This window comes from Hoylesella enoeca JCM 12259 (assembly GCF_000613405.1).
GTDB classification, from domain to species: Bacteria; Bacteroidota; Bacteroidia; order Bacteroidales; family Bacteroidaceae; genus Prevotella; species Prevotella enoeca.
On the sequence record NZ_BAIX01000004.1, the window covers coordinates 1 to 57671 of the forward strand.

Consider the following 57671-nt stretch of genomic DNA (forward strand, 5'->3'; position numbering starts at 1 on the left):
TATCGGCGGCTTATCGGAGATACATTCTTTCTCCCGATAAGCCGCCGATTCGATGTATTGGATATGCACTTCCCGCACATTTCGTACGAGAAGTGCAGCTGTTTATTGGTGTAACAGTTTCTTGGAAAGTTTTTCCAGCATATCGCGTGTCATCGCATCAAGGTCGTATTGAGGCTTCCAGTCCCACTCATTACGGGCACACGAGTCGTCCATTTGGTCGGGCCAGCTCTCTGCAATCTGCTCTTTCAACGGGTCTACGTCATAAACCATCTCAAAAGTCGGTTTGTATTTGCGAATCGCTTGATACAGTGTGTCAGGATCAAAACTCATCGATGCGATATTGAATCCGTTGTGATGGATAAGTCGTTGCGGGTCGGCTTCCATCAGACTGATGGCTGCATTAAGGGCATCGGGCATATACATCATATCCATTTTAGTGCCTTTACGGATGGGGCAAGTAAACTTTTCACCCCTCACGGCATAGTAATAGATGTCCACGGCATAATCGGTCGTGCCGCCGCCCGGTGGTGTTAAATAAGAGATAATGCCCGGAAAACGTACCGAGCGAGTGTCAACGCCGTACTTCTTTTGATAATAATCGCTCAGCAACTCTGTCGTAACTTTCGATACGCCGTAGATTGTTGCAGGTCGCTGAATGGTGTCTTGCGGTGTCATCTGGTGCGGGGTGTCGGGGCCGAACGAGCCTATCGAACTCGGTGTAAATACTGCACAGCCGTTCTCTCGGGCCACTTCAAGGATGTTCCACAGGCCGTCGATGCCGATTTTCCACGCCAAACGCGGCTTAGATTCAGCTACAACAGACAGCAGTGCAGCCAAGTTGTAGATAGTGTCGATATTATATTGCTTCACAATCTCGGTAATTCCCGCACCGTCTGTCACATCAGCGATAGCCGACGGACCGCCTTCTTTCAACTCGCCTGTGGGCTCTGCACCTGTAATGTAACCTGCGATGACATTCTGATTGCCATAACGCGCCCTCAATTCTCTGGTCAGTTCCGAACCGATTTGTCCCGTAGAACCGATTACTAAGATTCTTTTCATCTTATTTTAATATGTTTTTGTTTTTCACGTACAAAGTAAATGCTTTCCCGATTAACTTGTGCACGAGAAGCGTTAAATATGTTAAAATATAACGATTTGACGGAAAAAAGATATTGACAGGCCGCAGATTGTCGGAAATATTGTCTTACTTTGCGGTAACAAATCTAAAAAATCGAACCTTATGTATGGGAAAATGAAAGACCATCTCAGCAAGACTCTGGCTGAGATTCGTGATGCCGGACTTTACAAAGAAGAACGAATCATCGAGAGTGCACAGCAAGCTGCCATCACTGTTAAAGGCGAAGAGGTGCTCAACTTCTGTGCAAACAATTATTTGGGACTGTCCAATCATCCGCGACTCATCGATGGTGCCAAGGCAATGATGGACAAACGAGGATTCGGAATGTCGTCGGTACGCTTCATTTGTGGTACGCAAGACGCCCATAAAGAGCTTGAAGCGGCTATCTCCGACTACTTCAAAACGGAAGATACCATTCTTTACGCAGCATGTTTCGATGCCAACGGCGGTGTGTTTGAACCCTTGTTCACCGACGAAGACGCCATTATCAGCGACTCGCTCAATCACGCTTCTATCATCGACGGCGTGCGTTTGTGCAAAGCCAAACGCTATCGCTATCAGAATGCAGATATGAACGATCTGGAGCGTTGCTTGAAAGAGGCTCAGGCTCAGCGGTTTCGTATTATTTGTACAGATGGTGTTTTCTCAATGGATGGCAACGTTGCGCCCATCGATAAGATATGCGATTTGGCCGAAAAATACGATGCACTCGTGATGGTTGACGAGTCTCACTCGGCCGGAGTGGTAGGAAATACAGGTCACGGAGTAAGCGAACTCTGCGGAACTTACGGTCGCGTGGACATCTATACGGGCACTTTGGGCAAAGCTTTTGGCGGTGCGCTGGGCGGATTCACCACAGGACGCAAGGAGATTATCGATATGTTGCGCCAACGCAGCAGGCCTTATCTGTTCTCAAACTCGCTTGCTCCCTGTATCATCGGTGCCAGTTTAGAGGTCTTCAAGATGTTGAAGGAGAACAACGAACTGCACGATCGCCTCGTGGAAAACGTCAATTATTTCCGTGATAAGATGCTTTCGGCAGGCTTCGACATCAAACCCACGCAGAGCGCGATATGTGCCGTGATGCTTTATGATGCCAAACTATCGCAGGTTTATGCTTCGCGAATGCTCGACGAGGGTATTTACGTAACGGGATTCTACTATCCTGTGGTGCCGAAAGAGCAAGCGCGTATTCGCGTTCAGCTCTCTGCGGGACACACAAAAGACCAGCTTGATCGCTGTATTGATGCCTTTATCAAAGTAGGGAAAGAGCTCGGCGTGCTCAAATAAAGCACTACCTTTCTGCCTGATTGACGACATCCGCCAAGCGGATGACGAATAAATCAATACGGCTTCATATCTACTTGTTTTTCAATCGGATATGAAGCCGTTTCCATTGAATCGTTAATCGCCTTGCAACTAACTGTTGGTTACAGAGCGATCAACAGTTAGTTGCAAGGCGATTAACGATTAGTTGGTTTTAGTAAACGAGTTGGCAACTTGCCAACTCATTCACTCGTTCACTTAGTTTTCTTATCGATTTTCTCCCAATACTTCTTGCCTTGCGCTTTCAGTTTGGCTGTGAAAGCCTGTGCATCGGCAGCAGCCTGCGCCTCATCGACGGGCGAAGCATAAGCATGTGAGTAACCTTTAACATCTTTCCAATGGCCGCGCGTGAAATCGGGCACCTCTACCGGGATGTTGCCATGATCCATCGAGATCGCTCCGAGTTCAGCTAAACAACACCATTCTGCCAAATCATAGACATCCATATCGAGCGGAAGACCGTTCTGCAAACAATAAACCAATCGGCTGTCCATGATGAAATCCATGCCGCCATGGCCTCCCACTTCTTTTGCCTCATCGCCATATTTCTTCACAAGCGGACTCGTATAGGCTTTGACTAACGCGTCGGCATCATTGCGCGAGAGATAACTGTGGCCCGAAAGATCATCGGCCGACGGTTTGACACCGGCTTTCGACATCTCTTTTGACGACAATGCATAGCCTTCGATGGGGTATTTGTTGGCAAAACCGGTTGTTCCCGTGAGCTGATACATGCGATTATAGGGTTGCGGCGTCATCACATTGTGATGAATTTCGATCACTTTGCCATCCTCGGTACGAATGAGTGTGGTGGTCTGATCACCGTTTTTGAAATCGGTGCAAGCCTTTCCCGTCATCTCTTCCACATGCTTCCGTCCGTTCACCGACTTCGTATCCATGGCCACCAACGTGCGCATGCGATCGCCGCGATGAATATTGAGCACCTGTGCAATGGGTCCTAAACCGTGCGTTGCATAGACATCGCCACGGAAGTCTTTGTTATATGCCAGACGCCAACCCAACTTATCGTCGGCATTTCGCTTCCAATATTCATTCCAGAAAGGCGTAAGATCATGGCGATAAGCGCCCTGCACATAGATCACTTCACCGAAAACGCCTTTCTGCGCCATGTTAAGCGAGTTGAGTTCAAAGAAATCATAGCAGCAGTTTTCAAGTATCATGCAGTGCAGGCGAGTCTTTTCAGACAGATTGATAAGCTCCCATATCTCGTGCATATTCATTGCTGAGGGCACTTCTATGGCTGTATGCTTGCCGTTGAGCATCGCTTCGCGAGCCACGGGGAAGTGATGCAGCCAGTCGGTAGCTATGTAGACGAGATCGATATCTTTGCGTTTGCATAACGCTTTATAGCCATCTTCACCCGAATAAACGGCTGCCGCAGGCATACTTGCATTGCGAAGAATCTTCTGACAAGCCTCTGCCCGCTCGCGTTCATAGTCGCAAAGCGCCACGACTTGTATGCCGGGGATATGCGTCCAACGCTCAACTGCACCAGGACCACGCATACCCAAGCCCACGAATCCTACGCGAACGACTTTCAGTTTAGGTGTTGTGAGGTTGATAACATCCTTTTGTCCGGCGGGACGTACAGGTACTTCGGTCACAGCTGTGCCGTTGTTCACTTTGTAAGGCCAGTTGAACTGTGCCTTAACCGACTGCGGCAGCAACATCAAACAGGCTGCCGACAGACTTAAAAATAAGCTTTTTCGTTTCATTGTTGGTATTTTTTTACAGATCCAATCATCATGTTCGATTTCTTCAAAACACAACATTCGTTGTTACAACAAACGTTTTGTTGGTGCAAAGATACGATCATTTGTTTGATAAAACACATCTTTTCACTCAATATCTGACATCATTTCGATGTCGGGAAGAGTGTCGGCCGTGATGAGTAAATCAACTGTTTTATAACCTTTGAGCGTAAAACGGAGTCGGTCGCCGATGCGAGTTGCAATGCGATAATGGCCGTTTCGATCGGTGAAAACAGATCGGGCACCAAGCTGCGACGTCACTTTCACATGGGGCATAACGGATGCCTGAACGTCACGAACGATACCACTAACAGTAATTTCTGCACCCACTTGCATCGTGATCGATGGTGAATGGGCGGGCGTTGAGGTATGCATAGTGCGATCATCTGTTACTCGAAGCGTGTCGCGCAGCAAGATATGGTCTGACGATTCACCGATCTGGATTTCGAAATCACCAGCTTCCACTACGTTGCGCAGATTGCGATCGTGAAGGGCAAGATCGCAAATGGGCAAGCGAAACTGTATTTCACGGCTTTCGTGGGGGGCAAGATCCACTTTCTCAAAGCCATAAAGTTGTTTGATCGGTGTGGCTACCGAACTCACCAAATCGCGCACATAGAGTTGCGCTGTTTCCTTTCCGCGACGCGGTCCGATGTTGGTCAGTTTGAATTTGATGTTAATCGTGTCGCCACTAACGGCTAAACGCGATGCAACTTGCAGTTGATCGTAATGGAATTGAGTGTAAGTTAGGCCATGACCGAATGCATAAGCAGGATAGGGATCGCTGAAAACGTAATCGCGTCCGGGTTTATCGAGTTTCCCTTTCTTATTATAATAGCCTTTGTCTGTGGGCAAATAGTTATAGAAAACAGGTGTTTGTCCGTTGCTTTTAGGGAACGAAACGGGCAGTTTCCCTGATGGATTGAGATGTCCGAAGAGTGTTTCGGCCAGCGAAAGACCGGCTTGCTCGCCGCCATACCATTGTATTAAAAGTGCCGAGGCTGTGTTGCGGAAAGACTCAACAATGAGTGGTCGACCCGTCACTAACACCACAATAAAAGGTTTGTTGAGTCGTGCGACAGCCTCAATCAGCTGTTGTTGCACGCCGGGCAATCGCAAATCAGACAGATCATAACCTTCTCCGCTGGTCGCAGGAAGCGTGGGACGCGCCAGCAAAGCGCTCTGTGTGCCGACGACAATGATCGAAATATCACTTTGTCGGGCTGCTTTCACAGCTTTGTCAAAGCCTTTCGTGTCCTGCGAATATAGATCGCAGCCCTGTGCATAGCGGATTGTGACACGATCGCCGATGAGTTGCCGAATTCCCGAAAGTGGTGTGATGCCGTCTCGATTGTCCTGACTCCATGAGTAATCACCGAATTGCACGCGATCGGCATTAGGTCCGATAACAGCCACGGAGCGTAAACGGTCGGGGGAAAGAGGCAAGATGCCATGGCGATTCTCCAATAACACGATGCTTTCATCAGCTATCGCTTTGGCCGTTTGAATGGCTTCGGGCGTGTGAATATGCTTTTGCCAGCCGACGGTGTCGGGTAAAGTCTCATCGAAAAGACCCGAAGCAAACTTGGTGTAAAGGATTCGTTGCACGGATCGATCAATCAAAGCAGAGTCTAACTGGCCCTCTCTGACCAACTGTTCGGCCGTGCGATAATAATCGCTTCCGGCTTCGAGATCCACGCCCGCAGTGATAGCCTGGCGAGCAGCATCGGCTTCCGACGCTGCCGTTCGGTGAAAGTAGCGTAACATCGGGATTGAACCCCAATCGGAATAGACATATCCACGGAAACCGAGACTGTCTCGGAGAAGATCCGTGAGATAATAAGGCGAGGCCGTGATAGCCTCTTGATCATAGCTGCTGTAACAGTTCATGACCGACAACGCACCCGTTGTGCGAATGACATGAGCAAACGGTTTGACATAGAGATCGAGCAATTCGCGTCGTCCTCCATGCACCGACGCCAGATTAAGTCCGCCTGTCGGTGTGCCGTGTGCTGTGAAATGCTTGAGCGTTGGGATGACTCCCTCGCTTTGAAGTCCTGTTACATAGGCTGCGCCCATCCGTGAAATGAGATACGGATCTTCGCCGAATGTTTCTTCAACGCGCCCCCAACGCAGTTCGCGCGCGATGTCTAAGTCGGGCGCCAAAACTTGTTTCGCTCCGATGGCACGCATCTCTCGACCGATCATTTCGCCCATTCGACGAATCAATGATGGGTTAAACGTGGCCGCCTGAGCGATTGTTTGCGGGAAAATTGTGCATCCGTCCTGCACCACGCCATGCAAACCTTCCATCACCGGGATCACGGGAATACCCCAACGCGTGTCTTCGCGCATCGCTTTCTGAATGGTGTAGACGGCTCGAAGATATTGCTCCGAAGAATAAGGAAAGGCTTCCATGCAGCCGAAACTCATTCCGCCGGTGCGCGATGAAGTGAGTTTGGACAGGTCTACACGCCCATCGGCATCGAAATGTTTGACGTGTATGTGACGCATCTGCGCCAACTTCTCACGCAACGACATTCGGCGAGCAAGATCATTTGCCCTTAGTTGCGCGCTCAAAGACGCTTGTTTGTAAGGCAAGTAAGCGTTTTTGATCACCTCATCTACCATCTTTCGGAAATCGCCTTGCGGTGAGATGGGATAAACGTTGTGGCATTCGGTCCACGACTTCTCCATGGCGAAGTAATCGACGGGCGACGAATGACGACCTTCTAAACGATTTTCGAGGTCGGTATAAAAGGCTTTCCAGCGCGGGAGATAATAGTCTCGGAGCAGGCCCGACCATTCTTTATTGGCGTAATCATGGATTCTCGTTTCGTGATTGTCGGGTCCCCAATAGGTGATCTGCACGCGAGCGTTATGCTCCGAACGTTGCCGATCGGCCGGAGTCGCACCGTAACGTGATGCCTGGGCGAGCCAACGACCCAGGAGAAAATGACTGTCGGTGGCGAGAAGTCGGTCTTGCAAATCCAGCAGATGCATAAATTCGCTGCTGCTCCGATGCAGTTCCTGCCGATTGCTGTCATTGAATGCTCGGACAGATTGGCGATAAGCGTCGCGCGCATGATTGGCAAGCACTTGGCGGGCGAGGTCCACCAAATCATAGCGGAACGTCTCCGAACGAGCGAATTGGTCTGCGGCGCGGCGCATCTTGACCAAGGCTTGCACCAGCATTTGCGGATCATATTGCATTTGTTTGGGCCCCCACGTCGAAACACTTGTCACATGCAGACTCGGGCGTGCACAGAAGACGGATTCGAAAGTGCCTTCGCCTTTGATCTTGAATTCGCCGTAAACGGATCGAGCCAGCAGTTTCCAAGCTTGATACACATCGTCGTTCCAACGGCCATAACGGTAAAACACGTAATCATGCAACAGTGAATCGAGGTTGGGGGCTTTATCTTTCCACGCTGTTTTCAGCGCCAGATCATAGACGATCGGATTGGTTCCAATGCCTTCGGGCAGAATTCCCACGCCGCGCATCAGACTGTCTCGCGACTCGGCCAATGCCCGGTGAGGTTCTGAAACCAAGACGGGCAGCTGACCGCCCATGTCGGTCTTGCCTCCGAAATGATTGACGCTGCCCCATATCCAGGGCGTGTGATAAAATTCATCGGTGGCTTCCCATGTCGAGGTTATCTCTCCCGCAAGGTTGACAATCAGTGTATGGTGTTTGTCCAAACCATCGACGAGCGCGCGTTTGGGATTATTGTTCCATCCCTGCAACAGCCAAACGGCATCGGGAACATTTCGCAGCATCGTTTGCTGAACGAGTGTTGCGGTGCGGGTAACATCCATTCCGTCGGTCTTTCCGCCTTCATGAAAGAGATCTCCACCAAAAAATTTCAATCCGTTGCCATAATGTCGGCGCATGCTTTCATAATAGGTGCGGGCCATTCGGTCGAAAACGGCATTGCCGGGAAGCAGCACCGCGGGGCGATCAAACTTGTCCCAACGTCCTTGATCAACGATAGGCGCATCGGGTTTGTGTGTTTTCAGCGCACGCGGAACCATCCCGAAGAAACCTTGCATGACTGGCGTGATTCCCAGTTCGGCCATTCGCCTCAGAATCTTTTGCTGCAAAGTGCAGCGATCCAACATCATTCGGTGACTCATCGGACCGCCCCAGCCTTCGAGATTGCCCATCAGCCACCATGCTGTGAAGCCCGGACCAGGAATGAAACGGGCAATTTCGGCCTCGGAAAAGCCCATCGCTTGCAGCGTTTCCAACCAAACGATTTCGGTTCCCAAAGGGGCAAGCATCAGGTTGATGCCATTGAGTGCCATCCAGTCAAGTTCCCATTCCCAATCTTTCCAATCGTAAAATGCGTAACTATAATTATAGGTGCAATAGTTGAGTGCATAACGGTAAACAAACGGCGAAGCAATCATCGTCGGATGTTTTACCTCGGGTAATTTCGCAATCGGCGCAAGATTGTTGCCGCAATGGGAAATACTCTGGTGGCAGTATGTGTTCAGATAATAAAGGACGGCAGATGAAGCGGCCGACAACGAACTCGCTTCAATATGCAGGCGAGCATCTTTCGTCCATAGTCTGAAGCGTTCATGCCCTTGTGAATCGGCACTGATCGCATGGAAATCCACCCGTTCTGCCAATGTCGGGAAGCGTCGCGCCACCATCCGTCGGATGCCGCTGAAGTCTTGTGCAAGCATCGAAAGCCCTACAGAAAACGCGAAAACCAGCATCCATAAACGGTGGGCAACGCATGAAAAAGATTTGGAGCGCATCTGCATAGATGGTTGATTAAGGAGCAACTTCAATATCAACGAAGACGGGATAATGGTCGGACACGGTGGAAATATCCTTCACTGCGCCATCGATAGAGAGCCGTTTCACGATCGTGCTACCTTTTTTGACAATCTTCGAAGCCGCTGTTTGATGCAGCAAAACATAGTCGATGGTTTCTCCGGGACTGTCGGGTAAACTGCCGTCTGTGGCACTCAGAATACTGAAATAGGCGCTGAGCACGGGGAAAGCAGACACTTCGGGCTTCCATCGGAACGAATCGTTGAGGTCGCCCAACAAGAAAACTGGTCCCGACAGATGGCTCACCTCATTGCAAATCGTGGTTGCACTGGCCTTGCGTTTGCTGTTGTTGAGATCCAAATGCGTGGCCATCACCGTGAATTTAGGTAGTTGGGCGATGATCAACATCCGCCGTTCGTCGCCGTCCAAAGGCACATAAGTGACGCGACTCACACCGATCGACTTCTTCACCAATAGTCCGCAACCAATTCGTCCGCCATCGAACGATGCTGCCGAACCGAAAAACACATCATAATCAATGCCCGTCGCCTCTTTGATCTGCTGCAAGAGATAACGTTTGCCACGGCTTGCCACAGCGCTGTCAAGCTCTTGAATGGCCACAATATCGGCATCCAAGGCTCGAATAACATCAGCAAACTGACGCGTGTGAGCATCGCTGAAAGTTTTATCGGCCGTGTTGCTCTTGCAGTAAAACGAATTGTAGGTGAGCAACCGGATGCTTGCCGCTGTGGGTTTCCGATACGAGTAGTCAGTGGGTGAGATCGGAGGCGTGGGAATTTGGCCATTGTTCCCGTTGTTATCGTTATTGCCACAGCAGACTGTCGATATCGAGAAGAGGAGCAACAAGGCTCCGAAAGCGATAGAAGATATTTGTTTCATTATTGTCACTTTTTTGTTTCCGCCGGGGCGGAAAATGAGAAATCAACTTTTTTTGAGCTTCATCCACGGATGAAAAGCAATTTTTCGCTCATTCTGCATTTCATCCGCGGATGAAAGATTCATTTTCTCTTGTTTTGTGTTTCATCCACGGATGAAAGGCATTTTTTTGCTCATTCTGCATTTCATCCACGGATGAACGGCTCACTTTTTCTTGTTTTGTGTTTCATCCACGGATGAAAAGCAATTTTGTGTTCATGCTGCCTTTCATCCGCGGTTGAAACAACATTTTGATCATTTCAGGCTCTCACCTCTCACTCCAATCATTTTACCAATTCGGATTCTGGGTGAGTCGGCCACCGTAAAGCGTGACCTGATCCTGCGGAATGGGGTAGAGATAATCGCGGTTTTCGGTCCATGTGCGAGCGTTTTTATGTATGTCGTGCACAATGACATTGCCGCCCGCCATGCCGTTAGCCAACTCCACGTTTTCGTTGAGCTTGAGAAAGACGGTGATTGCAGTCAACTCGGGATACGTTGCCTTGCTTGGTGCCGTGGATCCAGCATAGATACAGATGTCGAGCGCATCATTCATGCCGTTGCCGTTCATGTCAAGCACTACGAATTTCTTTGTCGGATCGAGCGCCGGACAATAAATACCGCGGAATTGTTGTTCAAAAACCTTACCCTCTTTCCATCTCATCAGGTCGGCATAACGGAATCCTTCGCACAACAGTTCGATCGTTCTCTCGCGGCGAATCTCTAATATCACGCCCTTGTTTGCACCCGAGACGTTGGCATAACCGGTCTCGGCCGAGGCGAGATAAGCATCAGGAGCGGCGTTGGCTGCTGCCATGTTGATACCTGGCATACCCACACGTTGCCTGATTTTCAGCACCGATGCGTCAAGATCCGACTGTGTGAGTGTTCCCAATTCGGCCTTAGCTCAGCGTAATTAAGATAAACTTCGGCTGCGCGGAACAAGATCATGTCGTTATAAGACTTGTTGTAATTGTCCTGACTCTTATCCGTCACCCATTTGATGAGCTGATAACCCGTGGTCGTGGAAGCAAAACTCGGTGAGAGGATCTGCGTGTCTCCGATGCGGGTATAGCCCGGAGCGATAACCGTTTGAGCCAAACGCGGATCGCGATTCTGCATCTCCTGATAGTAAGTCATTGTGGAGTAGCCGGCTTGGTCGGTAAATCTTGTACCATCGCTCATTAAATAGCTATCCACGATCTTCTTGTTGAGACCGGGCTTCGAACCGCCGCTGATGAAGTATTGGTTGACACTATGCACGATGTTTAATCCCAAATTATAGTTGCGCGCAAGGATAACTTCTGTATCCTTAGCGTCGTTTGAAGCGAAGAGATCTCTATAAGGCGTGGTCCCCTTACTATAAATCGCATAGGGACTATTGTCCATAAACTGTTTGGAAGCATTGACAGCTTCTGTCAGATAGGCGTCATAACCATCGATTCCGTGATATTTTCGGAAGGTGCCTTCAAACAAAAAGATACGCGATTTCAATGCAAGTGCAGTCCATTTGGTCACGCGATACTTGCTCTTTGTCGTCGAAAGATGATCAATGGCATAGTTGATGTCGGCCAGTATATTGCTCATCAATTCATTGCGCGGCGTACGAGCCTCATACAACTTATCGTCGGTGGACGTGAGCGGTTGATCAAACCAGGGCACTTCTCCAAATCTTTTGACTTTCTCGAAATAGAAGTAAGCCCTGAAAAAACGAGCTACTCCGTCATACTCTTCACGTACACTGGCATCCGAACAACGCACAGAGTTTTTGAGATAAGTATTGATATCCGACAGCATTTGCCATGACCAACCGCCGCCGGAAGCCGGAACAGTGCGAGTGCCAAGCACTTCCGAGGTCAATGCTGTGGGTATGACGATATCCGAAGTTTCGCCGTAGATGTTCTCGGCAGCAGGTATCAAGGCATAGAATCCATTGGTATAGGCTTCTAATTCGGCTTTGTTGTTGAAATAATTCGTGCCTGCCAGAGTGTCCTGTGGTGTTCGTTCCAAATCGCAACTCGCAACGAATAACGTTGCTGCGAGCGTTATATAAGTGATTGTTTTCATAAATATGTCTGTCTAAAAGGTGATGTCAAGTCCGAAAGAGAATGTCTTTGAATAGGGATATACGCGTCCGTTGGAATCCACAGCCAACTGTTCTGGATCGAGATATTTGTTGTCAAGTGCAGTGAAAGTGAATAGATTCTCTCCGCTGAAATAAACTCTCACCTTATTGATATTGATCTTTCGTGTCAGCGATGCAGGTAACGTGTAACCCAACGTGAGATTTTTCACGCGACAATAAGCTAAGTTTTGAAGATAACGATCATTGACATAGCTCATCGCATTGCCGTTGCGTGCGAGGTCTGCGGCTGCCGCGGGAAGTAAGAATCAAGATTATCGGTTCGCCAAACCTTATTTTCGAAGTCGGCAGGAATGAATGATGAGTAAGCACGGGCATACGGTCCCCAAAACATCATATTGTTGCCGCCGGGATAAAGATTCTGTTTCCCAACGCCTTGGAGGAAGATCGAGAAATCGATTCCATTCCAAGCGAGATTCGCATTGAAGCCATAGTGATAGCGAGCGGTGCTGTTTCCCAGTTTCACCAAGTCACCATGATCTTCCAAGGTGCCTTTCCCGTTATCGATCTTTTTGCTTCCGTCCAAATCGGAATAGATCAGATCACCGGCTTTATCGGTGAAACGTGAGTTGATAAAACTTTGATCCACGCCTCTCGAAACAGCTTCTTGATCTGTCCGGTAGATGCCTTCGATACGGTATCCCCAAATCTCTCCCCATTCCATTCCTTCATAATAACGTCCCAGGGTTTTGGTTTCATTGCCATGATATTTGATCAATTTAGATTTGCTGTCGGCCAAAGAGACAGCGAATCCATAGGTGAACGGTTTGCCGGCAAGATTGAAACGGTCGTTCCATCCCAGCACGATCTCATAACCATTGGTGCGTAATTGGCCATTGTTTTCAAGTGGAGCAGCATAGCCATAGACATCGGGTAGAGTGAGCGAAGTGGCTAACATGTCTTTCGTATCACGTCGATAGAAGTCTAATGTGGCTGTCAATCGATTATTGAAGAAGCCGAGATCGAGTCCGATATTCTTCGTTACAATAGTCTCCCAAGTAAGATCACCCGACACGGGACTGTCTAACTGGGAATAAGCCACATATTGATTGTCGAAAATATAATTGAACTTAGCAGACGATTTCACTTGTACGCGCCGGATGTAAGGATAATAGGGGTTGGCATATCCGTCTGTAACCTGATTGCCGAGAGAGCCCACCGAGAAACGGATCTTCATGTTATCCACCGCCTTTTTCAGTGGATTAAAGAACGGTTCGTCGCTGATGCGCCAACCGACAGCCACAGATGGGAAGAAACCCCAGCGACTTCCTTTCGGGAAACGCGATGTGCCGTCATAGCGCATGTTTACTTCGGCTAAGTATTTACCGGCATAATCATAGCTGATCCGGCCGAAATAGCCCAGCAAAGCATATTCATGTTGACCGCCTTTAACTCCTTTGTCGCCCGTTCCCAAGGCTAAATCGTTGAGAATATTCGACAAAAGATTACGCACCGAAGCCTCGGTGTTCTTGTATTTACCAGTCTCGCGGTTCACGCCGGCAACAACATTGAAATTGTGCAAACTGTCAAACGTCTTCTGATAAGTGGCATACAGATCATAGACATAATATTCTTCCTTGGTGTTGATCTCTTTGAGACGATTGCCGAAGAAGCCGGATGTAGCCTCCAAAAGTACGCCTGGACGTTCCGAATACGTGAAACCGGCCTGGCGGAAAGTCTTCTCCTTATTATATTTACGATAGCTGACATTCCCAACGAGATCCAATCCTTCGGCCAGATGTGCCACAGCGTTGAGCGCAAAGGTCACTTGCGTCTTGTCTACTTTGGTAAAACCGTCGCCTTGACGCAGCATCGCGGCGAATCCGTCAGCTGGTTTGTTGGCCGAAGGAGCATACGTATAAACGTTGGATCCATCCGGATTGTAAGGCATGACATAAGGCATGGCATGAAACATCAAGTTTCCGAAATTGCCGCCATCTTCATAATCATAGCCAGGCGATTTGTATTTCGACTTGAAAAGCATGGCGGTGGCTGTGAGTTTCAGCCACGGATTCACTTGTGCACCAAACTTGCTGGTAAATGTCTTGGTCTTATATTTATCCGTGTTAAGGGCATAAATACCTTTATGATCATTGAGATTGGCGCTGATCACATAGTTCAGCTTGTCTGTTCCGCCCGAAATGTTGAGGTTATGATTCCATGTTGGCTGACTGAAATCAAACAAATAGTTGTACCAATCGAAGTTCCCGTAATAGCGATACCTGCCGTCGCTGCCTGTAACCACCCATGGACGGGCAGGATTTTCGGTTTTGTCGAAACGGCGAGATTCCAATTCCGCGTAGTCGCTCTGCGTGTAATTGGTGTAGCTGCTATTGTTCATTGACATATTGAAAGCATCGGCGATTCTTGCTGCATCATAGCCGGTGGTGATGAAATCGGTCTTGGTTGTGGGACTGGAAAAGCTGAACCGACCGTTATAAGTGATGTGTGAAGTGCCGTCTTTGCCTGATTTCGTCGTGACAAGAATCACACCGAAGCCGGCACGCGCACCGTAAATGGCAGCCGAAGCAGCGTCTTTCAATACCGAAATTGACTCGATGTCGTTGGGATTGAGCCTATCGATACTGCCTTCCACACCGTCGATGAGCACCAACGGAGCACCCGAATTGACGATTGAAGTGGCTCCACGGATATTCATTCGCGTGGCTTCACCCGGCGTTCCGGATGCAAACGTGATGTTGAGATTAGGCACTTGACCCTGCAACATCTGTCCGACATTCGACACGGGGCGATCTTTCAGTTGCTCGGCAGTCACAGCACTCACGGCGCCAATCAGATTCGCTTTCTTTCGCGAACCGTAACCCACAACCACAACTTCATCCAAGGCATTGTTGTCCTCGGTCAAAACGATATTCAGCGAGCGGTTTCCATTCGTGCGAATGTCTTGCTGCTGGAACCCGATATACGAAATCTGGACCATGGAATTGTCTCTGACACGCAGGCTGAAACGTCCGTCAACGTCGGTCAGCGTGCCGTTTTTGGTACCTTTTTCATAGACGCTTGCCCCGACAATGGGATCTCCATGACTGTCTTTCACGGTTCCGCTGACGCGTCGCCAGTCGCCTTGCGCACTACCTGAGGCCTTTGATGCGGCTTATCTGATATGACAATCGACTTAGAAGAGACGATTTTGTATTCCAGATTGCGCCCTTCCAGCACGGCATCGAGCACCGCCTGCACAGTTTCATTGGTGCGCGAAACGGTGATGTCTCGCCGCTCATCGATCACCACATTGCGGTAAGAAAATCGATAAGTGGTTTGTTTTTCGATGGCGCCGAACACTTGTTTTAAAGACACATTGCGCAGATTCAATGTCACTGTTTGTGTCTGTGCGCGAGCCGTCAGGCCGCAAATGCAGAACAGCAACATCAAAGCGCCGCATTTGATAAAATGGTGTACATTCATTGTTAATAGCGGTTTAAGTTAGACTTTTAACTGAATTCTGATTTATATTAATTAAGACACAGGCGTGCAAAGAATGTACCGAAAAAATCAAAGGATTAACATTTGATAAGAATTAATGTTTAGACAGAAAACGAGTTTGTAACAGTCTGCTGATGATTAACCATTAAACGGCTTGCCATTAACCGTTGATCACGCGCCGTTTAACGGTTAATGGTATCGTGATTGACCGTTACTTGCGATGCAATTGATAGCGCATTAATCCCCAGCGATATATAAATGGTTTTTCTGGATACGCCTTTCGCTCTCTTATTTCTGCTTAATCCGCTCAAAGTAAGGGAGTCGATCAAGCGGCACATGGATCTTGATCGTGCGCCCGCCCCTATGGATTCGACCTTGATCATCTGTCCATTTCCCTGGGGGCAAAACGACGTTGCGCGTATTCTTATCATCAATAATAGGCGCAACAAGATATTTGTCGCCCAACATAAACTGGTCTTTTATCTGGGCATAACCTTGATGCGGGAAGACGTATTCCATGTTGCGCACAATGGGTTCGCCCGTTGTTGCCGACTGTTTGGCGCACGACAGGATGTAGCTTCCAAACTTTTGATGCAGCTTGGCCATGCGGCGGACAATGTCAAGATTATCTTTGTCAAGGATACGCCACGGTGCAACGGAAAACTGCATCATAGGCATCAGCGCATGCACTTGGGCTGAACGAACGATAAGACGCTGGTCGAACTGATCAGCATTCACATTCATGAACGAGCGGAAAGAGCCTCCGCCGATCATGTCGGGGCAAGTGTAAGCATAGCCCAGCAAGCCTGCGGCGATCATATCGGGTATGAGTAGGCGCACAGCTCGCCAAGAATAGTCCTTGTCTCCCAGCCGTTGCACCAGCTCCCGGCATCCCATTTGCCAACCTGCACGGTATTCATTGAAGGGAAACTCACAGCCGATCTCTGCCCAAGCACGTGTGTGGTCTACTGCAATGCTGCCCGCTTTGAACGGCACGAGATCCCTACGGTCGTAGAAATTGTTGTCGCCGCCGTCGAATTTAAATCCGTCTACGCCATAGGCTTGTTGTATATCGCGTAGCTGTTGGATCAAATAAGCCTTCGCTCCGGGGTTGGTTAAATCGAAACAAGCACTCTGTCCATTCCACCATTTGATCATGGCAGGATCGCCGCTGGTATCTTTCAGCAGCAGTCCTTTGGCTGTGAGAGAACGATATTCGGGGCTGTCGGCCGAGACAAATGGACTGATCCACAGCATCACTTTGAATCCCATTCGGTGAAGTTGAGCTATCATGCCCTGCGGATTGGGGAACTTGTCGGGCTTAAACTCAAAGTTTCCGTAATAGCGCTGCCAGTTATCGTCTATCATGATGATGCCTGTCGGGAATCCATTCTTCACGATGTTTTCGGCATAATTTAGTATGTCTCGTTGATTTTGGTTGTACATCAACTCTATCCACGTGTTATATTGCGGCATTGTGAAAAACAGTTCGTCGGGCAGTTTGCCGCTGGGCACGAAGTGTTTATGTGCTGCATCGAGATAAGCCTCACGCAGCGTGCTGCCTCCCCGATTGATTTTCACCTTGCCGTAATCAGACTCTATACGGATGTTATTGCCCGAAACCGTGAAGCGGAAAGGGCGATCGCTCCACACATAACGTCCCCGGCTGGAAACCAACAAGGGCGAAACCTGATTGTTATAGTTGTGATTAGCCATATCAACCGTTTCGAGTGGGGCGACATAAGGCATTTTAGAACCTAATGCAGTGGCGCCACCCCACCAATATTCATCCTGTTCGAAGACAATGTCTGTGATCTGTTGTGCCGTTGAAACACCGCAGATCAGACAGAGCACAAGTATTAATCGGCATTTCACGTACATCATCTGTCACACTTTTTTGTAGAAATTTGATTAGCAAATAGATACGCTTTGCCATGCAACTCACCGTTAATCGCGCGACAACTAACTGTTAGTTGCACGCCGATTAACGGTTGGTTGCTGCGCAATCCGATATTATTTGCAAATGACCGGATGCCAAGTTTGATTTGATCGATTTACAAATCGTATTGCAACAAGGGATCGGATGCGCTGTCGATCCGTTCGGAATTCATTATAAATGATGAATGGCGAATCATGGATTAATTCGAAGTTGGATTTTGCTCCAGCGTTCCGTTATAGGCATTGATGGCCGACTGCGGGATGAAATAGATCACGCGGTAGTCCGTTGCTGGTATATCGACCATCGGTTTATGTGGACCTGGATAGCGACGGGTGAGTAAATCGCCGTTGCGGAACACGTCGTAACTGCGTTCGGCTTGGTAAGCCAGTTCCAGCTGACGCTCTTTGTCGACGAGACGCTTGGCTGTCGTCGCAGTGAATTGCGCCGCCGTGTACTCGCCTCCAACGATGGCACGACCGCGAATCACGTTGACATCGGCCATCGCTGACGTCAGATTACCCAACTTCACATATGCTTCGGCACGATTGAGATACATCTCATCGAGGCGCGAAACAATCGGGGAGTAAAGTTGATTTTCGCCTCCGCCCTGACGGGAACATTTCACGATGTAGAACATCGGATATACGCGGTTGAGCTTTATTTGGTAATCAAGCACGCCTTCATAGGTGTTCCCGTCCTTGTAATGAATGGAATAGCGGCGTTGCGAAGCATCAACGGCAGTCAGCGTATAGTTAGTGGTGGTGTTGTCTTCGGTTATCGAACAGGTCACAATGCCACCGGCAGTCTGTTTGTAAGGTGCTTGCACGTAATTGAAATTCACTTGCGATCCATCGGCAGCATATACGTTTTTGATGAAACGGAATACAGGTGTGTATTTATCATTATCTTTCACATACTGAGGTTCGATGAATTGTGCGCGAATATCAGTGTAATGGTGGTTGAACCAATCGTTTTCGCCGGTCTCATTGAGCATCGACAGATACTTCGCACTGGCATACATCTCACCCCAACCCATGCCGCCGATGTTCGAATACATACCACCGATGGTGTAATAATAGTCGTCTCCTGAGTATTCTGACTCTACACGTTTGACAACAAAGATGTTTTCGGTGTTATCTTCGGGCGCTAACGTGTTTGATTTTCCATAATTTTCACGCGGCAGGAGTTTGAATTTTCCAGAGTCGATTACCTTGGTTGCATATTCGACCGACTTCTTTGCATAAGTCGTGTTGGGATTTTCATAAGTGCCACTCATATAGAGATAAATGCGGCTTAACATCGCCCAAGCAGCTTCGCGAGATGCAAAGATGCACTTCTTGGCACCGTGCAGGTCGACGGTCATCAGTTGGGCGGCTTTCTCCAAGTCGTTGATGGCTTGCTCATAAGTCTCTTTCACAGTGGAGCGCGACGGCAATCGGGTGTTCACCGGATCGTCGGGTGTGCCATTGACAAGAGGTAATCCGAGATTCTTTTCAGGATTCTGAGCATAGGGTTTGCCAAAAGCGCGACAGAGATAGAAATACAACATCCCACGCAGATAATAGCATTCGCCCAATTGTGTGTCCATTGTGGCATTCTGTCCTTCGGCTGTCGACTTGATGATATTCGATGTCTGGGCAATCACTTTATAGCTGTAATCCCAGAAATTTTGCAACCGATAGTTGTTCGGTGTGCGTGAATAAGAGATGAATTCGTAGAAAGCGTCGGTCGAAGTACCGCGAATCACGATGTTATCGCCCGCATATTCGCCGCACCGATACATCGGATCCGACCATGTTTTGAGGTAACCGTAGCACCCGTTCAACAGTGAAGAAAACGTCTCTTGAATGTCTTTCTTCACCCTGTCGCCCTCCATCATATACTCGGGATGGCGTTCGACGCTGCACGAAAGCAATGCCATGACAGCGACAATCGATATAAATAGCTTCTTCATAGTGACTTAAACAATTTAGAATGTGACATTAACACCGAGCATAAACTTGCGTACCGAGGGGTAAACTCCTGGTCCGGCAGACACAGAAAGAGCCGTGGAACGCTCGCCGGAACTATTCCGTCCGTCATCGGAAGCAGGTAATTCGGGATCCACTCCTGAATAACCCGTGATGCAGAAGAGGTTTTCACCACTGATATAAACGCGCAATGCCTTGATGATTTCACTCTTCAAAGAAAAATTATAACCCAAAGTGACGGAGCGAAGTTTTAAGAAATCGGCACTCTCTAAGTAGCGTGTAGAGGCTTTGTTGGAGTTGGTCGAATTGTTGTAAGAGGCCAACGGATGAGTGGCTTGATCTCCGGCTTTGGTCCAACGAGTCCAACCCTTTTTGAGTTTAAATTGATTTCGGTCTGTGTAAGCACCGTCGGAATCGTATTCTTGACGTGCATAATTATAGATGTGAGCACCGAGTGAATAACCGAAAACAGCATTCAAGTCGAATCCTTTATATTGAAGCGTCGTGGAAAAACCGCCAAAGACCGTTGGTGTTGCATGTTTGTCGAGTTCCACTTGATCAGCTTTCGCATACGAATCTGTGGTTACGCGCTGTCCGTTTGCATCCGTGGTGTACCACAACGGAGCGCCATTTGCTGGATCAACACCCGCCCATTCACGTAGATAATACGTGTCGGAGCTTAGTCCCGGTTTTAATAACGTGTTGGCAGAACCCGCAAATCCGTCACCGCGAATAATTTGATCGCGTCCGCCATAGAGCTTCTTGATTTTGTTGGAATTAGTTGAGAAGTTGGCATCCAGCGTCCAAGCAAAATCTTTCTGTTTGATTATATCGAGCGAAAGCGTGGTTTCAAAGCCTGTGTTTGTCAGTTCGCCGATGTTTTGCCACACGCTTGTTATGCCCATAACACCCGAAACGGGCACTTCATAAAGCAGATTATTCGTGCGTTTCTTATACAAATCAAATGTCATTCGCAATCTTTTGAACATGTTTAAATCCACTCCCAAACCGATGGTTGTGGTCTTTTCCCACGTCAGTTTGCGATTACCGATCTGCGAAATCATAGCTCCCGGCGTTTCGTCATAACTCTGGGTGAGACTGTAAAGGTCGTATTGCGGGTAGAGACTATTAGGTCGACTGCCCACGGTTCCATACGAAGTGCGCAATTTCAGATAGTCGATGCACGGCACTCGGAACCACTTTTCGGCTGTAGCTACCCATCCGCCACTCACCGAGAAGAATGTTCCGTAAGCGGCGTCTTCACCGAAATTGGAAGCGCCATCAGTGCGGAGAGACAATTGCAACATGTATTTATTGTCGTAATCGCCGTTGAAATTGGCAAAGAAAGATTGCACAGCCCACTCGTATTTGTTACCGCTGACTGCCTCGGGAGTAGCCGCGAGGTCGAGTTGTGAGTAACCCTGAACGATTCTTGTGCCGTTAGCACCATTGAATTTATACTCTCCATCGTTGAATTCATAGCCCAACATGAGGAATCCATTGTATTTACCGAATCTCCGCGTAGCTTTCAACAACTGATTGGTATAGCGTCGGATGGCGGTGGAATTGCTTTCACTCACACGCCCGATATCTTCTGCTCCCGACGTGCGAGGATCCGTATAAGATTTGTCGAAGTGCGTATGCCAACGATAACTATTGACAGATGAGAACGTAAGCCAGTCTGTCAAGTAAATGTCGAAGTCGAAGTTGCCGTTGAAAGAATAGGAATCATACTTGCTCCAATTATATTGCAGTTCGTAAAGATAGTTCGTTGAGTTGCTGTTTACCCAGTCAGACGAATAGTTGCCGACGATGTTTCCGTCTTTATCATACGGCGAATCCCACGGTAACATTGAATACATTGCCGTCACAGAACGTTGTTTGTCGTCGATCACTCCCTTGTGCCCACTCACCGTCGGACGAATAGCGATCCAGTGATAAGGCTGAAATTGAGTTTAAACATTGCGTTATAGCGCGTGTAGTCATAGCCTCTCACGGCGCCGTTTTCATCATACACCCCGCCGGTGAACAATGCGTTGAGTTTCTCAGAACCGCTACTGATCGACAGATCGTAGTTCTGCACAAAACCGGTGTGTGTTGCCAGCTTCCACCAATCAAAGTTGCTGTTGCGCAATTGATCATTCCAGCGCGTGAAAGAGATCTCCGATGCATTGGAAAACGACTTGTAATAATCATATAGTTCAGCTCCATTCATCATTTCCACCTTACCATTATTGAGCGCCGAAACACCCATCTTGGCTGAGAAATTGATGCTCGTCTTACCTGATTGAGCCGATTTCGTGGTGACAACAATCACACCGTTGGCTCCCTGCGAACCATAGATAGCTGTCGAAGCTGCGTCTTTCAGCACCGTGAGCGATGCAATATCGTTGGGATTAATATCACCGGGATCTTTGCCGACAATCACACCGTCGATCACCCAAAGCGGTGCCGTGCTCCCGTTGATGGTTGATTTTCCGCGGATAATGATGGCTCCGAACGCACCCGGTCTTCCCGAACCAGGCACCACATTGAGCCCTGGCACCTTACCCGAGAGCATATTAGTCACGTTGGGTGTCGTGGTGTTGGTCAGATCTTTGGCGTTAACCGACGACATCGAACCCGTCAAACTGTTGCGTTTTTGCGTGCTATAACCTACCACGACAGTCTCGCCCAGCGTTGTCTCGCGCGGAATGAGTTTCACGGTAAGACCATCTGCGGCCTTCACCGTCTGTTTGTTATAGCCCAGAGAGGCCACTTGCAGTCGCTCGCCGGGTGTCGCCTCGATAGCGAACGCACCGTCAATGTCGGTCACTGCCATGCGTTTCGTACCCTCAACAGTGATATACGCGCCGATGAGTGGTTCTCCGGTGTGCGCATCGATCACTTTTCCTTTGAGTTTGGCGGTCACAGTCTGTGCGACGGACAACGCCTCTGCTCCGGCTCGTTGTGCTGCGATGGGGCAACCCATGAGGCCAAAGCCAGGAACAAAGCATTCAGATAATGTTTTCTTTCCATAGTGTTGATGTTTTTAATAGCTTGTTGTTAGTATCGGTTTTCAGCATCATCAAGAGTCTGTCTCGACTCTTTCGTAGAGTTGGTTTACGCTGCAAAGTTAACGAAATATTCCGAACCTCCAAATATTTTGCAAAAAAGTGATGAGCATGCCAATACAATTTGCCAAGCAACTCACCGTTAATCGCGCGCCGACTCATCGTTAGTTGCAACGCAAGTAATCGTTAATCGGCGTGCAGACATACGTGTTACGAATATCGCGAGATATGAAACAGTTGCATGATCGGATGAAAGCGATCAGATAGATCAATGTTGTCGGCAACTTAAATCGTCTTTCCGATGCTTGCACCTTGCTTGATTCGGTGCGCCATCCCGATGCCGTCGCGAAGATTGCCGGCGATGATCAGACCGGGGAATTGACGTTGAATAGCATCAATGGCAGCCAAACGCGCATCGGTGCTCCATTCATATTGCGGAATGGCTTGTGGATGGCGATAGATGCGAAAGGCGTCGATTGGCATATCGGCAGGGTATTTCAGCATCGTGTGCAATGCTTGATCGATGATCGATTGCAGTTCGTCGTCGCTTTTCCTAATATACTCGGGGTGATGAACACCACCGAGGAAGAACGAAAAAACGGCTCCATTTTCGGGCGAACGACCCGCAAAACAAGCCGAAGGAAACAAGATTCCGAGTACATTCTGATGTTCGCGCGAGGGAATCAAACCGCCGAATGCTGCATGACGAGCCTTGTCTGCATGGGCAATGCCTACTCCGATCTGCACCACCGGGGCATATTTCAGGCTGCTGATGGCCTGCATCTGCGCCGCATCAACAAACGGAAGCAAGGCCGGAAGGGCATAAGCGCCACACGTGGTGATCACTCTCTTGCAGCGAATCAGTTGTTGTTGGTTGCCATTAACTGTTAGTTGCACGACGAAAGAGCCTTTTTCAGGCGCTATCTTGATGTTAGTTGCGTTGCAAGTAACATGCTTTTGCCCGACGGCTTGTCCCAAAGCGTCGATCAAGTGTTGCAGACCGCCTCGGGCAGAGAACACTTTCCGTGTGGCCAGTCGGTCGCGTTCGGTTTTCGGTTCGCGTGCTTTGGCGATGGCGCCACGTATAAACGAACCGTAGTCTTGCTCCAAATGATAGAGCTTGGGCAATGCAAACCGCGTGGGGAGCATCATCGGATCGCCGGCGTAAATGCCCGAAACAAACGGATCTACGGCGTAATCGAGATACGATTTACCCAATCTTCGCGCGGCCAAAGCCCCCACTGATTCATCGGGATCAGTGCCTTTGCGTCGCCACGGTTCGCCGATGATGCGCAGTTTGTCGCTCCACGTGAAGAGAGGAGTGGTGAGTGCGGTTGCGATGCCATGCGGCAAAGGATGAAACTGGCCATTTTTCCAAACCAGTCTGCATTTGGATGAGGCTCTTGCCAACTCCAACTCGCAATGCGGATGCAGATCATTGAAGAGTTCAGCAACCTCTGGACAAGAGACAGTACCGGTGTTTGGCCCGCTCTCAAAGATGAAGTTGCCCACCCGATGGGTGCAGATTTGTCCGCCGATACGGTCTGCCTGCTCGACGATTTCAACATTCAAGCCCCGTTTTTGAGCATAAAAAGCAGCGGTAAGACCCGTCAGTCCCGCACCGATCACCACCACATCGCGCATTCGGAAATCTTCGTTTTCCATTCGTTTACACTCCATTCAATTAAAAGTTCACGATGATCGACGTGCCCAGACTGATGGGTTTTCCTCTTTGGGCAAAGTCTGTGGGCGCTTTGAAATAATAGGCCAGATACTTCGTTTCAGTCAAATTCTTGCCCCACAGTTCCCAAGTGAATATGCCGCGAGTGGCACTCAGCTTCGCGTTGAGCAACATATAAAAGTTCTGCGACACCTCATTGTCTTCCGCCCAATAGATTTTTCCGATGCCGGTGAGGCCTGCACTCAACGTGAGTTGATCCAAGATGTGGCCCGCCGGCATCATCGTGTAACTCGCTTGAAGCCCAAACGTGTTGCGGGGAACCAGTGGCAATTTGTTGTTTGAGTAATCAATTTTATCGCTTTTGTGGTAATCGAGGAAGCGCGCAAAAGTATATCCGTAACTCATTTGCACGTCAAAGCCCTGCAACGGACGTGCATTGACGGTCAACTCCATGCCTTTGCTATCCGAATGAGCCGCATTGTGCAAGATATTTCCTACTCCCGGAACCGTGAAATTCACCTGCTGATGACGCCAATCGATGTAAAACAAAGCCAATTCGGTTGTCAATCGATTGCCGAAAAGGTTGAATTTCGTACCCACTTCATAGTTCCAATTGTATTCCGGACCGTAAGTGCGCTCGTTATCAGTGCGGAGTGTCTGATTGAAACCGCCTGCTTTGTAACCGCGTGTGAGTGAAGCGTAAAACAGGTTTTGCTTCGAGGTGAGATATTGAACGGTGAATTTGGGCGTGAATTGATGAAAATGGAGCGTTTTTTCAAATGAATTGATGATCTTGTGACCACTATTCGTGCTGAGAACATAACTGTTTTGGGCATAACGATCACGTGAATGCTCATAGTCGAAACGCAGACCTGCCGTGAGCGAAAGCCCTCGCCACAGATTGTAAGACGACTGGTGATAAAACGCCAAAGCCGCAATCGGCAGTTTGCTATCGGCCACAGAGCCGTTGTCGCGTGCTATGAAGCGCGTGTCCACGCTGTTGTTCACGTGCTGAAACATGCCGAATGCACCGAAGATCCACTGATAACGACTGTCGTTGTTGGACTTGAACGTAAACTCCTGACTGATCATATTCTGATGAATCTCATTGAGAACGAAATACAAATCACGCGAAGTGAAATCCTGATCGATGGCCTGATGATCTTTGATAAACTGATAAGCCGTCTGGCTGTTGAAGCTGACCGCCGGACCGTTGTATCTCACATTGAGACCTGTTGTCGATAAAAGCGTCGGTAAATACTCTTTCTGTTGTAATCAACACCCGCAATTTGCCCCGTCATTCGATCATAAACGCCATACGGATAACCGCCCTGATCGGAGTAATCGAGCATCGAACCGAGTCGCAAAGTCCATGTCTCGGCCGGTTTCCACACCCACGACAAGCGCCCGAAACCACTGCTGATGTCGTCGGCTTTGGCTCCTGTGGCTGCATTTCGGAAGAAACCGTCGTTGTGATGATAGCCTCCCGCGAGCGAAAAGCCCATCCGCGGACTCAGTTTTGCATAATGGGAAAACTGCGCGACAACGTCGTTACGACTGCCATAACCCATTTTCAGTCGCGTGCCTTGATGTTCCAAAGGCGACCATGTGTGCACATTGATGATTCCACCGATAGCATTGCGGCCATAAAGTGTGCCTTGCGGGCCGCGGAAGACATCCACTTCGGCAATGTCTGACATGTCAATATCAAACGCAGAGTTCTCAAAATGAGGCATACCATCGACATAAAAGCCCACCGTTGGGCCCTTAGCCTTGGCTCCGATACCGCGAACATAAACGGGAGCATTCTGTTTTGATCCGTAATCCGGCATAAAAAAGTTGGGTATCACAGCCGTCAATTCTTTCAGACTCGTCACTTCCTGTCGGCCCAAAAACCTGTTGTTGAAAGCTGAAACCGACGTAGGCGTCAGGTTATGTTTATTCTGTTTGAACTCGGTTATGGTCACTTCGTCGAGATCAATGCGATGTGCAATGGTCGAATCAGTCTCATTCGGCGAGGCGACTGGCATGAGGGCAGCCAGCAAAAGGATGGTGTTGAACATATTCTAATTAACTAAATCCAATGTAATTCGGCTGCAAAAATACAACAAAATATCTGTCCCCGAAATCCTATATTATGAGGAGATCGAGGACAGTTGACAGTTGGTGCATTTGCGGTCGATGGGTGTGCGTTTTCTGATGAACAGTTAGTCGCGTTGCAACTAACGCCTTTTCAGCGTGCAACTCACCGTTAATCGTCGTGCAACTAACGGCTAATCAGCAGCGAGGCGATCAAGAATGAAGAATTGAGAATTGAAGATCACTAATCCTTAGATGAATTAACCCTCATGTCAATCGGGGTGTCTGGCATGATATTTGCAGATAAACGAGAAAAAGAATAACTCATTTTTAACCTATTGCAATGATGGATTTGAATATTGAAAAAGGCGGAAAGAAGCGGGTGGTCATCATTGGTGGCGGCTTCGGCGGACTCGAACTTGCCAAACGCTTACGCCGATCGGGTATGCAAATCGTGCTGATCGACAAGAATAATTATCATCAGTTTCAGCCGCTGATCTATCAAGTGGCCTCGGCGGGAATGGAACCCAGCTCGATTTCTTTCCCTTTTCGCAGGATCTTCCAGCGTTACCGCGACTTCTATTTTCGGTTGGCTGAGGTCGAGTCGATTGATTTCACAGCCAAAACCGTGATCACTTCCATCGGAAATATCGGCTATGACTATCTCGTTTTGGCTGCGGGCGCCACAACGAATTTCTTCGGTAACGAACGTATCAAGGCTGCAGCGTTGCCGATGAAAACCACTTCCGAGGCCACGGCAATACGTAATCTCGTGCTCACCAACATCGAACGGGCTATCACGAGCACCGACTCGCAGGAGCGCCAGGCGTTGCTCAACGTGGTGATTGTGGGTGGAGGCGCCACGGGAGTTGAACTCGCGGGCGTCATTTCGGAAATGAAGCGTACCATTTTACCGCGAGATTATCCCGATTTGGATAGTTCGCTGATGAATATTTACCTCATTCAAGGTGCTCGCCGACTGCTTCCAGCCATGGATCCAACCTCTTCTGCGGCTGCCGAACAGTTTTTGCGATCGATGGGTGTGAATGTTATTTTGAGCAAGTTGGTGAAAGATTATCAGGACCATCGTGTGCAAATGGACGATGGAAGCAGCATTGCCACCCGCACGTTTATATGGGTGAGTGGTATCACGGGTGTGCGCTTCGGCAACATCGGCAATGAAATGATCGGGCGAGGAGGACGCATCAAGGTCGACGCATACAATCGTGTGCCCGGCGCAAAGGATGTTTTCGTCATCGGAGATCAGGCCATCATGTCAGGCGATGAAGCTTATCCCGACGGTCATCCGCAGTTGGCACAAGTGGCGATACAGCAAGGCAGACTGCTGGCTGAGAATTTAAAGCGCATGGAGAAAGGTCGAGCCTTGCAACCGTTTCATTATCATAACCTCGGGGCTATGGCTACGGTGGGTCGCAACAAGGCCGTGGCCGAATTTCGACTGTTCAAAACGCAGGGTTGGTTTGCATGGTTCTTGTGGCTTGTGGTGCATCTGCGCTCCATCTTGGGAATCAGAAACAAGATGGTCGTGCTGCTCAACTGGATTTGGAATTACGTCAATTATAATCAGTCTTTACGCCTCATTTTCTCTACGGGTAAGAGTTGCGGAAAAGACGATTGAGCACCCGCGCAGCTCCCTAAGGCAGGAGATGGAGAGACAGGACAAAAGCGAATGCAGAACAAGTCATAGCAAATCGAATTGTCATTAACGCTAAAACGCCATGCGAAAGATGGTTAATCGCATGGCGTTTTAGTGTTAGTGATCACTCGTTTAAGCGCGAATCACTGCCCGATTGTTGATGTGCTGTCTTTCAGCTCTGAGTTAGGGGGTCAGTCCTTCGGCGAGCACGCTTTCCAATTCTTCTGCCGACAGCCGCAAATGGAACGTGCCGTTGAGGGCCACGGCGATGCGGCCGGTCTCTTCGGAGACGACGACCACAAGAGCATCGCTGGTTTGCGACATTCCCAAAGCAGCCCGGTGGCGTAGCCCAAAGACTTGGGGATGTCTTGGTTGTGCGATACAGGCAGGATGCAACCGGCCGCTTTGATTCGCTTTTTGGAAATAACCATCGCGCCGTCGTGCAACGGTGAGTTTTTAAAGAATATGTTTTCGATGAGCCGTTGTGTGATGTTTGCGTCGATGATGTCGCCCGTTTCCACGATGTCATCCAGCGGAGTGGCCCGCTCTATGACAATCAGCGCGCCCACCTTGCCCTTAGCCATACTCATACAAGCCATCACGATGGGCAGGATGGCTGTCTTGTCGACATTCTTTTTGGCGTCGGACGAGAAAAAATTCATGATGAACCGGAACCGCTGGTGGGCTCCCAAGGAGTATAGAAACTTGCGAATCTCTTCCTGGAAGAGCACGATCAATCCGATGACTCCCACGCTCACGAGTTTATCCATAATGCTTCCGAGGAGTCGCATTTCAAGGATTTGGCTCACGAAAAGCCACACAAGAATAAACACGATGATGCCGATGAAGACGTTAAGCGACCTGCTTTCCTTCATCAGTCGGTAGAGATAAAATAACATCAGGCCACTAAGAAGATGTCGATGACGTCTTTCATGCCAAATTCAAAGAACATATTGCAGCGTATTGGGTTATGAGTGAGATTGCATCATTTGGAAAATTCGCACACATTCTACGGCTTCGCGCACGTCGTGCACACGCAGGATGTCGGCTCCTTTGGATAGAGAGAGGGTGTTGAGCACGGTTGTTCCGTTGAGCGATGTGGTCGGGTCGCCGCCGAGGAGTTTGTAGATCATCGACTTGCGTGATATGCCCACCAAGATGGGCAGCTCCATGACACGTAGCTTTTCGGCTTCGGCCAGCAGTCGATAATTCTGTTCCAATGTTTTGCCGAAGCCGTAGCCGGGGTCGAGGATGATGTCTTTCACGCCGAGATCGTGCAGCTGTTGTACTTCGTGTGCAAACGAAATGAGCATCTCGCGCAGGTCGGGCTGAACAGACATTAATATATAAGGTGTGCCGAGTCGGGCCGCCATACGAAACATGGCGGGATATTCGGCGGCTTCGGATGCCAACGGTCGGTTGGCCACTCCTGTGATTCCGCCTTCCGAAACGTCGTTGATGATGTCGGCACCGAACTCTTCTACGCTCATCTGTGCTACTTCGGGGCGGAATGTGTCGACCGAAATCACGGCCTCGGGGAGCTCTCGGCGCACGATCTGTAATGCTCTTCGCATCCGCGAAATTTCTTCTTCGGCAGTCACTTCTGCCGCATTCGGTCTTGTAGAAAAGGTCCCGATGTCAATGATTCTGCCGCCTTGCTCGATAATTTCGTGGGCTCTTGCCGCAATGGCCGTATCTGTTTGGACACGGCTTCCGGCGTAAAACGAGTCGGGTGTCGCGTTCAGAATCCCCATCACAACGGGTTCCGACAAGTCCATCAAACGTCCGTGCACATTGATTGTATAGTCTTTCATCTGTCTGTTTTATGCTCTTTTGCAAAGGTAATAAAATGTTGAGAATCCCTCAAAAGAATGGCACAAAAGATAGCAAATAGCCATTTTTCTCATGAAACGCTTGTGAGTTCAAGATTAATTCTTTACCTTTGCCGCCGGTTCTTCGCCTCCTTCGCCCCCTAAGTTAGGGGGATGGGGGTCTGAACAAGCGAGGGGCCGATCAAAAAAGGATTAAACGAGAAGTATGATTAAACAAGCAAATATAAACAGCAACAGCACGATGCAAAAGAACTCAGTTTCTCTTGCATCTTTTAACGCTTTATATTTGCATATCTCGGAAAAAGTCTTAACACACACACACACACACACATCGCACCTGGTGTGACACAATTTTAGGTCTTCGCCTACGCGCGCGCGTAAGAGCACGGCTAAACTCCTATAAACAAAGGGCTCACAAGAGTTCCCTTTGTTCCCCTTTTTATGTCCTTTTGTCAACCCGACAAGAGGAAAATAAGCACGATTTATTCATTCAAAACATAGTAAATATGAACAGAAAACAATTAGAGAGTAGGGCTTATGTGAAGCCTGAAATGAGTGTTATTCAAACAATAATGGAATTTCCATTGCTAAACGGTTCCACGATCAAAGGTGGACACAAGAAACCCATTATTAATCCCGAGACCGGCGATGCCAAACAGGATGGTTTGATGAAGAAGAAGACTTATCCGAGGAGGAAGATTAAATGATAAAAACATTAAGCAAGGCAATGAAAACATTTAAAACATTTATCCCATTGACAGTTGGACTACTGTTGATGGGCTGTGCGAACAATGATATCACAGACGACAATACCCTGCAACAGACAGGAAACCAGCAGGATGCAACGACTTTCGTAGGAAAGAATTACACAGGCAAAGATGATAAACAGGCAACACGTACATACCTGTCATTCATCCGTAGTACACCCACTACGGCTAAATTTATTTGGAATCCGTCAGACAAAGTTTATTTGTCTGACGGCAGCAGTGCCACGGCCGAAGTCGCATCAACAGCAGACATGTCGGTAGCTGATTTCACGTTCAAGGGAAAGAGTTTAACAGCTCCGTCTTATGACATCTATTATCCTGGCGCTAATGCAACGGCCTACAATAAGGTGCATATTCCAGACACAAATAATGGAAGACAATTATACCCGTACAGTTACGGTTTGCAGTTTAGCATAAGCGATGGTGGTGACTGTGGCTTTGCCAAAGCCACTCAGCAGCCCGACGGGAAATATTATTTCGAGCTTGAGCACCAGGCTGCCTATATTATCCTGTACCCACGCTCTAATGCGGCAAATACAGACCGAGTGAGTATCAAGAGTATCAAGGTTACTGCCGATACCAATATCAGTGGAGATTATACGCTTACCCCCAGTGGATTGACAGGTAGCGGATCATCTAAGACGGTTTCCAGCCAGGCCCGTATGCCGCTCACTTCGACAATTGTTGGTACAGGTGAAGTCATTGACGGCACCAAGACCCAAGATCGAAACGCCATGTTGTTTACCATTGCTCCTTGTACAACAGCGCTGACCATTGAATATACGCTTCGAAACTATGATGGTAGTATAGCTGGAACTGTTACCAAGCAGCTACCTGTCAGAACTTATGCGAAGAATACGATCACACCAATAACGGCTAATCTCCAAGTTCCCGAAGTGGGATACTATTACACCTGGGATGCAGCAGAAGGGCAGCATTATTGGAAAGGATATGAAAAAGAACAATACTCAGGTGGCGGCAATACTCCCGGTAGTGGGAATCACTATCCTGAAAATAGCAGTGATGCACGCTGGTATAACACGGCATCGAACACGGCCACACGGTCGGCCAAAGACTGCCCCAATCTGTATGAAATAAGCTGGTATGTGGCACACGGCGATCCGCATTGGGATGCCGAAATGGTGTGGACCAATGGGGGTGACTTATATAAAGGCGGTATGTGGTTTAAGAAAAAAGCCTATATCACGGGATTCAGCAATACGACTTATCCTGCGGGATTTAATCCACCTTCCACAATGGGTAGCCCGACGGTTAATACTTTTATTGCACAGGGACGGCCGACTGACACCTCAGAGTATTTCTTTTTACCAGCAGCAAGTTATTATATGCGAGGGCAGATATCGAGAAATTATGGAGAAGAATTAGGAGAACTGGGCACCTATTGGTCAAACACTTTCGCGAGTGCTTATCCAGGAGATACGGGATCTGATCCATATAACGGAAGTACAGCCTATTGCTTAAATTTTAGCTCTAATAGAGTTTACATTGGCATATATCCCAAATGTAAATGTGGAGTTCCCCTCTGGACAGCCCAATGACCTCAAATGACCTATATAGCTCTCTTCAACGAGCTATATAGGTCGCCGATGAGAGGTATATAGGTCGTCGGGAAGAGGTATATAGGTGATGGACAAGAAGTATATAGGTGGTCTATGACAACAATATAAATCATTAAAAGAAAGGACAATAATTATGGCAAACAAACCGATTCAGTTTTTTATCAGACTTCGCAAGATGACAATAGGATTGCTCAAAGACAAGATGGTGCAGATTGCGCAGATCACAGGGCGCAAGCGAGTCGATTTCCGAAACTTTTGTGTGCAGGTGGCCAAGAACACGACGTTCTCTCCCCAAGAAGTGGGTGCCATCATCAATCTCGCGATCTATACGGCACGCGACTTGGTGGCCAATGGCGACACGGTGGAATTCGGAGATATGGGTACGTTGATGCCCTCATTCCGAAGCAAGGCCGTGGAACAGGGACAGAAATTCAATGCCAACGAGCATATCCTCAAGCCTACGGTGAAACTGATCCTATCGAAGAAATACTTTGAGCTGACAGGTGTCTCTTTTGAGCGAGTGCCGGAACCGGCAAAGAAAACAAAAGCAGGTACAACACCGAAACCTTAGAAAGGTGAAAAGGTGAAAAGAGGGCTGATGTACTTCTTTTCACCCTTTTTCTGTATTGGTCGGTATGGTAGGTTTTGTAGGTGCAGTAGGTAGGGAATGATTGCGCTCCGCGCAATCATTTGTTATTAAACACGCCTAACTCAACATTGCGCTATGGATCATTCCCAATATTAGCGGATTTTTACTACTTTTGCAGGCATATAAAAAGGAATCAACAGATATTGACAATGGAAATATCAGAACTTTACAAACTGTTCGTTGCTCACCCGACGGTCACGACCGACAGCCGCAATTGCCCCGAAGGAAGTATCTTTTTCGCACTGAAAGGCGCATCGTTTAATGGTAATCACTTTGCCGAAAAGGCTTTGGAGCAGGGTTGTTCTTATGCCGTTATCGACGAAGACACGGCCCGTCGCAGCGTTGAAGACTCGCGGCTTATCCTCGTAGACGACTGTCTGAAAACACTCCAACAGCTGGCCAACTATCATCGGCGTACACTCGGCACGCCGGTTATCGGCATAACGGGTACCAACGGCAAGACAACCACCAAGGAACTGGTATCTGCCGTGCTGGCCGAAAAGTATAACGTGCTCTTTACCGAGGGCAATTTCAATAATGATATAGGTGTACCCAAGACGCTGCTGAGGCTTACCCGCGAACACGAATTGGCTGTTGTGGAGATGGGAGCGAGTCATCCGGGCGACATCCGCACGCTCGTCGACATCGCAGAGCCTGATTTTGCTCTCGTTACCAATGTGGGGAAAGCCCATCTGCAAGGCTTCGGCAGTTTTGAAGGGGTGATGAGAACCAAGGCCGAACTCTATGATTTTATGCAGGTGCGACGCCCCGACGGACTCATCTTTATCAATGCCGACAACGCATTTCTGGGTGAGATGCGCCGTGATCATTGTCCGACGTCCGGTGCGTCACCTATGGACAGGGGAAGGAAGACGGCATTCGGTTTCACGGTGAGGTGATAGATTGTGCCCCGTTTCTGCACTTTCGTTGGCGCGAAGAGGGTATATCCGCCGGTTGGAACGATGTCCGGACTCACTTGATTGGGGCTTATAATCTCGACAATATGCTTGCAGCCATCAGCATCGGCACACATTTTGGCGTGTCGGCTGCGCAGATCGGCAATGCACTTGCGCGTTATATTCCCGGCAACAACCGTTCACAGTTAGAAGAAACGGTGCACAATCATCTGATCATGGATGCTTACAACGCCAACCCGACGAGTATGAATGCGGCCTTGCTCAACTTTCGCGATATGGCCGTCGGCCCTAAAATGGTTATTCTTGGGGATATGCGCGAACTGGGAGAGCAAAGCTTTGAAGAGCACACGAAGATCGTTTCGCTGCTTGAAACGTTGCCCTTTGAGGAGGTGTGGTTGGTGGGCGAGGAGTTTGGCAGGATCGAATGCCGCTTCCGTAAGTTTGCAAATGTGGAGGAAGTCAAGGCCACACTTCGTGCGAATCGGCCCGAGGGGTTCTATATCCTGATTAAAGGCAGCAACGGTATCCATCTCGCTGAGCTGGCAGAAATGCTTTGATGGGCTTGCCGTTTCTCAAAAGGCGTATCGTGCGTTAGCTGCCATTGCGCGACCGAACATCATAAAACCCGGAAAGTTTCAAACAACTTCCCGGGTTTCTTTCATTTCCGTACTTAGAAAAATACCTGTAATTAAAGATTTGGATTGACCGTGTTCCACTCCGATACGGGTGGAACGATATTGAGTGTTATCAACTCATCGCGCATCTTGCACAAGTGTTCGTAACTTGCGTCGAGCTTGGCGTTCTCCTCGGCGGTGCCTTGCGGAACCTCGAAATGAGCGCCCGTGGTGTCGAGTGTGGTCTTCATAGCCATCATGATATGGTCGTATTTGTCGGTCTTGACATAAGTTCCGACGGGGAAACGGAACGGTTCGCCGCCCATCACCGAGCGAATCATCTCAACAGAGAGGTATGCCGGGCTTTGGAAAGATGAACGTCCGCGCAGTTCGATGATCTTAGCACCACCCTTGGTGACGTCTGTTTTCATCTGTTCCCACTCCTCTTTGGGGAACGCGGGTGTACCGATTATCTCGGTAAGAGGCTTTCCGTCGATGGTCACTTTCGACCCGAAGACTGCCATTTGCTCGCCGTGTCCGCCGTAAGTAGCGCACCCTTTCACTTCGCTTTGCATTACGTTGAATTTCTTAGCCAATGCGCTCTGCAAGCGAGTCGAGTCTAATGCGGCCAACGTTGTTACCTGCGAGGGCTTCAAACCCGAGTAAAGCAGTGTTACAAGACCTGTCAAGTCGGCAGGATTGAATATGATAATCACGTGCTTTACATCCGGACAATACTGCTTGATGTTCTTACCCAGACCCTCGGCAATTTCACAATTGCCTTTCAAAAGGTCTTCGCGGGTCATTCCGGCCTTACGGGGTGCACCGCCGGAAGATATGATATATTTTGCGTTTGTAAACGCTTCGCGTGCGTCTGTGGTCGCAGTGATCTTCACATCACCGAATCCGCTCTGGCGCATTTCCTCTGCCACACCCTCGGGCGAGAATACATCGTAAAGGCAAATGTCACTTGTCAGACCCATCGTGAGGGCTGTCTGAACCATATTCGAGCCGATCATACCGGCTGCTCCGACGATTGTTACTTCTCGTTAGTTAAAAAAGCCATATTTGTTTATTATTTTTAGTGTTGAATAATGTTTCTTCTCGGCACGCACAAAATTACAAAAAAAACAATGACGAACTGCTTTTCGCGTGGTTTTTATTTGTTATAAAATCTAAAAGTAATGCGCTTTGCTATCTCGATTTGGCAAAACCGAGTCTGCAAGCGGTTGCCGGCCAAGATTCTGATAAATGTGGGTGGCGTTAAGATTTTATGTTGCGAATCATTTGTCGGCATCGGATTTATTGTTTAATTTAGCGCCGTTAAAACCAAAAATTGATGTATGAAAACGATTCAAGACAGGCTTTCCGAACTCCGCGAAGTAATGCATCGCGAACATCTTGCAGCGTTTATATTCCCCAGTACAGACCCGCATAGCGGCGAATATGTGCCTGACCACTGGATGGGTCGCCGATGGATATCGGGCTTCAACGGCTCGGCGGGCACGGCGGTGGTTACAATGCACAGCGCAGCTCTGTGGACAGACTCGCGTTATTTCATTGCTGCTGCCGACCAGTTGCAAGGTTCAGGCTTTACGTTAATGAAAGAACGGATTGACGGGACGCCGACCATCGCCGAATGGATCGGTCGTGAACTCCAAACGTCTGACCTTACCGAGGTGGGCGTTGACGGCTGGGTGTGCTCCCATTCTTTTGTCGAACAGCTGCGTAGAGATCTGCGCGAGCAAGGCGGAATCACTGTTCGCACCAACTTTGATCCGCTTGAATACATCTGGAAAGACCGTCCTGCGATACCCAAGAATAAAGTGGTCGTTCACCCGATGGAGTTTGCCGGCGAGCGCACTGCATTTAAAATAGAACGTGTGCGCAAGGCTTTGCGTGCGCAACACGCCGACGGAACGCTTGTATCTGCACTCGATGACATTGCTTGGATACTCAATCTCCGCGGTTCAGACGTGCATTGCAATCCCGTGTTCGTAGCTTTTCTGCTCATCTCTTCCGCGCAAGTCACGCTCTATATCGACCCCGACAAACTCACACCCGAGGTCGTTTCCTACCTCAAAGGCGAGGGAGTGGGCATCGATGATTATGCCGACGTGCGGAAAGGGGTGGCCGACTACGACGAATATAATATTCTTTTGGATCCCGACCGGCTCAACGACACGCTCTTTCACGCGCCTCGCGTGAAGCAGATTGTGGCTGCGGCATCGCCCGTTCCTTCGCTGAAAGCCGTGAAGAACGAAGCTGAAATCGCAGGCTTTCATCGTGCGATGCTGCGCGATGGTATTGCGATGGTCAAGTTTCTGCACTGGTTGAAGCCCGCCGTTGAGGCCGGCGGACAGACCGAAATGTCGTTAGAGAGATGTTGACGGGTCTGCGTGCAGAGCAACCTTTATTTAAAGGTGTCTCGTTCGATACGATTGTGGGGTATGAACAACACGGCGCCATCGTGCATTATGAGGCTACGCCCGAGACCGATGTCGCCGTAGAGCCTCGCGGATTGGTGTTGATAGACAGTGGGGCACAGTATGAAGACGGCACGACCGATATTACCCGCACTATTGCCCTCGGTCCGATTACTGATGAACAGCGCCGAGTTTATACCCTGGTGTTGAAAGGATATATCCGGCTTCAGCGCTGCAAGTTCCCCGCAGGCGCGTCAGGCACGCAGTTAGACATCCTCGCCCGCGAGGCGATGTGGCGTGAGGGGCTCAATTATCTGCACGGAACGGGGCACGGCGTAGGCAGTTATCTCAACGTGCATGAGGGTCCGCACCAGATCAGAATGGAGTGGCGCCCTGCCCCGATTGTGGCCGGAATGACCGTGACCGACGAGCCCGGCATCTATCTCGCAGGCAAGTTTGGCGTGCGAATCGAGAACACGCTGCTTGCTGTTCCATACAAATCGACCGACTTCGGAGAGTTTTTGCAGTTTGAAGCGCTCACGCTTTGTCCCATCGATAAGACTCCGATTATCCGCGAAATGCTGTCAGCCGAGGAGGTAGCGTGGCTCAATGCCTACCATCGAACAGTCTACGAGCGTCTCGCTCCGCATCTTGATGCATCCGAAAAAGCGTGGCTGAAAACAGCAACCGACGCTATATAATGAGGTGAAAACAATGCAATCCAAACGCGGTTTATGCTTCCTTGGCTTTCAACGAAGCATAAACCGCATTTTAATAAACCATTAGTTGTCTTCCGATTACGCATGAGTTGCAGTGTGATGAAGCGTTTGAATAGAACTATTGATCTCGTAAGTGCCAAATAATAAAGGGTTTCTCTGCACGAATGGAATATAAAAACGGGGGGAGTCCGCAATGGACTCCTCCGTAGAAGAGAATGATCGGCCTCAGCCGATGAGGATAGAACAACTGATCACAGCGCCGATCGACACGACAAGCAGTACGATGCGCAGCAGTAGAATCAGCCAATACAGACGATCGTCAGGCTTCATGATCGCCCATTTCTTGTGCGCCCAACACCCCGAGCAGGGCCGTGGCCAATGCCACGATGACTTTGATGACGAGCTTCCAGCTCGTGAGATTCATTTTACTCATTTGTGTTTAATGGTTTAGATGATTCATAAAATTGAGATCGATTAGTTGAAATGGCGGCCGGACTCGTTGTCCTACTCCGGCCGCCTCATACCGTTTAAGCATGCGAAGGAGTACTGCCTTCTGGCTCAGTCTTCTTCTTTTTCCGTGAGTTGACCGTATTGTGGGCCGTCTCCTGCACCTTAGCACCGTTGAGCAATGCACGCCGACGCACACCGTCTTTACTGATAGTGAGTTCCGGTTGGAAGTTCACGCGCATGCCAACAACGTTGGCTGCTGCATTGAAATCCTCCGGTTTGTTGGCCGCTTTGGTCTTCAATCCGATCTTGAACGAACCCAAACCCTTGATCTTCACGCGCATTGAGTTTTGCAGGAAATCCTGCATCGTCTCCACGAGTTCCGTAATCACGGCGAGAATGTCGCTCTTTTTCACTGTGCTGTTACGCTGCATGACCTCGGCGATTTGATCGATTCCGACGGTTCCGTTCATCACTGCGCGTGCATACCATTTACCTTTGTGCACGCTGTTCTTCCTGTTGTCCTGGTGGATTCTGTAAAGAATTGCCATAACTTTTAATTGTTTTAATTGGTTGATAAATAAAATTTGTTTTGCATCGGGTTAATCCCGAACTGCGATGCAAAGTTAAGACATCCTGCAAGTGCTTCCAAACAACGATGCGATACACGTATGACTAATTCGCAATTCAGCCTTTGTTTTCCGTTCAAACAATGCTTTCCTACCATTCTTTTGCTCCCCTCGACGGGAGGGCAATTCATCATTCACCCCACCTCCGCTCTCTCCTTGCCAGTCCACTTCTCACCCTCCCTCTTTTGATTAACGATTAATTGCACGCTAACTAATGCTTCTTTGCGACGCAATTCACTGTTAATGGGAATACTATTGATGATGTATTGAGTTCCCAAACAAAGAAACGAAGCCCGATGCATTGCCGATGATGCCTTGTGAATTGCATGCAACAAGATGAATCATGTATGCTGTCTTACACATTCAGAGCCTCGTTAAATAGCATTAATTCATGGTTTTTTGCCCATGAGATCACGCCGAATTAGATTTTTATTAGTAAATTTGCACGCAATAAATTTTTAAATCCTATGTCATCATTTGTTGCGGATAAAATTGAAATGGACGGCCTGACGTTCGATGACGTCCTGTTAATCCCTGCTTATTCAGAAGTTTTACCGAAGACGGTAACATTGGAAACGAAATTCTCTCGCAATATTTCGTTGAAGGTTCCGTTTGTAACAGCCGCGATGGACACCGTCACCGAGTCGTCGATGGCCATTGCCATTGCACGAGAAGGCGGTATCGGCGTTATTCATAAGAATATGAGCATCGACGAACAAGCCCGTCAGGTGGCTATTGTTAAGCGTGCCGAGAACGGGATGATCTATGATCCGGTGACGATTCGACGTGGATGTACGGTGCAAGATGCCCTCCACATGATGCAGGATTATCATATCGGAGGCATTCCAGTGGTTGATGACGAGAATCATTTGGTGGGTATTGTCACCAACAGAGACCTGCGTTTCGAACGCAGGTTGGATAAGAGCATCGACGAAGTGATGACCAGCGAGAATCTGATTACGACACATCAGCAGACCGATTTGACGGCTGCTGCACAGATATTGCAGGAATATAAGATTGAAAAATTACCCGTAGTGGATGCCCAAAATCATTTGGTGGGACTTATCACTTATAAAGATATTACCAAGGCTAAGGACAAACCGATGGCTTGTAAGGATGAAAAAGGTCGGCTGCGTGTGGCTGCCGGTGTTGGCGTTACAGCCGATACGCTGGCCCGTATGCAGGCTTTGGTTGATGCGGGAGCCGACGCTATCGTTATTGATACGGCTCACGGACATTCTAAGTCGGTGATCGAGAAATTGCGTGAAGCCAAATCTTCTTTCTCGAAAGTGGATATTGTGGTGGGCAATGTAGCCACGGGTGCAGCAGCCAAAATGCTTGCCGACAATGGCGCCGATGCTGTGAAAGTGGGTATCGGACCCGGTTCGATCTGCACGACACGTGTTGTTGCGGGTGTCGGTGTGCCTCAGTTGAGCGCCATTTACGATGTGTCCTGCGCACTGAAAGGCATCGGTGTGCCTCTGATTGCAGATGGTGGGCTTCGCTATTCGGGCGATGTGGTCAAGGCATTAGCCGCCGGTGGCAGCTGTGTCATGATCGGTTCGCTCGTGGCCGGCACCGAAGAGAGTCCCGGCGAGACCATTATTTTCAACGGACGGAAGTTTAAGAGTTATCGTGGTATGGGTTCGTTGGAGGCGATGGAACAGAAAAACGGTTCGAAAGATCGCTATTTCCAGGGTGATACTAACGATGTAAAGAAACTCGTTCCGGAAGGAATTGCCGGGCGAGTACCCTATAAAGGCACAGTGCAAGAGGTGATTTATCAACTCATCGGAGGCCTGCGCTCGGGTATGGGATATTGCGGTGCAGCGTCGATTGAGCGTTTGCACGAGGCTCGGTTTGTGCGAATCACCAATGCAGGTGTGATGGAAAGCCATCCACATGACATCACGATCACGAGCGAAGCACCTAATTACTCACGTCCGGAATAGGCAAAATATGCGCATAACAGTGCTGTCGGCAATCTGTCTGTTGTGTTTTGTCAGCGGCTTCGCACAGTCGGATCCTACGTTGATGACTATTGGTGGACAACCTGTCAGACGTTCTGAGTTTGCGTATTTATATCATAAGAATAACGCTCCGGGTGCGGTCGAGAGCCTGACAGTCGATGAATTTCTCAGCAAGTTTATCGATTACAAGCTGAAAGTGAGGGCTGCCCGCGAAGCGCACCTTGACACTTTGGCCTCTGTGAAGCGCATACACGACGCCGATAGGGGACAAGTAGCAATATCGGCAACGATTGGTGATGCTGATAGGGACGCTGAAGCCCGGCAAGTCTATGCGGCAATGCAGCACAAGGTTGCACAAATGGGCGGCTGGATAAGACCTGCACAGATTTTGATTCGGCTAAACCAGCGTGCAACGAAATGGCAAGAGATTGCGGCCAAACGGCGTGTCGATTCGCTTTACAGCGTTTTGCAGCGTGGCGGAGACTTCGCTTCGTTGGCTCACCGATATTCAGACGATCGCGAGTCGGCGTTAAATGGTGGACTGATGACTTGGATTCGCCGCGGACAGACCTTGAAAGAGTTTGAAGATCAGGCCTATTCGTTGCAACCGGGAGAGGTGAGTCGCCCGTTTATGTCGCCACTCGGCTGGCATATCATTCGGCTTTGGGCCCGACAATCAACGCTCCCTTATGATTCGTTGCGAGCAAGTCTTGTACGGATGGTTGATCAACGGGAATTGCGCCAGCAGTTGGTCGCAACCGAAAAACGGTTTGCCACGTCTCGACAGACGCCGACAGAGAAGCCGATAGCGGAGAGTGCGTTGACGCCCGACCGTCGGAATCTTCTCCGCGAATATGAAGAAGGACTACTGGTGTGTGCCATTCGCGATCGTGTGATCGGTCACCGGTCAACTCAAAATGAGCAAAAATTGTCGGCCTATTTCAAGAAACACAAGAAGCAATATCGTTGGGAACAACCTCGTTTCAAAGGAGTTGCTTTCCATGTGAAATTTAAAGCCGATGCCAAGAAGATCAAGGCGCTACTCAAAAGAGCCTCTTTTACAACGTGGGAAACGCTTATTCGCACTGCGTTTAACGGCAAATCGGAAGACGAAATACCGTTCGTTGTCGGCTATTTTAAAGTTGGTGATAATGCCTTGATAGACAAGGCGATTTTCAAACAACCTGCAACGATTGTTCGGAAAGCAGAATTTCCGATAGCAGAAGTATACGGCAAGAAATTGAAAGCGCCCAAAACGCTCGATGATGTGCGCTCGCAAGTGTTGGCAGATTATCAGGATGAATTGGAAACCGAATGGGTGTCAGCACTCAGAGACAAGTATCCCGTCGAGATAAATAGAACTGTTCTCGCCACGATTTCGCACGAATGATGTTGGCGAATGTTGTTGATAAAAGTAAAATAGATGCGTATTCGCGCATTGATAGATCATAAATGAATGAAAACAAAAAATAAAATACTGGTAGGGTTTGCTGCCTTTCTGCTCATTGTAGGAATGAGTGCTAATGCCCGTAAGATAGGGACTTATGCAGCTTCGGACACAACGCGTGTGGCGAAAGACACCCCGAAGATTCCCGCAACGAGTGTTGTTGATGAAGTGATTTGGGTGGTCGGCGACGAGCCTATTTTGAAATCAGATGTCGAAGTGATGCGTCTGCAAGGTGAAGGAGAGGGCTTTAAATGGAACGGTGACCCCGATTGCGCCATCCCTGAACAGTTGGCTGTACAGAAACTCTATCTGCATCAGGCTGCGATCGACAGTATTTCTATCTCAGAATCGCAGATTTCACAAGGCATAGATGATCAAATCAACTATTTGATTTCAGGCATCGGATCGCGTGAAAAGTTGGAGGAGTATTATAAGAAGTCGCTCACCCAGATTCGCCAAGATATGCACGACGATTTCAAGAATCGTATGCTGATTCAGGAGATGCAGCGAAAAATCGTGGAAGACATCGCCGTTTCGCCGGCCGATGTGCGCCAATATTTCAAGGATTTGCCAGCCGACAGTGTTCCGTTTGTGCCCACTGAAGTGGAGGTTGAGATTTTGATGAACCATCCCCGCATATCGCAAGAGGAGATCAATCGCGTGAAAGACGAGTTGCGCGAGTATACAGATCGTGTGAATAAAGGCGAAACCACCTTTGCGACTATTGCCCGTCTGTATTCGGAAGACACCAATTCGGCCCGTCAAGGTGGTGAGTTGGGGTATGCCGGACGTGGTATGCTCGACCCTGCATTTGCTTCAGTGGCTTTCAATTTGACTGATCCGAAGAAGATTTCGAAGATTGTCGAGACAGAATTTGGTTATCATATCATCCAATTGATTGATAAACGCGGCGACAAAGTGAATGTCCGGCATATTCTCCGTAAGCCTCGTGTGAGTGAGGAAGCCATTGAAAAGACCAAGTTGAGGCTAGATTCTATTGCGAACGACATCCGTTCGGGCAAGTTTACATTTGAAGATGCCACGGCATATCTCTCTGATGACAAGGAGACAAAGAACAATCATGGCCTCATGGCGAACATGGATCGAGAGACAGGAACCCGCACTTCCAAGTTTAAAATGAAAGATTTGCCCACCGATATAGCCCGAATCGTTGATACACTGAAAGTCGGTGAGATCTCGGCTCCATTTCAGTTGATTACGGATAAGGGTAAGACAGCCTGTGCTATTGTGAAGTTGAAGAGTCGGGTAGAGAGCCATAAAGCCACGATCACGGAAGATTTTCAGGTGATGAAGAATGTGGTGCTGGCCAAACAGCGTGAAAAACGCCTTCATGATTGGGTGGTAGACAAGATCAAACACACGTATGTTTGGATGAATGACCGCTATAAAAACTGTCAGTTTGAATATGAAGGATGGGTTAAATGACATTCAAGCAAAAAATCATTCGATATATTGATGGACATAGAGTCACGTTGATCGCGGCTCTATGTCTTTTTGGACTCGGTATTGCACAGTCTCATCAGGCGGTTCGGAAACGGTCGCGTAAAGTGCAGGACGATCGTGTTCATTTGGTGCATTCGGATCAGTTGAGTTATGATATATATGGCCCCAATCCCGAAGCACAGATTGTCAAGGGGTGGTACATTTCAGTCATTCCGGCGCTCAGCTGTTTTGCGATAGCGCTTACTATTATCAGGAATCCAATTCATTCAGAGCTTTCGGACATGTTCGGTTTTATCAAGGCGACACATTGTCGTTGACCTGCGACCGTGCATTTTATGATGGGCAGCAGCAATTGATGGAAGCACGGCGGAATGTGGTGTTGAAACATCGTCGGCAAACGCTTTATACCGATAGTCTTGACTATGACCGATTGTATGATTATGCCTATTTCCGCGAGGGTGGAACGCTGATTGACGGTAAGGATAAGTTGGTTTCGGATTGGGGAGAGTATAACACGAAGACGCGGGATGCCACCTTTTATTATAATGTAAGGCTGCGGAGCGGTAAGCGTCTTGTCACAACCGACACGCTCTATTATGATACCCGCAAATCATTAGCTCATGTTGTGGGGCCGTCGAAGATCACTTCGGGTACGAGCGTGATCCATACCGAGCAGGGATATTTCAATACCCATAGCAATAAAGCCCAGCTTTTCGGTCGTTCGACAGTTGTAGACAAAGAGAAAACGATCATCGGTGACAGTCTTTATTATGATGATAAGACCGGTATTAATCGTGGTTTCGGGAATGTAGTCTTCATTGATAAGAAGAATAAAACGTCGTTGATGTGTGGAAAATTGTATTATAACGAGAAGAGCGGATATGGCTTTGCTACGCAGCGAGCAGTTTCCAAGGAATTTTCTCGTGGTGATACACTCTATGCCCATGCTGATACGATGAAACTGTTTACTTTTCATATCAATACAGACTCGGTTTATCGGAAGGTACATTACTATCCCCATGTGCGCGCTTATCGCACCGATGTGCAGGCCGTTTGCGACTCGATGGTGTTCAATTCGCAAGATTCGTGCATGACAATGTATAAAGATCCGATTGTGTGGAATGCCGGTCGACAGTTGCTCGGAGAGGTGATCAAAGCTTATATGGCCGATTCCACCATTCGTGAAGCACATGTCTTAGGACAGGCTTTGTCTGTTGAACAGATGCCGGATACCATTCATTACAATCAAATAGCTTCTCGTGACATGTTCGCTTATTTTAAGAACGGGGTTCTCCGACGTAATGACGCTATCGGAAACGTGCAGAGTATTTATTACACTGTTGATGATAAAGACAGTTCTCTGATCGGACTCAACTATTTGGAAACCGATACGATGCGGATGTTTTTAAATGAAGCTCGTAAGTTGGAGAAGATTTGGACGAATAAGTTTGAGGCAACTCTTTATCCGATGACACAGATTCCGCCTAGCAAAATGAAACTGAACAGTTTTGCTTGGTTTAATGAAATCCGACCGAAAGATAAGAATGATATTTTCATTTGGCGTGGAAAAGGACTCGGAGCTAATTTGCAGACGGTGAAACGACAGCAAGCACCGCTCCAAACGATTGAAAAAAAGACAGTCATTGATACGCCTGCGGGAAAGATTGCAGTACCGAAATTGCCCTAAAAACAGAAAGGAGCATGATCATGAATCTCTTTCAGGTGCGTAAACCGCGTGGCTTTCACCATATATATATATATGTAGACGAGCGAAAAGAGCGTTTACAGAAAATCGAACAGTGTGCGCGTCGAGATTTGGGAATGTTGAATGAAGAGTGTGATCGTAAGAATCGTATTGCCGGAACATTTGTTGCAGCTACGCATCATCTGCAAAAATACAGACAAAAAGGAGCTGTTGGTAAAAAACGTATGAGTTTTAAAGGTTTGATTTTATTGCTCATCGTGCTGTTGTTTGTTTGGTTTTATTTAGTTGAATTGTAACAATGAGTGATGTCATACAGCTTTTGCCCGACTCGGTAGCCAATCAAATCGCGGCCGGAGAAGTTATTCAGCGGCCTGCAAGTGTCGTCAAAGAACTTGTCGAAAATGCAATCGATGCAGGTGCAAAGACGATCCATGTGTTTGTAGTAGATGCCGGTCGCACTTCGATACAGGTGATCGACGACGGGAAAGGAATGTCTGATACCGACGCACGATTGTCTTTCGAACGCCATGCTACATCGAAGATTCGTAAAGCTGATGATTTATTTAATCTCCACACAATGGGATTCCGTGGCGAAGCATTGGCTTCTATTGCGGCGGTAGCGCAAGTTGAATTACGCACACGTATGGAAACGGAAGATGTGGGTACGCATCTAAACATCACGGGTTCTGTGTTTCAGAATCAGGAACCATGTTCCTGTCCTGTTGGAAGTAATTTTTTGGTCGAGAATCTATTTTTTAATGTGCCAGCGCGCAGAAAGTTTTTGAAATCTAATTCGACCGAACTCTCCAATATTCTGGCAGCTTTTGACCGAATTGTATTGGTGAATCCGCAAATCACGTTTACACTTCACAGCAATGGAAGTGAACTTTTCCATTTGAAAGCCGGCGCTCTGCGGCAACGTATTTTAGATGTGTTCGGTAAGCGACTCAATCAAGATCTCTTGCCGATTCATGTCGACACGACGATGTGTAAGATCAATGGATTTGTTGGGAAACCTGAGTCTGCACACAAACGAGGTGTTCAACAGTTCTTTTTTGTGAATGATCGGTATATGAGGCATCCTTATTTCAATAAGGCGGTAGCCGCGGCTTATGATCGATTGATCCCTATCGGCGAGCAAGTTCCGTATTTTATTTATTTTGAAGTGAATCCGGAAGATATCGATGTCAATATTCATCCCACGAAGACTGAAATCAAATTTGAGAACGAACAAGCTGTTTGGCAGATCCTTTCAGCTGCAGTTCGGGAGCAATCGGTGTGTTCACTGCTATCCCGACGATTGATTTCGATACGCAAGGAAAACCTGATATTCCTGTATTCGGATCGCATTCGGAAAACGTTCAGATGCCGAAAGTGGATTATAATCCACAATATAATCCTTTCGACAATACTCGTAAAACATCGAAAACACAGTCTTCTGCCGAGTGGGAGCAGTTGTATGAAGGACTGAAAACAAGTCAAGACCATGAGACGGCAATATTCGATGCACCCGAATTGGATGCTTCTCAGGAATCGGAAAAGCATCGTATGCTTGCAGAAAAGTCACCCGTTCATTATCAATATAAAGGAAAATATGTGATGACAACTGTGAAATCCGGGCTGATGATTATCGATCAGCATCGGGCCCATGTGCGTATTCTTTATGAACGCTATATGCAACAGGTGCAGGCACATCGTAACTCAGCACAGAAATTACTGTTTCCCGAAGTAATCCAAATGTCTGTTTCCGAGTCCGTTATCTTTCATAAAGTGCTGCCGGAAATGACAAGTATGGGATTCGAATTAACTGATTTAGGTGGTAATAGTTATGCTATCAATGCTATTCCGGCTGATCTTGAAGGTGTCAATGCAGTCTTGTTGGTGCGTGATATGATAGCTTCGGCACCAGAAAAAGATGCCAGTGCCGTTGAAAGTATTTACAGTTCGCTGGCTTTGAGTATGGCTCGCAACGCTGCAATTCCACAAGGTCAGGTTTTGAGTAATGATGAAATGGAAGAGTTGGTCAATGGATTATTTGCATGTTCAAATGTCAATTACACGCCCGATGGGAAGAAAGTGCTTTGCATTTTGAAGCAACAAGAGATCGAACATTTATTGGGATAAGCTGCCGAAAACGTGTTAAAGATCTAAAAAATGTTATCTTTTAAGCGAAAAAGAATGCTTTTTTTATCCCCAATGTGATTGAATCTAAATTTTATTGCTACTTTTGCACCGCGTATTAAACGTGAATGTGAGTTATAAGAATTCATTTTAATTAATTAAATACATCGTTTATGAGAAAATTATTGATTGTATTAGCATTTGCCGGCATCTCTATGTCGACAATGGCACAGGATGCAGACCCTGTACAAAAGCACAGCGTTGCTACCAATTCTTTTTGGAGTAACTGGTTCATTCAGGTTGGTGCAGAGTGGAATGCTTGGTATTCTAATCAGGAGCACGGCCTCGGTTTGAGCAGAAGTCCGTTCAAAGATTTCCGTTCAAGTCCCGCAGCAGCAGTAGCAATTGGTAAATGGTTCACGCCGGGCCTCGGTCTTCGTACTAAACTCCAGGGTATTTGGGGTAAGCGTGTGGATGACGGTAACAACTTCGGTAACCACAACTCTTACTGGATTTTGAATGAACATGCATTGTTTAATGTAAGCAACTTACTTGGCGGTTACAATCCTAATCGCGTTTGGAATTTCATTCCCTTTGCCGGTGCAGGTATTGGCCGTTCTATGAGTGCTAACCTCTACGCAATGGATTTGAGTGTTGGTATCTTGAATGAGTTCCGCGTTAGCAAAAAAGTGGCTGTCAATCTCGAACTTGGTTGGAATCGTTTGGAAGGCGATATTGATGGAAACGATAGGTCTAACGGCCACAGAGGTTGGGATTCTCATGACAATAATTTCTATGCAGAAGTTGGTTTGACTTTCAATCTCGGCAAGGCTACATGGGAGAAAACACCTGATGTAGACGCAATCAAGGCATTGTCTCAATCACAGATCGATGCGCTCAATGCACAGCTCAACGATGCTAATGCAGAGAATGCACGTCTGAAAGAGATGTTGGCAAATCAGAAGCCCGCAGAGGATAAAACTGTGAAAGAGTTTGTAACAACTCCGATCTCTGTCTTCTTCAATTTGGACAAGTCTGTCATTGCATCTCAGAAGGACCTCGTGAATGTTCGCGCATTGGCTCAATATGCCAAGGACAACAACTCGAATCTCCTTGTTACAGGTTATGCAGACAGTGCAACGGGTACACCGCAGCACAACCAAGGTCTGTCAGAGCGTCGTGCTAACACGCTTGCTGATGAGTTGGTTAAGATGGGTGTAAGCCGCGACAATATCAAAACTGTTGGTAAGGGTGGTGTAGACGAGTTGTCTCCGATCTCTTTCAACCGTCGTGCAACTGTTCAGGTAACTGAATAATTAATTACGATATAAGTAGAGTGGGATGCTTGCCTATATGGGGTAAGCATCCCGTTTTTTATGCCCGAGAATTCGATAAGATCTCTTTTTTATGATGTTGTATCGAAAAATGTATCAAAAAGTTTGGTTAATCATTTGAAAAGTTATATCTTTGCAACCGCTTACGATGAGTTGAGGGCGTTTAGCTCAGCTGGTTTAGAGCATCTGCCTTACAAGCAGAGGGTCGGGGGTTCGAATCCCTCAACGCCCACCAAGGGGTGTTCCCTGTAATCTTTCGGGATTGCAGGGATTTTTATTTGATGGCTAAACCATGAACGAATCGCTGCTATTTTAATCTTGATTCCTTATTACGCACGTTGCAATTGAGCGTGAGTTTGCTCGCGATTAACGGTTAAACTCATCGCAATTAACGGTTAAATACAATGCGTTTAACCGTTATGTAGCGCACATGAAAGCCTATACGGTCGTCCTAATGTTATGTTGTCGTTTTTGAATGTGCTGTTGACGCATTGCGGTTGCACCGTTTTCTCACTAAAAATGACATATATTTCTCATGATGAAGAAAAAAGTTTTGAAAAGATTTGGTAATCTCAAAAAACTGTTGTAACTTTGCAACCGCTTTACCGATAGAAGTTGAGGGCGTTTAGCTCAGCTGGTTTAGAGCATCTGCCTTACAAGCAGAGGGTCGGGGGTTCGAATCCCTCAACGCCCACCAAGAGAGATTCCGCAATTCTCGTAAGAGGTTTTTGCGGAATCTTTCTTTTTAGAAGTTTTATCACAAAATATTGTTGTCGTGTCGATTTTAATGTGTAATTTTGTACACAGAATAATGATATATCAATATGACGCTTGACTTATTGACCGCTATATCACCCATTGATGGTCGTTATAGGGGCAAAACTGAGCCTTTGGCCGATTACTTCTCAGAATATGCGTTGATCCGTTATCGCGTGCGGATAGAAATCGAATATTTCATTGCATTATGCGAATTGCCTTTGCCGCAACTGGCTCCTTTGGATAAAACGCTATTTGATCGGTTGCGTGACATCTATCTAAACTTCGGTGAAAATGAGGCTCGCAGGGTGAAAGCCATTGAAGAAGTGACCAATCATGACGTCAAGGCTGTGGAGTATTTTATTAAGGAAGCGTTTGATCAGATCGGCGGATTAGAGGCCTATAAGGAGTTTGTTCATTTCGGACTCACGTCGCAAGATATTAACAATACGAGTGTGCCGCTCTCTGTGAAAGAGGCTTTGGAACACGTGTTTTATCCGCAAGTGGAGGCGTTGATCGCACAGTTGCACGCGTATGCAGATGAATGGAAAGACGTGCCGATGCTGGCCCGCACTCATGGACAACCCGCTTCGCCCACGCGCTTAGGCAAGGAAGTGATGGTGTTTGCCTATCGACTGACGGAGCAACTGAATCTGTTGAAAGCCTGTAAACCGACAGCCAAATTCGGAGGAGCTACCGGTAATTTCAATGCACACCATGTGCTTATCCTGATTTCGACTGGAAAGAATTTGGAAATCAATTTGTTCGCGAAAAGTTAGGACTCGAACGCGAGGCATATACCACGCAGATCAGCAACTATGATCACCTGGGAAGCGTGTTTGATGGCATGCGGCGGATCTATACGATCATCCTCGATTTAGACCGGGATTTCTGGATGTATATTTCGATGGATTATTTCAAACAGAAGATTAAAGCCGGTGAAGTGGGATCGAGTGCGATGCCGCACAAGGTGAATCCGATCGATTTTGAAAACAGCGAGGGGAATTTGGGAATTGCAAATGCTATTCTTCAATTCCTGGCACAGAAATTGCCGGTGAGCCGATTGCAACGTGATCTGACCGATTCCACAGTGCTGCGCAATGTGGGAGTGCCGATGGCGCATGGCTTGATTGCCATCCAGAGCACGCTGAAAGGGCTGCGCAAGCTCATTCTTCACGAAGAAAAGTTGCACGAAGATTTGCATGAAGCATGGGCTGTGGTGGCCGAAGCCATTCAGACGATCCTGCGTCGTGAAGGTTATCCGCATCCGTACGAGGCATTGAAAGCGCTCACCCGAACCAATCAAAAGATGACAAAAGAAACCATTCATGCATTTGTTGAAACGCTACATGTCGGTGATGAAGTCAAGAAAGAATTATTGGCGATAACGCCTTACAACTATACAGGGATTTAAGGAATAACTATTTATTAACGTGCCGTGAGGCAACAAGAAAGCAGAAAGTAATTTATGGATTCAGAATTAGAAAACAAACAACAAGATTCATCAACAGAACAGAATCAGAACAACCGTGAAAGTATCCAACCGGAAGGTTATTATCAGAGAGAGCATCGTAGTGGCGTGAGACCGCAACGTCCGCGTATTCACACGTCACGCGCTTACAATACAGGTCGAAATAATGATGGAGACGGCGGTGGATTCCGCCCCGAAGGTTTTGGTAGCGGTCTTCAATCGGGCGGTGATGAGATGCAACCCCGTCAGTATCGACCACGTTTCAATAACAATGGCGGTGGCTATCAACCACGCCAAGGTGGTTATGGACAACCTCGCCAGGGCGGTTATCGTCCTCGCTACAATAACGATGATGATAATGGTGGCGGCTATCAACCACGCAAGGTGGCTATGGACAACCTCGTCAGGGCGGTTATCGTCCTTATTATAGTAATAATGGTATGGACGGCGGCTATCAACCACGTCAAGGCGGCTATCAACCGCGTGAGGGCTATCAGTCTCGTCAGGGTGGTTATCAACCTCGTGTTGAGGGTGGTTATCAGCCCCGAGGAGCTTATAACAACAATCGTGGTGGCTATAATCGCGGCGGTTACAACAATAATCGCGGTGGTTATAACAATCGTGGCGGCTATAATCAAGGTGGCGGTTATCGTCAACGGACGGCCGATTATGACCCGCATGCTAAATACAGCATGAAGAAACGCATTGAATATAAAGAAGAACATGTCGATCCCAATGAGCCGATTCGTTTGAATAAGTTTCTTGCTAATGCCGGTGTTTGCAGTCGTCGCGAGGCCGATGAATTCATTCAAGCTGGTGTGGTAACGGTCAATGGCACTGTGGTTACGGAACTCGGAACAAAGGTTTTGCGTTCGGACGCCGTTGTGTTTCATGAACAACCCGTTTCGTTGGAGAAGAAAGTATATGTGCTTCTCAACAAACCGAAAGACTGCGTAACCACCAGCGATGATCCGCAACAGCGCAAGACGGTGATGGATTTGGTGAAAGACATTTGTCCGGAGCGTATCTATCCCGTTGGTCGTTTGGATCGAAACACAACCGGTGTGTTGCTGCTGACCAATGACGGAGATCTTGCCAGCAAGCTCACTCATCCCAAGTTCTTGAAAAAGAAGGTATATCACGTGTTCCTGGACAAGAATGTTACCGCTCACGATTTGCAACAGATTGCCGAGGGTATCACGTTAGACGACGGCGAGATACATGCAGATGCCATTGAATATGCCAATGAAACGGCGAAGAATCAAGTGGGTATTGAAATTCACAGCGGTAAAAATCGCATTGTGCGTCGTATCTTCGAGAGTTTAGGTTATCGCGTGATCAAACTCGATCGTGTACAGTTTGCCGGTCTGACTAAGAAAGGACTCCGCCGTGGCGATTGGCGTTTCCTGACCGAAAAAGAAGTTGAAATGCTGCGCATGGGCGCATTTGAATGATAAAATAAAGGGTAAGTTGCGGCTTAAATTTTATGAATGGGGAAAAATAAGAAACGTAAGTAATTAGTCGTTAAGACTTACCAATTTTAGCGAATATAGAAAGGAAGCTAACAATGATAAAGAGAACAAAAGTTGTTGAGGTACTTCGGCGCACAGATTTCGGCTCTATTGTGAATGTCAGAGGATGGGTGCGGACGCATCGTAGCAGTAAAGCGGTCGATTTTATTGCACTGAATGACGGCTCGACCATTAAAAATGTGCAGGTTGTAGTCAATCCCGCCAACTTCGATGAAAGTCTCTTGAAACAACTCACCACAGGTTCTTGCATCAGTGTTGTGGGCGAACTTGTGGAGAGTCAAGGGCAAGGTCAGACGTCGGAAATCCAATGTCAAAGCATCGAGCTCTATGGAACTTGTGGCTCTGATTATCCGATGCAGAAAAAGGGACAGAGTTTCGAGTATATGCGCCAATATGCACATTTGCGGTTGCGCACCAATACTTTCGGAGCGGTTATGCGCATTCGGCATAACATGGCCATTGCAATCCATCAGTATTTTCATGATCACGGTTTCTTCTATTTTCACACGCCGATTATTACTGCGAGTGATTGCGAAGGAGCGGGAGAGATGTTTCAGGTGACAACGCAGAATCTCTATGATCTGAAAAAAGGTGAAGACGGGAAAATCTCTTATGCCGATGACTTCTTCGGAAAGATGACCAGCCTCACTGTGAGTGGCCAGTTAGAGGGTGAATTGGGTGCAACGTCACTTGGACAGATATACACATTCGGCCCCACTTTCCGTGCAGAGAACTCCAATACGCCTCGCCACTTGGCTGAGTTTTGGATGGTTGAACCCGAAGTTGCCTTTATCGATCTGCCCGAACTGATGGATTTGGAAGAAGATTTCATCAAATATTGCGTTCGTTGGGCGTTGGATAATTGCAAAGACGATCTGGAATTTCTCAATAAGATGATTGACAAGACTTTGATTGATCGCTTACAGGGCGTCGTCAAAGAGTCGTTTGTTCGTCTGCCTTACACCGAGGGCATCAAGATTCTTGAAGAAGCCGTGGCGAAAGGTCACCAATTTGAATTCCCCATTGAGTGGGGAATGGATTTGGCCAGCGAACATGAGCGCTTCTTGGTGGAACAACATTTCAAGCGCCCTGTGATTATGACCGATTATCCCAAGGATATCAAGGCCTTCTATATGAAGATGAACGATGATGGGAAGACAGTGCAGGGCACTGATGTCCTATTCCCACAGATCGGTGAAATCATTGGCGGTAGTGTCCGTGAAGAGAATTATGACAAGCTGATGGGCGAGATCGAGCGTCGTGATATACCGATGAAAGATATGTGGTGGTATCTCGATACGCGTAGATACGGCACCTGTCCGCATGGTGGTTTTGGTTTAGGTTTCGAACGTCTTATCCTGTTCGTTACCGGCATGCAGAACATTCGTGATGTGATTCCATTCCCGCGTACGCCTAAATCAGCCGATTTTTAAAAGAAAACGGAAAATAAAAGATGAGCGATGAGGAATTTCTTCATCGCTCATCTTTTATCCTTTATCATTCCACCATATTATATATAGGAGAAACAGCGATGGAAAATCTGCTGCTGACTAACCGTTAGTCGCATGGCGTTTTACGGTCTTTCAGCCTCCGAATAGCCGTTAAATGCCGTGTAACTAACGGTTAGATACGTTAAGTCAATAGATTTTCTAACCTAAAATTAAAAAAATATCGTCTTTTGTTTGCACGTTTAGAGATTTCTCTTTATCTTTGTCGCGTGAAATCACAGCCTCTTGTATCGAGTGGTGGAGAGTATATATATAGATAAATATATTGTTTAATTTAAAATTCATCAAATGAAAAAAATCTTTAGTACGTTGCTTATGGGTGCGTTTTTCATCGCATCTGTGGGTATGTTTACGTCTTGTAAAGACTACGATGATGACATTAATGCTAATGCCAATGACATCGCAGCCTTGAAGACTCAACTTGCAACCTTGGATGCTGCCTTGAAGAAAGCGCAGGATGATATTAAGGCTGCAGCTGGTAATTATGCTACAAAGGCTGATATTAAGTCTTTGCAGGATCAGATCAAAAAGTTGGTAACTGCTGATGAATTGCAGAAAGCAATCGACCAGTGCAAAACTTTGATCGCCGGTAAGGCTGACAAAACTGAGCTCGACAAATTGAAGACTCAGGTGGACGCTATCGACAGCCGCTTGAACACACTCGGTACGACACTCAACACGCTTGATGGCGCAGTGAAAGCAGCACAAGCTAACTTGGCTGCTCAGGGCTATGCTTTCGACAAATTGGGTGAAGCTCTTGCCGGTAAGGCCGACAAGGCTGAGGTGGCTAAGCAGATCAAAGATCTGAAAGATCAGATTGCTCTCATCTCTGGTTCTGCTGCTTCTGTACAAACTCTTGCTGAGTTGAAAGAAAAAATGCAGAAACTCAGCGACCGTATTGATGAACAGGCTGCTCAGCTCAACTTGTTGACAGTACTCGTTAACAGAAGACTCTCCATGCTCGTTCTGCAACCTGCTTTCTATTGGGAAGGTCTTGAAGGTATCGAGTTGCCCGCTATCTACAATACACCGGTTTACGACTTTGAGGGTCAGGCTAAGTTCTCTTATAAGGTAATGGGTGCTTCTGGTCTTGAAGATATTAAGGTAACGGTTGATAACAGACAGCCTGTTGCAACTCCTAAGACCATCACCATTATGGATGGTGGCGTAGCAAACTATCATGTAGATCCTACTTCTGCAAGCTTCGAAGATGCTACTTTCGCTTTCTATACCAACGAAGCTGAAGTGAACACTCGTGCTGGTGTGGCTACGATTGCTACTCCGAAAGTTGCTAAGTTCGACAACAAAGTGAATGTGGTGAAGGATGGTATCTTGACAGTTCCATTCAAAGCTGATTTCAAGAGATTGAATGATTACTACGCAGCTTGGGTTGCTAATACTTCTTCTGATCCTACTCCCGCTAACAACGATTGGGGTGATCCCGAAGATAATGTGTCTTATGGCAATAAACTTCCGTTCATTGCATTACAAGCTAATTTCCCAGCAAAGGGAAAATTAGACGCATACACCATTACTTCTGACTATGGCGTGTTGACTCCTGCAAAGATCAAACTTCGTGCTCTTGCTGATAACGATCCTGATGAAGTGCTTGATCAGCACACCTTCATCAACTCTGCACCGCACGTAGGTGAGATTGGTGATAATCACCTCTACACTGCTCTCTATGGTGTAAGTGGAGAACTCTATGGCCAGACACATGCCGACGCTTTGACACACGGTGTAATCACTATGCCGGCAACTCACCAAGTTGTTTACAACGATAAGATCGATTTGAAGCCGTTCATCGAAACTCATGCAGATTATATCACATTTGCAAGATACGGAAAATCAAAGCATGATAAGAGTTTGACCGCAGCAGAACTCTCTGCTCTTGGCTTGAAGTATAAATTTACACTTGTTGACTATCGTCTTGGTGTGGAGACGACCAGTGAGTCTGCTCACATGGAACAGATTTCTGATGGTGTATTTGCTCCTCGCTCGGTAGATGCAAGCGGTAAGACAAAGCTTGGTCAGGTGGCTACTCGTGAAGTTATCGACCGTGAGCCATTGGTACGTGTTGACCTTGTTGATGATCAGAACAATGTCGTTCTCTACGGTTACATCAAGATCCGTATCGTTGCTTCTAAGGTTGAAGACAAGAAGGTTGAAGTTAACCTGAGCGACATCTACATGAATTGCGGTGATGAGGGTAAGATGACTTGGTCACAAGTCGAGAATTTGATTCTTTCTCAGCTCGGTACAAACGGTTTGACCAAGCAGGAATTCGAGAGAAATTACTATCTTGAAGTAGATAATGGTAGTCACGCTATGCCTACTCAGGCAACTGGCCCTCTCTACACTGCTGGTTGGCAAGCTGTTCGCTACACTGCTGCTGACGTTACCAAGAAGATTCTTGATAGCAATGCGAAGACTTATGGCCGTGTATGGTACACGCCGCATGACAATGCAACCAATCCTCATGCTTGGGATGCTCAGACCAACGTATTGGTATGGAATATCTCTAAGAATTCTCCTGCAAGTAACATGACTGATGCTAAGATCTTGGCATTTGAGAAAGATTATGGCGTAACTTATCAGTCTAAGGGGCTGAACACGAAAGATGTTTATACTTGGGTTCGCTTCATCAACAAGGTTGACGGTACGAGTGTTTGGGTTAAACTGAACTTCGCTCCGGGTAAGGTTCACTTCGCATACGGTAAGGTTGCTGGTAAGGACTTGCACCACTGGTTCAAGCTCAACTCAGCTTATGTACCTGGTACCGAAAGCGATCTCGATGTACATGCTAACGTTCCGTCTCCTGCTGAGGTTGGACAGATTGACCTGACTAATGATAAGTTCACAAAGGACGTTCGTGAATACTGGGTTAACAAGAAATTGCTCCTTACTCTTGAAAGCGAGAAAGCTAAGTTCAGCCAATTCTATACAGCTGCTGGTACCGTTAAGACAACTGTTGACTTTGAGTTCACATTGCCTGAAAAGGGTGTTAACAGTACTGTTAATGCTGCTGCTGACGGAACTTGGGTTGTAAGTGGTGCTTCTGGTTCTAAGTGGACTTTGAAACTGGGTGATAACAACCACACAATCTATGCTGTTAAGCAGGATGGCGTTGCTTTGGCAACACCGGAGAAGGTGGCTACTCTGAACCCGAATACTGACGATGGTACATACTCTATCCTCCACTACTTTGGTGACGAAGATAATAACAAGAATGCTGCTACCGATCTCTTGAACAAGATGGGTTACTATGACAATAAGGGTGAGGATATCCACATGAAGGATTATCTGACCGATAATATCGACAGAACATTCACCGCTTATGTTAAGGTTACTGCTTCTAAGGATCCGTGCTACGCTCCGTTGCTGGGCAACAACTTGTTCAACGTTCGCTTCATGCGTCCGATCAACGTATGGCCGAAGAATATTGAATGGACCGATGCCTTGAACTCAGTAGAGACAGTTAAACTCCAAGACTTGATTACGATCAAAGACTGGCGTGCAATGAATGTACTGGTTAACGGTACCTATGCTAACGGACAAGTTCCTTACAGCTTCTATGGAATTTCTTCTCTCTCTGTTATTCGTGAACAGATCCGCACGGATGCACCTTTGGCAGAGGCTACACGTAAGGGTGCTGCTCTGACAGATCCTGCTCAGATCATGACTCTCCCGTCTGTTGAGAATGTTCCTTCGTTGACAAGTTACACCACTTCCAGTGGTATCACAACAGCTAACTACTTGAAGTTGATCAACGGTTATGGAACAGAGGTATTCAACACTGCTGCTCATGGTATCTCCGGATTCGGATGGTCTCGCGGTAATACTGCTACGAAGA

At 47.7% G+C, this 57671-nt stretch carries 29 protein-coding genes, 2 tRNA genes and 9 pseudogenes (1 of these 40 running past the window's edge); 21 read left to right on the top strand and 19 right to left on the bottom strand.

Annotated elements, in window-relative coordinates; translation table 11 throughout:
• Window positions 1-102: 102 nt before the first annotated feature.
• Window positions 103-1062, bottom strand: coding sequence for an NAD-dependent epimerase/dehydratase family protein (locus tag JCM12259_RS02220; RefSeq protein ID WP_024991610.1), 960 nt, complete (start codon window positions 1060-1062; stop codon window positions 103-105).
• 181 nt (window positions 1063-1243) lie between these two features.
• Here JCM12259_RS02220 and kbl point away from each other — a divergent pair, with 181 nt between their 5' ends.
• Complete coding sequence (gene kbl / locus JCM12259_RS02225) at window positions 1244-2431, top strand: glycine C-acetyltransferase (RefSeq protein WP_025065254.1); 1188 nt, start codon at window positions 1244-1246, stop codon at window positions 2429-2431.
• Between the two features lie 230 nt (window positions 2432-2661).
• Here the strand turns inward: kbl and JCM12259_RS02230 are convergent, their stop codons facing one another.
• The 13 genes and pseudogenes from JCM12259_RS02230 to JCM12259_RS17710 form a co-directional block, all read right to left on the bottom strand.
• Window positions 2662-4203, bottom strand: a complete 1542-nt coding sequence (locus JCM12259_RS02230) for a Gfo/Idh/MocA family protein (protein WP_025065255.1) — start codon at window positions 4201-4203, stop codon at window positions 2662-2664.
• Window positions 4204-4326: 123 nt separating this feature from the next.
• Entirely contained in the window at window positions 4327-9009 is a 4683-nt protein-coding gene (locus tag JCM12259_RS02235; protein WP_148299548.1) for an alpha-N-acetylglucosaminidase TIM-barrel domain-containing protein, read from the bottom strand.
• A gap of 16 nt (window positions 9010-9025) precedes the next feature.
• Window positions 9026-9928: an endonuclease/exonuclease/phosphatase family protein gene (locus tag JCM12259_RS02240; protein WP_025065257.1), complete on the bottom strand. Its 903-nt coding sequence runs from the start codon at window positions 9926-9928 to the stop codon at window positions 9026-9028.
• A gap of 325 nt (window positions 9929-10253) precedes the next feature.
• Window positions 10254-12031: pseudogene (locus tag JCM12259_RS13365) on the bottom strand (RagB/SusD family nutrient uptake outer membrane protein).
• A gap of 12 nt (window positions 12032-12043) precedes the next feature.
• Complete coding sequence (locus JCM12259_RS17090; RefSeq protein ID WP_051559088.1) at window positions 12044-12307, bottom strand: TonB-dependent receptor; 264 nt, start codon at window positions 12305-12307, stop codon at window positions 12044-12046.
• A complete protein-coding gene (locus JCM12259_RS13370; protein WP_051559092.1) occupies window positions 12304-15165 on the bottom strand; it encodes a SusC/RagA family TonB-linked outer membrane protein in 2862 nt (953 codons plus the stop codon). Before JCM12259_RS13370 ends, JCM12259_RS17090 begins: the two co-directional genes overlap by 4 nt.
• Window positions 15162-15533 (bottom strand): STN domain-containing protein, encoded by a 372-nt coding sequence (locus JCM12259_RS16880; protein ID WP_025065258.1) that lies wholly within the window; start codon window positions 15531-15533, stop codon window positions 15162-15164. The genes JCM12259_RS13370 and JCM12259_RS16880 overlap by 4 nt, the downstream gene beginning before the upstream one ends.
• 306 nt (window positions 15534-15839) lie before the next feature.
• Complete coding sequence (locus JCM12259_RS02265; RefSeq protein WP_025065259.1) at window positions 15840-17432, bottom strand: glycoside hydrolase family 31 protein; 1593 nt, start codon at window positions 17430-17432, stop codon at window positions 15840-15842.
• Window positions 17433-17689: 257 nt separating this feature from the next.
• Window positions 17690-19444 (bottom strand): RagB/SusD family nutrient uptake outer membrane protein, encoded by a 1755-nt coding sequence (locus JCM12259_RS02270; RefSeq protein WP_025065260.1) that lies wholly within the window; start codon window positions 19442-19444, stop codon window positions 17690-17692.
• A 15-nt stretch (window positions 19445-19459) separates the two neighbouring features.
• Window positions 19460-21373 (bottom strand): SusC/RagA family TonB-linked outer membrane protein, encoded by a 1914-nt coding sequence (locus JCM12259_RS17095; protein WP_234396527.1) that lies wholly within the window; start codon window positions 21371-21373, stop codon window positions 19460-19462.
• Window positions 21370-22431 carry a TonB-dependent receptor plug domain-containing protein gene (locus JCM12259_RS17100; RefSeq protein WP_234396528.1) on the bottom strand — a complete coding sequence of 354 codons (1062 nt, stop codon included), beginning with the start codon at window positions 22429-22431 and terminating at the stop codon, window positions 21370-21372. Before JCM12259_RS17100 ends, JCM12259_RS17095 begins: the two co-directional genes overlap by 4 nt.
• A gap of 367 nt (window positions 22432-22798) precedes the next feature.
• Complete coding sequence (hemG, locus tag JCM12259_RS02285; protein ID WP_025065262.1) at window positions 22799-24178, bottom strand: protoporphyrinogen oxidase; 1380 nt, start codon at window positions 24176-24178, stop codon at window positions 22799-22801.
• Window positions 24179-24197: 19 nt separating this feature from the next.
• Window positions 24198-26257 (bottom strand): annotated as a pseudogene (locus tag JCM12259_RS17710) (TonB-dependent receptor).
• A 362-nt stretch (window positions 26258-26619) separates the two neighbouring features.
• On the opposite strand from JCM12259_RS17710, the gene JCM12259_RS02295 reads away from it, so the two are divergent.
• Entirely contained in the window at window positions 26620-27912 is a 1293-nt protein-coding gene (locus JCM12259_RS02295) for an NAD(P)/FAD-dependent oxidoreductase (RefSeq protein WP_025065263.1), read from the top strand.
• A 201-nt stretch (window positions 27913-28113) separates the two neighbouring features.
• Here the strand turns inward: JCM12259_RS02295 and cdaA are convergent.
• A pseudogene (cdaA, locus tag JCM12259_RS13385) lies at window positions 28114-28882 on the bottom strand (diadenylate cyclase CdaA).
• A 16-nt stretch (window positions 28883-28898) separates the two neighbouring features.
• A complete protein-coding gene (gene folP, locus JCM12259_RS02305; RefSeq protein ID WP_025065264.1) occupies window positions 28899-29744 on the bottom strand; it encodes a dihydropteroate synthase in 846 nt (281 codons plus the stop codon).
• A 524-nt stretch (window positions 29745-30268) separates the two neighbouring features.
• Here folP and JCM12259_RS02310 point away from each other — a divergent pair.
• From JCM12259_RS02310 to JCM12259_RS13390, 4 genes and pseudogenes are all read left to right on the top strand, one after another.
• Window positions 30269-30469, top strand: a complete 201-nt coding sequence (locus JCM12259_RS02310) for a hypothetical protein (protein WP_148299550.1) — start codon at window positions 30269-30271, stop codon at window positions 30467-30469.
• A 20-nt stretch (window positions 30470-30489) separates the two neighbouring features.
• On the top strand, window positions 30490-32088 hold the full coding sequence (locus tag JCM12259_RS02315) for a hypothetical protein (RefSeq protein WP_148299551.1): 1599 nt from the start codon (window positions 30490-30492) through the stop codon (window positions 32086-32088).
• 154 nt (window positions 32089-32242) lie between these two features.
• Window positions 32243-32680: an HU family DNA-binding protein gene (locus JCM12259_RS02320; RefSeq protein WP_025065267.1), complete on the top strand. Its 438-nt coding sequence runs from the start codon at window positions 32243-32245 to the stop codon at window positions 32678-32680.
• A 227-nt stretch (window positions 32681-32907) separates the two neighbouring features.
• Window positions 32908-34232, top strand: a pseudogene (locus JCM12259_RS13390) (UDP-N-acetylmuramoyl-tripeptide--D-alanyl-D-alanine ligase).
• 131 nt (window positions 34233-34363) lie between these two features.
• Here the strand turns inward: JCM12259_RS13390 and JCM12259_RS02330 are convergent.
• Window positions 34364-35355, bottom strand: a pseudogene (locus JCM12259_RS02330) (malate dehydrogenase).
• A 277-nt stretch (window positions 35356-35632) separates the two neighbouring features.
• On the opposite strand from JCM12259_RS02330, the pseudogene JCM12259_RS13395 reads away from it, so the two are divergent.
• Window positions 35633-37416, top strand: a pseudogene (locus JCM12259_RS13395) (aminopeptidase P family N-terminal domain-containing protein).
• A 337-nt stretch (window positions 37417-37753) separates the two neighbouring features.
• Here JCM12259_RS13395 and JCM12259_RS16665 read toward each other — a convergent pair.
• Window positions 37754-37867 (bottom strand): smalltalk protein, encoded by a 114-nt coding sequence (locus JCM12259_RS16665; RefSeq protein ID WP_234396529.1) that lies wholly within the window; start codon window positions 37865-37867, stop codon window positions 37754-37756.
• A gap of 94 nt (window positions 37868-37961) precedes the next feature.
• Entirely contained in the window at window positions 37962-38432 is a 471-nt protein-coding gene (locus tag JCM12259_RS02350) for an HU family DNA-binding protein (RefSeq protein WP_025065269.1), read from the bottom strand.
• Window positions 38433-38977: 545 nt separating this feature from the next.
• Here JCM12259_RS02350 and guaB point away from each other — a divergent pair.
• From guaB to JCM12259_RS02425, 14 genes and pseudogenes are all read left to right on the top strand, one after another.
• Entirely contained in the window at window positions 38978-40462 is a 1485-nt protein-coding gene (guaB, locus tag JCM12259_RS02360) for an IMP dehydrogenase (RefSeq protein ID WP_025065270.1), read from the top strand.
• 7 nt (window positions 40463-40469) lie between these two features.
• Window positions 40470-41870 (top strand): peptidylprolyl isomerase, encoded by a 1401-nt coding sequence (locus JCM12259_RS02365; protein ID WP_025065271.1) that lies wholly within the window; start codon window positions 40470-40472, stop codon window positions 41868-41870.
• Between the two features lie 66 nt (window positions 41871-41936).
• A complete protein-coding gene (locus JCM12259_RS02370) occupies window positions 41937-43373 on the top strand; it encodes a peptidylprolyl isomerase (protein ID WP_025065272.1) in 1437 nt (478 codons plus the stop codon).
• Window positions 43370-45078, top strand: a pseudogene (locus JCM12259_RS13400) (OstA-like protein). The gene JCM12259_RS02370 and the pseudogene JCM12259_RS13400 overlap by 4 nt, the downstream one beginning before the upstream one ends.
• 14 nt (window positions 45079-45092) lie before the next feature.
• Window positions 45093-45392, top strand: a complete 300-nt coding sequence (locus JCM12259_RS02380; RefSeq protein WP_051559097.1) for a hypothetical protein — start codon at window positions 45093-45095, stop codon at window positions 45390-45392.
• 2 nt (window positions 45393-45394) lie between these two features.
• Window positions 45395-47220: pseudogene (mutL, locus tag JCM12259_RS13405) on the top strand (DNA mismatch repair endonuclease MutL).
• 170 nt (window positions 47221-47390) lie between these two features.
• Window positions 47391-48533, top strand: coding sequence for an OmpA family protein (locus tag JCM12259_RS02390; protein WP_025065274.1), 1143 nt, complete (start codon window positions 47391-47393; stop codon window positions 48531-48533).
• A gap of 175 nt (window positions 48534-48708) precedes the next feature.
• Window positions 48709-48786 (top strand) — tRNA-Val (locus tag JCM12259_RS02395).
• A 384-nt stretch (window positions 48787-49170) separates the two neighbouring features.
• A tRNA-Val gene (locus JCM12259_RS02400) sits at window positions 49171-49248 on the top strand.
• Window positions 49249-49375: 127 nt separating this feature from the next.
• A pseudogene (purB, locus tag JCM12259_RS13410) lies at window positions 49376-50721 on the top strand (adenylosuccinate lyase).
• A gap of 54 nt (window positions 50722-50775) precedes the next feature.
• The gene (locus tag JCM12259_RS17815) at window positions 50776-51474 is read left to right on the top strand and encodes a hypothetical protein (protein WP_441294689.1); all 699 of its coding nucleotides are present in this window, start codon (window positions 50776-50778) and stop codon (window positions 51472-51474) included.
• Window positions 51471-52232 (top strand): pseudouridine synthase, encoded by a 762-nt coding sequence (locus tag JCM12259_RS17820; protein WP_441294690.1) that lies wholly within the window; start codon window positions 51471-51473, stop codon window positions 52230-52232. Before JCM12259_RS17815 ends, JCM12259_RS17820 begins: the two co-directional genes overlap by 4 nt.
• A 113-nt stretch (window positions 52233-52345) precedes the next feature.
• On the top strand, window positions 52346-53743 hold the full coding sequence (gene asnS, locus JCM12259_RS02415; RefSeq protein WP_036888425.1) for an asparagine--tRNA ligase: 1398 nt from the start codon (window positions 52346-52348) through the stop codon (window positions 53741-53743).
• A gap of 363 nt (window positions 53744-54106) precedes the next feature.
• Window positions 54107-57671, top strand: the 5' portion of a protein-coding gene (locus JCM12259_RS02425) for a coiled-coil domain-containing protein (RefSeq protein ID WP_036888427.1). The gene runs 212 nt beyond the window's last position; only the first 3565 of its 3777 coding nucleotides appear in the window; the start codon lies at window positions 54107-54109; its stop codon lies off the right edge, out of view.

Coding starts and splice junctions, on each gene's coding strand:
- JCM12259_RS02220 (WP_024991610.1), bottom strand. CDS start 1,062: ATGAAAAGAATCTTAGTAATCGGTTCTACGGGACAAATCGGTTCGGAA.
- kbl (WP_025065254.1), top strand. CDS start 1,244: ATGTATGGGAAAATGAAAGACCATCTCAGCAAGACTCTGGCTGAGATT.
- JCM12259_RS02230 (WP_025065255.1), bottom strand. CDS start 4,203: ATGAAACGAAAAAGCTTATTTTTAAGTCTGTCGGCAGCCTGTTTGATG.
- JCM12259_RS02235 (WP_148299548.1), bottom strand. CDS start 9,009: ATGCGCTCCAAATCTTTTTCATGCGTTGCCCACCGTTTATGGATGCTG.
- JCM12259_RS02240 (WP_025065257.1), bottom strand. CDS start 9,928: ATGAAACAAATATCTTCTATCGCTTTCGGAGCCTTGTTGCTCCTCTTC.
- JCM12259_RS17090 (WP_051559088.1), bottom strand. CDS start 12,307: ATGAGCTATGTCAATGATCGTTATCTTCAAAACTTAGCTTATTGTCGC.
- JCM12259_RS16880 (WP_025065258.1), bottom strand. CDS start 15,533: ATGAATGTACACCATTTTATCAAATGCGGCGCTTTGATGTTGCTGTTC.
- JCM12259_RS02265 (WP_025065259.1), bottom strand. CDS start 17,432: ATGTACGTGAAATGCCGATTAATACTTGTGCTCTGTCTGATCTGCGGT.
- JCM12259_RS02270 (WP_025065260.1), bottom strand. CDS start 19,444: ATGAAGAAGCTATTTATATCGATTGTCGCTGTCATGGCATTGCTTTCG.
- JCM12259_RS17100 (WP_234396528.1), bottom strand. CDS start 22,431: ATGGGTTGCCCCATCGCAGCACAACGAGCCGGAGCAGAGGCGTTGTCC.
- hemG (WP_025065262.1), bottom strand. CDS start 24,178: ATGGAAAACGAAGATTTCCGAATGCGCGATGTGGTGGTGATCGGTGCG.
- JCM12259_RS02295 (WP_025065263.1), top strand. CDS start 26,620: ATGGATTTGAATATTGAAAAAGGCGGAAAGAAGCGGGTGGTCATCATT.
- folP (WP_025065264.1), bottom strand. CDS start 29,744: ATGAAAGACTATACAATCAATGTGCACGGACGTTTGATGGACTTGTCG.
- JCM12259_RS02310 (WP_148299550.1), top strand. CDS start 30,269: ATGAACAGAAAACAATTAGAGAGTAGGGCTTATGTGAAGCCTGAAATG.
- JCM12259_RS02315 (WP_148299551.1), top strand. CDS start 30,490: ATGAAAACATTTAAAACATTTATCCCATTGACAGTTGGACTACTGTTG.
- JCM12259_RS02320 (WP_025065267.1), top strand. CDS start 32,243: ATGGCAAACAAACCGATTCAGTTTTTTATCAGACTTCGCAAGATGACA.
- JCM12259_RS16665 (WP_234396529.1), bottom strand. CDS start 37,867: ATGAGTAAAATGAATCTCACGAGCTGGAAGCTCGTCATCAAAGTCATC.
- JCM12259_RS02350 (WP_025065269.1), bottom strand. CDS start 38,432: ATGGCAATTCTTTACAGAATCCACCAGGACAACAGGAAGAACAGCGTG.
- guaB (WP_025065270.1), top strand. CDS start 38,978: ATGTCATCATTTGTTGCGGATAAAATTGAAATGGACGGCCTGACGTTC.
- JCM12259_RS02365 (WP_025065271.1), top strand. CDS start 40,470: ATGCGCATAACAGTGCTGTCGGCAATCTGTCTGTTGTGTTTTGTCAGC.
- JCM12259_RS02370 (WP_025065272.1), top strand. CDS start 41,937: ATGAAAACAAAAAATAAAATACTGGTAGGGTTTGCTGCCTTTCTGCTC.
- JCM12259_RS02380 (WP_051559097.1), top strand. CDS start 45,093: ATGATCATGAATCTCTTTCAGGTGCGTAAACCGCGTGGCTTTCACCAT.
- JCM12259_RS02390 (WP_025065274.1), top strand. CDS start 47,391: ATGAGAAAATTATTGATTGTATTAGCATTTGCCGGCATCTCTATGTCG.
- JCM12259_RS17815 (WP_441294689.1), top strand. CDS start 50,776: ATGGATTCAGAATTAGAAAACAAACAACAAGATTCATCAACAGAACAG.
- JCM12259_RS17820 (WP_441294690.1), top strand. CDS start 51,471: ATGAAGAAACGCATTGAATATAAAGAAGAACATGTCGATCCCAATGAG.
- asnS (WP_036888425.1), top strand. CDS start 52,346: ATGATAAAGAGAACAAAAGTTGTTGAGGTACTTCGGCGCACAGATTTC.